A 56,055-nucleotide genomic window follows, 5' to 3' on the forward strand; every position below is an offset into this window, starting at 1 on the left:
ACACATTCACGCAGCCGTAACGTAAAATCAGTCCATGTTCATCATGTCCTTGCGTCGTCAGGTGGTTTATTTGACCTTGTGCCTGGCGTTGTTGTTTGCCATGCAGATTGTACCGTACAAAACGGTTACCAGTCGCTGCGCCCGGGCAACAGGCCTTTCAATTCGGCATCGGTCAGGTTGCGCCATTGCCCGATTTTGAGCACTCCCAGCTTGACGTTGATGATGCGCACCCGACGCAGCTGGGTGACCCGGTAGCCGAAGGTCGCCGCCATCAGCCGGATCTGCCGGTTCAGGCCTTGGGTCAGGGTGATCGCGAACCCGTACGGCGCGATCTTGCGGGTTTTGCACGGCAGCGTGGTTTCACGGTGTATGCGCACGCCCTTGGCCATGCCGCGCAGGAATTCCTCGGTCACCGGCTTGTTGACCGCCACCAGATATTCCTTTTCCTTGCGGTTTTCAGCGCGCAGCAGTTCATTGACGATGTCGCCGTTGCTGGTCAACAGAATCAGACCTTCGGAATCCTTGTCCAGTCGGCCGATCGGAAAGATGCGTTGCTCGTGATCGACGAAATCGACGATGTTGCCTTTCACGCTTTGGTCGGTCGTGCAGGTGATGCCGACCGGTTTGTTCAGCGCGATATAGACGTGCTTGCGGGTGCCGGGCTTTACATTGCGGATACGCAGGGTCTGGCCGTCGATCAGGACGGTATCGCCCTCCTCGACCCGCGTGCTCAGCGATGGCTTGTTGCCATTGATGCTGACCCTGCCTTCCTTGATCAGCGCATCGGCCTCGCGCCGGGAACAGAAGCCGGTGTCGGAGATGAATTTGTTGACACGCACCGTCACCGGTCAATTGCCGCTGTCAAAGGAATGCAGGGTGATGTCGAAAACTAACTTGCCTTTCGGGGTATCAGCGCCAGGTGAACCGTCATAGGCGAGATTGCCCGGTATCCAGAAACGGAAGGTATCCCCGGGACGCATCAACAGAACACCCTCCTGCCAGCCTTTGATAAGACCACGCAGCGGAAACTGCGAGGGCGAACCGCGCGGGAGCGAGCTGTCGAACATGCGGCCCTGGAAATCCCAGCCGACGTAGTCGATTTCGATGGTGCTTTCCGGTGTGGGGCCCGGCCCGTCTTTGCCACGCTTCAGAATCACGTAGCGGAGACCGCTAGGGGTGCGGATGGCAGTGGCCGGCGGCAGACGCAGATTATCCGGCGGCTGCAGGCGCTCGGCAATCGATCGCGTATCCGCTGACGGACTTTGTGCAAGGGCCATCAGCGGTGCTGCGCCGGTAAGCGCCAGAAGCAGAAACAGGATGCGGTGACTCATAGAAACCTCGTATCAGGGCGACAGCAAACGGACACGGAAGCTGCGTCCCTTGATTTTATCCTGTCTGAGCAGCTGTAGCGCCTTGTCGGCCACGCTTTTATGCAGCGCTACGTAAGAACGGGTGTCGAATAGGGCAATTTTGCCGACCGATTTGCCGTCAATCATCTGTTTGGCGGTCAAGGCACCGAGGATATCGCCGGGACGCAGTTTGTCCTTGCGACCGGCATCAATGACCACAGTCTTCCACTCCGCTTTCAAGGGCGCCAGCTTGATGCTGGACAGATCCAGACGCTGCCAGCGCGCCGTCATTCCCATTTGCTCTTCGATGGCCTTGACCCGCGCCATTTCGCCCGGAGCCACCAGTGCCAGTGCCTGACCGTCTTTCCCGGCACGGCCGGTCCGTCCGACGCGGTGCACATGGACATCGGACTGATGCGCCAATTCAAAACTGACGACCAAGGGCAGATCGGAGACATCCAGCCCGCGCGCAGCGACATCGGTGGCGACCAGCACGCGCACACTGCCGTTCTGGAAACGCACCATGGCCTCGTCACGATCGCGCTGCTCGAGATCGCCGTGCAGGGCGCAGACATCGAAACCAGCCTTGGCCAGATGCTGTTCGACGCTCTGGCAATCGATCTTGGTGTTGCAAAATACCAGCACCTGTGCCGGCTGCTGCTGGCCGAGCAAGTGGAGCAAGGCATCCGCTTTACGGTTGATCGGAACTTCAAAAAACAACTGTTCGATATGCTCAGAGCGGGTATCGGTATCAAGCAGGATTTCTTTCGGGTCGCGCTGATAGCTCTTCGACAGCGCACGCACGGCGTCCGGGAAAGTGGCCGAGAACAGCAAGGTCTGATAGTTCGCCGGCAAGGCCTTCCGGATGGCCTGGATGGCAGGCTCGAAGCCCATGTCGAGCATGCGATCAGCCTCATCCAGTACCAGCGTGTTCATCGCATCGAGTTTCAAGGCACCGGTTTCGATCAGTTCAAGAATCCGACCTGGGGTGCCGACCACGATGGCTGGCTCGTGCACCAACGACTCGACATGAACGCGTACCGGAATACCGCCATAAAACGCAGACACTTTCACATTCGGCAGACGCACAGCGACTTTGCGGATGGCCTGACAGACCTGATCGGCTAATTCTCGGGTCGGACACAACACTAAAGCTTGCACCCCGCTGGGAGCTTTCAGGCCCTGCAGCAGACCCAGCGCGAACGCCAGGGTCTTGCCACTGCCGGTCTTGGCCTGTGCCAGCACATCACGGCCGGCCAGAATTTCGGCCAGCGCGGCCTGCTGGATCGGGGTCGGCACGGTCATGCCCTGACTGGTCAACGCATCGAGCAGTTCCACGCGCAGCGGCCATTGGGAAAAATCAGACATCGGTGTTCCGTTGATCGCGCCGCTGGGACGCCAAGTTGCTTAGTATGACGGGTTTGATCACAGCCGACAAAAAACTGCCTGCAGGCATTCAGCAAGCAGACCGACCGGGAATTGACGGCTAGGACCTGGAAAATCCGTCCAGAATCTGCTGCTTGTCCTGCCACAGACCATTCATCCATTGCTGGAATTGTGCCCGAAAGGCACGGTCGTTTTCGTAATCACCGGCTCGCAGGGCGTCCGGAATCGGACGCAGGCGAACATCGACATGAACGTGCTTGATGCGGTCGGCAATCAGATCAGCCATGCCAGGAATGCCATGCGGGTAATGCAGGGTTACATCCAGAATGGCATGCAGGCCTTGCCCCATGGCATCCAGCGCATAGGCCATACCACCGGACTTGGGTTTCAGTAAAGCCGCCAGCGGCGACTGTTGCTGGGCATGCTTGTGCGGGGTGAAGCGGGTGCCTTCGGGGAAAATCATGATTGATACCGGCTTGCCGAGGAATTTCTCACAGGCTTTGCGGGTAGCGGCGATGTCCTGGCCGGCCAGTTCCGGCCGTTTCTGCAACTGCGATTTGCTGTGGCGCTGCATGAATGGGAAATCCAAGGCCCACCAGGCCAGGCCCAGCATGGGCACCCAGAATAGCTCCTTCTTCAGGAAGAAGCGCATGAACGGAATACGTTTGTTGAACACTTTCTGCAGCACCAGGATATCGACCCAGCTTTGATGGTTCGAAAGCACCAGATAATGGCCTTGAGGATCCAGTACCGCATCCTCGCGGAAGTGCACCTGCAAAGTGGTCATATGATCCATCATCCAGCTGTTGAAGCCAATCCAGGCCTCGGCCAGACCGATGATCCAGCCATCCAGCATCTGCTGCAGCAGCCTGATCGGCAACATGGCCTTGAACAAGGCGCACAGCAACAGGACGCTGACCCGGATAAGGGTATTCGCAGCAATCAACAGATAAATCAACGGAACACGCAACAGCAGCGGAATTCGGACAAACATGGCAAACCTGGGCAGGAATGGGTACGGGATGATGACTTGGCTATACTGGCAATACCCTATCACCGGCATTTTATCATGAGAGCTTCCGTGTTCGTTCTGATCTTGTTGGCCGCCTCCGCCCTGCCCGCCGCCGAGCTGCGCACGCATGCCGAACGCAGCGCTTACCGGGAAACCGGCCGTTATGCCGAAGTCGAGAGCCTGTGTAAACAATTCGAACATAGTTACCCAGAACAGATCCGCTGCTTTGTTTTCGGTACCAGCCCCGAGGGCCGCCCGATGTGGGCATTGGCTGCCAATGCCAATGGAGTACTGACTCCCGAGCAGACTCGGCAGCGCGGACTACCGGTAGTTCTATTCCAGGGTGGCATCCACGCCGGGGAAATCGATGGCAAGGACGCAGGCTTCCGCGTGCTGCGCGAACTTCTGCAACAACCCCAGAAACTGAATCCCCTGCGCAGTCAGGTCATGCTATTCGTGCCGGTATTCAATGTCGATGGCCACGAACGCTTCGCGGCCTGGAACCGGCCGAACCAGCGCGGCCCTAACGAAATGGGCTGGCGCACCACCGGCCAGAATTTCAATCTCAACCGCGACTACATGAAGGCCGATGCGCCGGAAATGCAGCATATGCTTGATCTGGTCCAGGCCTGGGATCCGTTGTTTTATGTGGATCTGCATGTGACCGACGGCGCCCAGTTCCGGCACGATATTTCAGTACAAGTGGAGCCCAAATATGCCGGAGATCCCGGTCTGCGGGCTATCGGCCGGACATTCCAGGATGGCGTACTGGCTGAATTGCGCCGCGGCGGTTCGCTGCCCTTGCCGTACTATCCCTCCTTCATCGAGAACGACAATCCGGCTTCCGGGTTTGCCGATAGCGTCTCGATGCCGCGTTTTTCATCCGGCTATTTCCTGCTGCGCAACCGCTTCGGCGTGCTGGTGGAAACGCATTCCTGGAAAACCTATCCGCAACGGGTGGACGCCACCGCACGCAGCATCCGCGCCATGATGGGTGAAGTGGCACGAAACGGTAGCAAATGGCGCCAATACGCACTGGCTGCGGATGCCGCTGCTACGAAACTGGGTGGGCAGCCGGTGGTACTGGATTACACCACCGGCCCGACATTCCGCCCGATTGAATTCCTGGGCTATGCCTACACGCGCACACCTTCAGAGGTGTCCGGCGGCATCATGACGCGCTATGATGAAAACATACCGGCGGTCTGGAAGCTGCCCTTGTTCGACGATATCCAGCCGAAACTGACGCGCACCGCGCCTGCCGGCGGCTACCTGATTCCGCCCACGTACGCGGCACAACTTGGACCGAAACTGGCACGGCACGGCATTGAGTTCATCACCCTGAGATCGCCCAGAACCATAGCAATTTCCGAATTCCGTGCCGAGAGCGCGAGCTTCGCGAAAACGCCGTTCGAAAGCCACCAGACACTCACCGTAAGCGGCACATGGGCTGCTGCCAACGCCGAGATTGCCGCAGGCAGCCTGTTCGTGCCGATCGCCCAGGCGAAAGCGCGGCTGGTGATGGCGCTGTTGGAGCCTGAAGCGCCGGATTCGTATCTGGCTTGGGGACTTTTCAACAACCACTTCGAGCGTAAGGAATACATGGAAGATTATGTGGCCGAAGCAGTGGCGCGTGCGATGCTGAAAGATCCGGCCGTGAAAGCCGAGTTCGAGCGGCGCATTGCCGAAGACAAGGCTTTTGCCGAATCACCACAACAACGTCTAGACTTCTTTGCCAGGCGCCATGCCTCCTGGGATACACGCTACCGGCTTTACCCGATCCGGCGCACGGAAACCATCATAGGTCCGTAATTTCCAGCAACTGCAGCCAATGCTCAGTTCGCAGAATCTGGTGATAAGCATGCCAGGCCGAGAAGGCCAGTCACGGCATGCTGCCTGCAAGGCCCTATATTGCATCCGGGAACGAAGGGCAGATCGGCACGTTCTTCAACCATGGCTTATCCCGTGAACAGGACACAGCAACAGGTTACCGCACCTTCGGCTTTCTGCAACTCGGAGACGTCCACGGTGCTGACTGCAAATCCGGCGGCCTGAACCAAGGCCCGGGTTTCCGGAAAACAGGATGGCATGAGTATGGCCGCACCGATGCGCACGACATTGGCGGCATGTGCTTCGCTTTCGGCCACGCGGATCTGCCGGTACGCATCAAAATAGCCGGCAGCCACCCACTCCGGGTTGATCAGCACAGTGTCATCGGACAACGCGGTGACCGCCGACTTCAGGTGCAGACAGTTCCGTATCGGCACCGCGGTGACCGCATACCCGAACGGCTTCAAGACGGCGGTGAGCTGATCGATGGCGGCCTGGTTGCTGCGCTGCGACAACCCCACGAATACGTGCTGTCCGATGCAAAGCACATCGCCTCCATCCACCGTTCCCGGCTGGGTGATACGTTCCACCCGGCTGCGCACAGACTGCACCACCGGCGCGATAGCATCCACTTCAGCGCGCCGGCTTATGGCACCGGGCCGGGTGAGTACCGCCAATTCATCGAATAGCAGCACGCTGTCTTCCACGAATACCGAATCCGGCAGCACCGGCTCGGCCGGCAGTTCGGTGACCCTTACACCCAGCGCACCCAGGGCTGCGATATAGTCCCGGTGTTGCGCTTGCGCCAACGCAACATCAATCGATTCACGGTCGATGAAACTCAATTCGCAATCGGTGATGGCGGGGCTGACCGCGCGGCACAGTGCATGCATGATGGAAATATCAGGCATTTAAAGCGTAATCAATCGCCGCACATACCGCTACCACCTGTGCGGCGTTACAGATTTGGGGCGTGGCCCGCGGACTGTCCGGATACACTTCGGTAGTTGTGGTAAACGGCGCATCGGTGACACCAGCGCACAGGCCTAGGGCTTTGTAGTCATACAGAATCACTCCCGGCGCCACCACTGGAGATCCGATAATCTGGCCCTTGGCATCGCTCGGGGCGATGTGGGTGACTTCGGCCACCGCCGCATTGATCGCATTCTGGAAATCCAACTGTGGCTTGTTTTCATCGCCACACAGGTAGAAGCCGTCCGGAATGCTGCCGGGCACGAACACCTCGCCGTCGCGGGCGGCTTTGGCTGGGCGGAATTCAGTTTCATCGCTGTCGGTGGTTTCATGCAGGTCGATGTGCACCCGCACCCTGCCCTGCAGCGGTGCCAGCAGGCGAATCAGTGCGGCGGCCTCCTGCGTGCTGCCGCTTTCCACGAACGAACGGTTGGGGTCCAGTGCCTCGGCATTCCAGCGCTGCACGCGCTCATACGCCCAGGGACTGATGCATGGCGCCACCAACAGGTTCACTGTGCCGGCATAGCTTTCGGCCTTCTGCTCGAGAAAATCCAAAGCGCCCTGCACGCCGCTGGTTTCGTAACCGTGCACGCCGCCGGTGACCAGGGCCACGGGCAATGCGTCGTTCCAGGCGCGGCTACGCACCGCCAGCAATGGATACGTCTCACCTTGGTATTCGACGCGGCCATATTGCGCCACATCGAAGCGAGCATGCAGGGCGGCGATACGGGTCAGCACGTCGCTAGCGTAGCTGCGGCATTTGGCGCGGGAAGCGAGCCAGAACGCACGGTCAGCAGAATGCCATGCCTCAAGAGATGTTCTATTGGAATGAAAAACCTGATCTTCTGTCATGGATTACATATTCCGTCGGTATTCCCCGCCCACGTCATACAAGGCATGCGAGATTTGACCCAAGCTATGTGTTTTCACGGCTTCCAACAGCCCGGCAAAGATATTCCGACGCTCGCGGGCAATGGCCTGCAAGGGCTTCAGGCCATCGGCGGCAAAGCTGTTGCATTGGGCCCGGAAACGTGCGACCTGAGCAATCTGCATGCCCTTCTCGGCTTCGCTACTGCGGATCAGTTCCAGCTTGCCGATGGCATCCTTGTCCGGATTCTTGGGCAGGAAGGTGTTCACCCCCACCAGCGGCAGGCTGCCGTCGTGCTTCTTGTGTTCGTAATACAGGGACTCTTCCTGGATCTTGCCGCGTTGGTACATGGTGTCCATGGCACCCAACACGCCGCCACGCTCGGATAGCGCATCGAATTCCTTGTAGACCGCCTCTTCCACCAGGTCGGTCAGCTCGTCCACGATGAAACTACCCTGCCAGGGGTTCTCGTTGAAGTTCAGGCCCAGTTCCTTGTTGATGATCATCTGAATGGCCACCGCGCGCCTTACCGATTCCTCGGTGGGGGTGGTGATGGCTTCATCAAAGGCGTTGGTATGCAGGCTGTTGCAGTTGTCGAACAGCGCGTACAGGGCCTGCAGCGTGGTACGGATATCGTTGAACTGGATTTCCTGCGCGTGCAGCGAGCGCCCGGACGTCTGGATGTGGTACTTCATCATCTGGCTGCGTTCGTTGGCGCCGTAGCGCTCGCGCATGGCGCGCGCCCAGATGCGCCGGGCCACACGGCCGATCACGGTGTATTCCGGGTCCATGCCGTTGCTGAAGAAGAAGCTCAGGTTCGGGGCGAAATCGTCGATGTGCATGCCGCGCGCCAGGTAGTACTCGACGATGGTGAAGCCGTTGCTGAGCGTGAACGCCAGCTGCGAAACCGGATTGGCTCCGGCTTCGGCGATGTGATAGCCGGAAATGGACACCGAATAGAAATTGCGGACCTTGTTCTCCACGAAGAACTGCTGGATGTCGCCCATCATGCGCAGGGCGAATTCGGTGCTGAAGATGCAGGTGTTCTGCGCCTGGTCTTCTTTCAGGATGTCGGCCTGCACGGTGCCGCGTACCGCGGCCAGGGTTTCGGTACGGATGCGGGCGTAAGTCTGTGCATCCACCAGTTGGTCGCCGGCCAGACCCAATAGAGCCAATCCCAGGCCGTTGTTGCTGGGTGGCAGTTCGCCGTCGTAGTGCGGCTGTGCGCCGCCTTCAAACAACGATGCAATTTTCTTTTGCGCCGCCAGCCAGCGGCCGTCATCGGCGCGAAGATATTTTTCCACTTGCTGATCGATGGCGGTGTTCATGAACATGGCCAGAATCATCGGCGCCGGCCCATTGATGGTCATGCTCACGCTGGTGTTCGGGGCGCACAAATCGAACCCGGAATACAGCTTCTTCATGTCGTCCAGGCTGGCGATGGACACGCCGGAGTTGCCGATCTTGCCGTAGATGTCCGGGCGGATGGCCGGGTCTTCGCCGTATAGCGTCACCGAATCGAAGGCGGTAGACAGGCGGATGGCCGGCTGGCCGGCCGAGAGATAATGGAAACGGCGGTTGGTGCGCTCGGGCGTGCCTTCGCCGGCGAACATGCGGATCGGGTCTTCGCCGCTGCGGCGATAAGGATACACCCCGCCGGTGTAGGGGTAATGGCCGGGCAGGTTTTCCTTGGAGAGGAACACCAACAACTCGCCCCAGCCAGTGAATTTCGGCGCGGCGATTTTCGGAATCTTCTGCTGCGACAGCGACTCGCGGTAGTTATCAACACGGATCACTTTGTCGCGCACGCGGTATTCATTGAACTCATCGGTGACCGACTTCATTTTCTGCGGCCACTCGCGCAACAGGTGCACAGCTTCGGACGAAAGCGCTTTCACCGATTCCTGGTAACGCTGGCGCAGCAGACGCATCGAGCCGTCCGCCGCCGTATCATTCAGATCGGCCGGTTCGAACAGAGCCAACGCCGCCGGCAGTTTGCCATCGCCAATGGCCTGCAGGGCCTGCCAATAGGATTGCGCTAGATCGGCCTGTGCAGCCTGGTGCGCGATGCTGCGGTTGATGCCGCGGCCAAGCTCGGCGATTTCAGACAGATAACGCGTGCGGTTGCCAGGAATCAGTACAGTGGCGCGCGGTTCCTTCAGGGCGGTGTCCACATTCGGCTGCCAGTCGCACTGCGGGCTGACGGGATGGAGTTTGTCGTTCAGCAGGCGGCACAGATTGCTGAACATCCAGCTCACGCCCGGATCGTTGAACTGCGAGGCGATGGTCGCATACACCGGCACGTCCTCGTCTTTCATTTGGAACGCCACACGGTTGCGCTTCCACTGCTTGCGCACGTCGCGCAGGGCGTCTTCGGCGCCGCGGCGGTCGAATTTATTCAGCACCACCAGCTCGGCATAATCAAGCATGTCGATTTTTTCCAGCTGGCTGGGCGCGCCGAAATCGGAGGTCATCACATACACCGGAAAATCGACCAGATCGACGATTTCGGAATCGCTTTGGCCGATACCGGCGGTTTCCACGATGACCAGATCGAAGCCCTGCCCCTTCAGGCAGGCGATGGCGTCTTTCAGCACGGCATTGGTGGCCATATGCTGGCGGCGGGTCGCCATCGAGCGCATGAACAGTTTTGGTGAACGAAGGCTGTTCATGCGGATACGGTCACCCAGCAAGGCGCCGCCGCTGCGGCGGCGGGTCGGGTCGACCGAAATCACCGCAATGCGCATTTCCGGGAAATGCTGCAGAAAACGGTTCAATAATTCATCGGTGACCGAGCTCTTGCCGGCGCCGCCGGTTCCGGTCAGTCCGATCACCGGGGTCTTGCCGCCGGCCAGCTGCCATTGCCGGCGCAGGTTCTGCAGTTCGGTTTCGCTGAAGCCTTCCTGCTCGATGGCGGTCAGCAGGCGGCCGATGGCGTATTCATCACCAGTCACCTCGCCACGAGCGGGCTTGGCATCGGCAGCACGCTGGGTGCGCGCCACCAGATCCTCAATCATCGCCACCAGTCCCATCTGCATGCCGTCGTCCGGGTGGTAGATGCGCTCCACGCCGTAAGCTTCCAGCTCGGCGATTTCATCCGGAGTGATGGTGCCGCCGCCGCCGCCGAACACGCGGATATGGCCGGCACCGGCTTCGTTTAGGCGGTCGATGATGTATTTGAAGTATTCGACATGGCCGCCCTGGTAGCTCGACAGCGCGATGCCATCGGCGTCTTCCTGCAAGGCCGCGCGCACCACGTCGTCGACCGAGCGGTTATGGCCCAGATGCACCACTTCCGCGCCCTGGGCCTGGATTAGCCGGCGCATGATGTTGATGGCAGCGTCGTGACCATCGAACAGCGAGGCGGCGGTGACGAAACGCAGGGGGGCTTTGTCCGTCAGTAGCTGACGGGTCGGCGCGGGGGAAGTGGACGACATGGGACACCTTGCTACTCGGGACGAACGATGACAATTGTACCGCGATAGGCAATAATTGCGAGAAAGGCCGACAAATCGCTTATGTCCGAATCCCCTGCTCTCGTCGAACTGCAACAGGCTCGCGCACTCCTGCAGGCCAATCAGATTGATGCCGGCATTGAACGCCTGACGGTATTAGCAAATCAAAAGCTACCCGAGGCGATGTTTGAATTAGCCTCGGTTCTGTTAATGCTGGCCACCGATGCCGACAAAATCGCCGAGGCCATGCGCTGGCTGCGTGAAGCCGAACAGCTCGGTAACGCACCGGCCACCTACCGACTGGCTACCGCTAGCGTGATTGAATCCGCCGAAGCCTTGGACTGGTCGCAACTGGCCTCGCGCTGGCAGGCCTGTTGCCGTCAAGGCCATGCCCATGCCCTGTGCGATGCTGCCGTTTACTTGGGCCGCTTCGGAACGCCGCAGCAACAGCAGCAAAGCACAGCGATGCTGGAAGTCGCTGCCATGAATGGCAGCCTGGTGGCCATGGCCCTGCTGGGTGAACGCCTGGCCGAGGGCCGCCTGTGCAGCGCCGATCCAGCCCGCGCCAACAGCATCCGCAAGCTCGCGGCCGAAGTGGGCATGCCGGTACCGGCGCCCGATCCCACACACGGATTTGCAGCACCCGAGCCCACGGCGAGCCCCTATGCCGGCGATGACTGGGACTTCGGTGATCTCCAAAGAACCACACAGGCTACCCATGGCGACTGCCTGGCCCCGGGCATCGCCCTGTACCGGCATGACAGTCTTTTGAGCGAAGAAGAATGCCTCTACATTCAATGCCTGGGCGGGCCGGACCTGGGGCCATCCATATCGGTGGACAGCCAAGGCAGGCGGCATCAGAACGATGTCCGCACCAGCTGGGATTTCATTTTTCTGCCCGAATTCGAACAACTGTACCTGAATCTGCTGCAGCGGCGCATGGCGGACGCCGCAGGCTTACCGGTCAATCAGGCGGAACCCTTGATCCTGTTGCGCTATTTGCCCGGACAGGAATACAAACTGCATCGTGACTTCCTGCCCACGTCCCTGTTTATTCCGGTCACTGCCGGCGGTTCGGGCCAGCGTCTGCGAACGGCGGTGAGTTATCTGAATACCCCGCCTGCCGGGGGCGAAACCGCATTCCCACTCCTCAACACAGACATCCCGGCCATCCGAGGCCAGATGGTACGGTTCGACAACCTGCTTCCCGATGGCCAAATTACACGCACCAGCCTACATGCCGGCCTACCCGTAAAACAAGGAGTTAAATGGATTTGCACGCTTTGGTTCCGTGAGCGTGCGCATCGCCTGCAGTAGCTTGGGGCGCGGCAGTCAGAGCAATTGCTTTATAATGCGCGCACCCTGTCTGCCGCTTTCCGGAGCCGCCATGATTTTTGAAAGCATCAACAAAACCGAACACGAAGAAGTGGTGTTCTGCCATAACAAGGATGCCGGCCTGAAAGCCATCATCGCCATCCACAACACCGTGCTTGGTCCGGCGCTCGGCGGTACCCGCATGTGGAACTATGCCAGCGAACAGGACGCACTGAACGACGTGCTGCGCCTGAGCCGCGGCATGACCTACAAAGCGGCGGTGTCCGGCTTGAATCTGGGGGGCGGTAAGGCTGTGATCTGGGGCGATCCGGGCAAGGACAAATCGGAAGCGCTGTTCCGTGCCTTCGGACGTTTCGTGAACTCCCTGAATGGCCGCTACATCACCGCCGAGGACGTTGGTATCGACGTCAACGACATGGAATACGTCTACCGCGAAACCGAATTCGTCACCGGCGTGCATCAGGTGCACGGCGGCTCGGGCGACCCCTCGCCGTTCACTGCCTTCGGTACGCTGCAGGGCCTGATGTCGGCACTGCAGGTCAAATTCGGCAATGAAGACGTCGGCAAATACAGTTACGCCGTACAGGGCGTTGGCCATGTCGGTATGGAATTCGTCAAGCTGCTACACGAACGCGGCGCCAAGATCTTCGTCACCGATATCAACAAAGAGGCCGTACAGCGCGCAGTGGACGAGTACGGCTGCGAAGCGGTGGCACTGGACGACATTTATGATGTCGACGCCGATGTGTACTCGCCGACCGCGCTCGGCGGTACGGTCAACGATGCAACCCTTGATCGCCTGAAATGCAAAATCATCTGCGGCGCAGCCAATAACCAATTGGCCAGCAACGAGATTGGTGATGAAGTACAGCGCCGTGGAATTCTGTATGCCCCGGATTACGCGGTCAACGCCGGCGGCCTGATGAATGTGTCGCTGGAAATCGACGGCTATAACCGCGAACGCGCCATGCGCATGCTGCGTACCATTTATTTCAATCTCGGTCGCATTTTCGGAATCAGCGCCCGCGACGGCATACCGACCTACAAGGCAGCCGACCGCATGGCCGAAGAACGCATCAGCGCGATCGGTAAATTGCGCCTGCCGCATCTGGGGCAGCACGCCCCGCGCTTCCACGGCCGTCGCGCCGGTTGATGTGATGGCACTGACCGGACTCGGCGAGGACCTGGACGCCCTGCGTGACAGCGTCAGGCGGTTTGCAGAAACCGAAATCGTACCGCGTGCGGCCGATATCGACCGCGATAACCTGTTTCCGGCCGACCTCTGGCGCAAAATGGGCGACATGGGCCTGCTCGGCATTACCGTCGGCGATGCCTACGGCGGCTCCGGAATGGGCTACCTCGCCCACCTGGTGGCGATGGAGGAAATCTCCCGCGCTTCCGGTTCGGTCGGCCTCAGCTACGGTGCCCATTCCAACCTGTGCGTGCAGAACCTGTATTTGAACGGCACCGATGCGCAACGCACGCATTACCTGCCGAAGCTGTGCAGCGGCGAATGGGTCGGCGCTCTGGCCATGAGCGAACCCGGTGCCGGCTCGGATGTGGTCGGGGCCATGGCCTGCCGTGCCGAACTGAAACACGGCACATGGATCGCCAATGGCAACAAGATGTGGATTACCAACGGCCCTGAGGCCGATGTACTGATCGTGTACATGCGCACGGCCGGCAAAGAGGCCGGCAGCCGCTGCATGACCGCTTTTCTGGTGGAGAAAGGCATGCCGGGTTTCAGCACCGCCCAGAAACTCGACAAGCTCGGGATGCGCGGTTCCAACACCTGTGAATTGGTATTCGAGAACTGTGTGATTCCGGCTGAAAACATCCTCGGCAGCGTCCATGAAGGCGTCAAGGTGCTGATGAGCGGTCTGAACACCGAGCGCTTGGTGCTCTCGGGCGGCCCGATCGGTCTGATGCAGGCCGCGCTGGATCTGACCCTGCCCTACGTGCGCGAGCGCCGCCAGTTCGATGCCGCCATCGGCAGTTTCGGCATCATGCAGGCCAAGATCGCCGATATGTACACGGCCTTGCAATCCTCGCGCGCCTTCGCCTACGCCGTGGCCCGTGCATACGATGCCGGCGAGCGTTCACGCGTGGATGCCGCCAGCTGTCTGCTGCATGCCAGCGAATCGGCGGTGCAGGTCGCCCTGGAATGCATCCAGTCGCTCGGCGGCAACGGCTACATCAATGACTACGATGCCGGTCGTATCCTGCGCGATGCCAAGCTGTATGCCATCGGTGCCGGCACCAACGAAATCCGCCGCATGCTGATCGGACGTGAACTGTTCGACGGCCGGCAATAACCGCGAAAAGGAAACTCGCATGAACTCGATCGTCATAGTCGGCGCCAAACGTACCGCCCTCGGCGCCCTGCTGGGCCAATTCACCGGCGTGCCCAGCCCGCAGCTCGGAGCCACCGCAATCAAGGCCGCTCTGGAGCAGGCCGGTGTCGGCGGCGATAACGTCAATGAAGTCCTGATGGGCTGCGTACTGCCGGCCGGTTTGGGTCAGGCGCCTGCCCGCCAGGCTGCCATTGCGGCCGGCGTGGCCTTGCTGGCCGGCGCGACCACATTGAACAAAGTGTGTGGCTCCGGCATGAAGGCCGTGATGTTCGGGCACGATCTGATCAAGGCCGGTTCGGCCGATGTCGTGGTTGCCGGCGGCATGGAGTCGATGACCAACGCCCCGCATCTGCTGATGGGTTCACGCACCGGCATCCGCTACGGCAGCGCAGAAATGCTCGACCATATGGCCTGGGATGGCCTGACCAATCCTTACGACAAGCAATCCATGGGGGTGTTCGGCGAGCTGTGCGTGGCCAAATACGGCTTCACCCGTGAACAGCAGGATGCTTTCGCTGCCGAATCGGTGCGCCGCGCCCTGAACGCCCAGCAAAGCGGCGCCTTCGATGCCGAGATAGTGCCGGTCACGGTTTCCGGCCGCAAAGGCGAAATGCAGATTGCAAGCGATGAACAGCCCGGAAAATGTAATATTGAAAAAATCCCGACACTGCGCGCCGCATTCAAGAAAGACGGCACCATCACCGCCGCCAGCTCTTCCAGCATCAATGACGGTGCCGCAGCTCTGGTACTTTGCTCGGAACAGTACGCTACCGCCAAGAATCTGAAACCATTGGCACGGATTGTCGCGCAAGCCTCCTTTGCCCAGGCTCCGGAATGGTTCACCACCGCGCCGGTCGGTGCCATCCAGTCGGTTCTGGCCAAAGCCGGTTGGTCGGTGATGGATGTCGATCTGTTCGAAATCAATGAGGCCTTCGCAACCGTGGCAATGGCCCCAATCCACGAACTAGGCATCCCCCATGAAAAGGTCAACATCAATGGGGGGGCCTGCGCACTCGGCCATCCCATCGGGGCATCTGGGGCTCGGATTCTGGTGACCCTGATTTATGCCCTGCAGGCCCGGGGTCTGCAAAAAGGTGTTGCAAGCCTTTGTATTGGTGGGGGCGAGGCCACAGCCGTGGCCATCGAACTGGTCTAACTGAACATTTATTTTACTTTTTACTCACAAATACTTGACTATTTGAAAAATACTGGCATGATTAGTTCTACGTGCGTGATAACGCACGTTTTTTTAATCAAATTCAATATTGAAACTTTGAGGAAATACCCATGTCCCTGAACAAAACCATCATTGCTCTGGCCTTCGCACTGGCTCTGACCGCCTGCTCGAAGCAAGAAGAAGCCGCTGCTGACGCCACCGCCGAAGCCGCTGCCGCCACCGAAGCCGCTGTTGACGCCACCGCTGACGCCGCCACCGCCGTTGCTGCTGATGCCGCTGCCCCGGTTGTTGACGCTGCTGCTGACGCCACTGCCGCTGCTGCTGACGCCACTGCTGCCGCTGCTGACGCCACTGCTGAAGCTGCTGCCGCTACCGAAGCTGCTGCTGAAGAAGTCAAGAAGTAATAGTCGCTCTGCGATTATTGAAAAAACCGCCGGCAACGGCGGTTTTTTTTTGGGTAGACTAAGTAAAAGAGGTGCAAACCCTGCATGCCGAAACTGACCAGCAACATCGATACCGGCTCTGATGAATATGCCGCCAACCATGCGGCCATGATGGAACAACGGGGCGCCCTGAATGCACGTCTGGCTGCCGTGGCCCTGGGCGGCGGTGAAGCAGCCTGCGCCAAACACACGGCCCGCGGCAAGTTGCTGCCAAGGGAGCGCATTGATGCCCTGCTCGATCCGGGCAGTCCTTTCCTTGAACTTTCGGCGCTGGCCGCCGACGGCCAATACGATGGCCAAGCTCCATCGGCCGGAATCATCACCGGTATCGGTCGTGTGCATGGCCTGGAAGTGGTGATCGTGGCCAATGATGCGACGGTCAAGGGTGGCACCTATTTTCCGATGACGGTCAAGAAACATCTTCGCGCGCAGGAAATCGCTCTCGAAAATCATCTCCCATGCATCTATCTGGTGGATTCTGGCGGCGCCTTTTTACCGTTACAGGATGAAGTATTCCCCGACCGCGAACACTTTGGCCGGATTTTCTACAATCAGGCGCGCATGAGTGCGCGCAACATTCCGCAGATCGCGGTTGTGATGGGATCGTGCACGGCCGGGGGGGCTTATGTGCCCGCCATGTGCGATGAAAGCATCATCGTACGCGGACAAGGCACCATCTTTCTCGGCGGACCACCGCTGGTGAAAGCCGCCACCGGTGAAATCGTGGATGCCGAAAGCCTGGGCGGGGCCGAAGTGCATACCGGCATTTCCGGCGTGGCCGATCACCTCGCTGAAAACGACGAGCACGCACTGGCGATTGCCCGTAGTATCGTGGCCAACTTCAATCGACGCAAACCCGAAGTGCTGGCATTGAAAGCACCATTAGAACCGGCCTATCCCGCTGAACAGCTGTATGGCATCGTTCCCAAGGACGCACGTCGTCCCTTTGATGTCCGTGAAATCATTGCCCGCCTGGTCGATGGGTCCGAGTTCCAGGAATTCAAAGCGCGCTACGGAAAAACACTGATTACCGGCTTCGCCAACCTGCACGGGTTTCCGGTCGGCATCGTCGCCAATAATGGCATTCTGTTTCCGGAAAGCGCACTCAAGGGCGCGCATTTCATCGAGCTGTGCAACCAACGCAACATCCCCTTGGTATTCCTTCAGAACATCACCGGTTTCATGGTCGGCCGGAAATACGAACAGGCCGGAATCGCCAAAGACGGCGCCAAGATGGTCACCGCCGTCGCCTGTTCGCATGTACCCAAATTCACCATCCTGATCGGCGGCAGTTTCGGCGCCGGCAATTATGCGATGTGTGGTCGCGCCTACGGGGCCCGCTTTCTCTGGTCGTGGCCGAATGCACGTATTTCGGTCATGGGCGGCGAGCAAGCTGCTTCAGTGCTGGCAACGGTCAAACGCGATGGCATTGAGGCCAAAGGTGAGACCTGGAGCGCGGAAGACGAAACCGCCTTCAAGGATCCCATCCGCGAACAATACGAACGTCAGGGCCACCCGTTCTACGCCAGCAGCCGGCTCTGGGATGACGGTGTGATCGACCCTGTGGATACGCGCCGTGTACTGGCATTGGCACTTTCGGCTTCACTGAATGCGCCGATTGAACGCAGTCCGACCGCCGTCTATCGGATGTAGACAAAACGGATGGTGGCATAACTTCAGGATTTGAATATCGGCATGCTTCTGGTCATTCACCGATACTGAATCGGCTCGGCGCTCATGCCGTATCCGGGTAAGTGCTTAAAGAACCAGGCTCTCCGGCCTAAATCTCAGGCGCAGTTCCGGCAGGAACTGCAATGGCTCTGGCATCCCTGCGGAATCGCCACGGCAGGACGCAGGAATCGTCCCAACCGGCGGCTCCATGACGCCTTCCGGATTTCAAAGAAATAGCTCACTTTGGCCTGCCACTGCCACATCGACTGCGATGCGTACTTCTGCATCAAGCGCATTAGACACCACAGCACCACCGCGTAAACCAGCAGCCATTGCAGGATATCGTTCATGCCAGCGCCGATGCTGTCTGGTACACCAGGAAGGCAAACAGATAGGCCAGTCCGAACAGATAGATCACCGCAAACGCGGTATGTTTCCAGGAGTTGGTTTCACGCTTGATGGTGGCGATGGTTGAAATGCACTGCGGGGCGAAGACATACCAGGTCAGTACCGAAAGCGCGGTCGCCAGACTCCACTGCGCGGCCAGGATGCTTCCCAGCTGGTTGATGCCCGCCGCGTCGCTAGAGACGGCGTAGACGGTGGCCAGCCCGGAGACCGCCACCTCGCGTGCGGCCATGCCGGGAATCAGGGCGAGCACGATTTGCCAGTTGAATCCGATCGGGGCGAAAAGCGGTGCCAGCGCATGTCCGATGCGGCCGGCAAAGCTGTAATCGATGGCCGGTCCGGTAAAACCCTCGGGCGGGCTCGGGAAACTGGACAGAAACCACAGGAGCACAGTCAGGCTGAGGATGATGCCGCCGACTCGGTGCAGGAAAATGCGCATGCGGTCCCACAGACCAATCGCCAGATCACGCAGATTGGGCATCCGGTAGGACGGCAGCTCCAGCAGCAGGGCATGCTCGGATTTGCGCAGGCTGAGCATTTTCATCACCCAGGCGACCGCGAAAACGCTGATGATACCGAATAGGTAAAGCGCGAACAGCACCAGCCCCTGAAGATTGAACAATCCAGCCACTTGGGTTTCAGGAATGAAGGCACCGATCAGCAGCGTATAGACCGGCAAGCGCGCCGAACAGGTGGTCAAAGGCGCCACCATGATGGTTGCCAAGCGATCACGCGGATCTTGGATGGAACGCGTGGCCATGATACCGGGAATGGCACAGGCATAACTCGACAGCAAGGGGATAAAGGAACGGCCGGTCAAACCACTAAGGAACATGATGCGGTCGAGAAGGAAGGCAGCACGGGGCAGATAGCCGGTCTCTTCCAGCGCCAGAATGAAAGCGAACAGAATCAGAATCTGAGGAAGGAACTCCAGCACGGTGCCGAGACCGGCAAAGATGCCGTCCTGGATCAGGCTCAGGAGTATGCCCTGTGGGATGAGATTTCCGATAGCACCAGACATCCAAGCAATAATGGATGAAATACCATCTTGAAAAGGCCCAGCCCAGGCATACACGGCCTGGAACATGAAAAACAGGAGCGTGAAAAGCACGACGGGGCCGATGACGGGATGCAGCAACCAGCGGTCCAGGCGGTCATCGGTCCGCGAAGTAACACGGGGCATGCCAACGCAGTCGGCCAAAATACGTCGCACTTGTTGATGGCTGTCAACATCGGATGCGCTGTTCCATTCCAGTGGCGGCAATTCGAAAGCATCCCCGATCAGCGCCGCTTTGAGGGCATCGGCACCATGCGAAGCAACAGCAACCGTGGGCACCACCGGAACGCCGAGCGCTGCCGCCAGTGCCGGCACATCAATCGTGATACCACGCTTATGGGCGGCATCCATCATGTTCAATGCCACCAGCATCGGCTTGCCAAGCGCCTTCAGCTCCAGCACGAAGCGCAGGTGCAGGCGCAGATTGGTGGCATCAACGACACAGATGAGCACATCGGGCTGGAACCCATACGTACCGCTGCCCATGCAGATTTCCCGGGTGATTTCCTCATCGGGACTGGCCGCTTTAAGGCTATAGGCGCCAGGAAGATCGAGGATACGGACCTGGCACTGGTCAAGAAAGAACCGGCCTTCCTTGCGTTCGACGGTAACGCCGGCATAATTGGCGACCTTCTGACGGCTTCCGGTTAACAGATTGAACAGCGCGGTCTTGCCGCAGTTCGGGTTACCGACTAATGCGACATTCAATGTCTTCATGACGCCACCGTAATCTGGATTCGAACGGCTTCAGAGGCACGCAGCGCAAACCGGGTGAATCCGACCTGCACCAAAATGGGATCGCCACCGAACGGCGCCAAGGCGATGCAATGAACGGCTTCGCCCGGGACAAACCCGAGATCCAGAAGGCGCATGGCAATAGCATCGCCCTCGCCTTGCGGCGTCACCGCCTGCACATGGGCCTCCTGTCCGACGGCCAATTGGCTCAAATTCATGCCAGATATCCAAATGGGAATTATTCTCATTATAGCGTTAAGTTGTGAAAATGCTGTTGATTCCAGTCAAGACCGCCGTGAAATTCAGCTGGTCTTCACAAGTCACCCCCGCATAGGTACGCTGAAGCCTCCCTCGCTTTAAAAGACTGCCGCCCATGAACCCCATTCGCCGTCATTTTCTGCAATCCGGTGCCGTCCTTGCTGCCGGGCTGTTCATCGCGCCTGAGCAGCTCTCTGCCACGACCCGTAACCAGGTCCGTATCGGACTGATCGGTGTTGGGCTGCGTGGCCAGAACCATCTGGAGCTAGCCCTAGCCCGGGACGACGTCGATGTGATTGCACTGTGTGATACCGATGCCGGCATGCTGCGTGACAGCATCGCCATGGTGACCGCCTCCGGAAAGAAAATGCCGGAAATCGTGACGGGCGACCCGCACGCGTACCGGAAGCTACTCGACCGCCGAGATCTGGATGCCGTGGTGATTTCCACGCCCTGGGAATGGCACAGGCCGATGATTGTCGATGCCTTGGAACGCGGTATCCGCTATGTCGGCACCGAAGTCGTGCTCGGTCTGACCTTGCAGGACCACTGGGATGTGGTTAGGGCTGCCGAAAAGTATGGCGCACAGGTCATGATGCTGGAAAACGTCTGTTACCGGCGCGATGTAATCGCTGTCCTCAACATGGTCCGACACGGCCTGTTCGGCGATTTGCTGCATCTGCAGGGCGGCTACCAACACGACCTACGCGGCGTGAAATTCAATGACGGCAAAACACCCTACGACAGTGGCGCAGAGTTCGGCGACAAAGGCTACTCGGAGGCCCGTTGGCGCACCCAGCATTCCATCGACCGCAATGGCGACCTTTACCCGACTCATGGCATAGGACCAATTGCGATGATGACTGACATCAACCGCGGCAACCGCTTCACACGTCTGAGCTCATATGCCACCCGCGCCCAGGGACTGCAGGATTTTGTGCTTGCCAAGGGCGGCAAAGACCATCCTAATGCCGCGATCCGCTTCAAACTCGGCGATGTGGTGACTACCCAGATTGCCTGTGCCAACGGCGAGACGGTACTGCTGCAGCACGACACCTCCCTGCCCCGCCCGTACTCGCTTGGGTTCCGCGTCCAAGGCAGCAAAGGCTTATGGATGGACATCAACCAGTCCCTGCACATCGAAGGCATCAGTCCGCGTCATAAATGGGAACCGGCCGCGGCCTGGCTGGAGAAATTCGACCATCCGCTTTGGAAGAAATACGCCACCGATGCCGATGGCGCCGGTCATGGCGGCATGGATTTCTTCGTACTACACGCCTTCATCGAAAGCGCCAAGCGTGGCATCGCAACGCCTCAGGATGTCTACGATGCAGCGGCCTGGAGCGCGATCACACCGCTCAGTGAACAGTCGATTGCCGAGGACAATCGCAGTGTGGATTTTCCGGATTTCACCGATGGCGCCTGGCAGACACGCAAAAACACTTTTGCACGGACTGATGCATTCTAAAAGAGGTCTCATACACCAGACTAACGGGATATCCGTTATCATTTCCTTTTTGGAATCAGTAGCCCATGTCCGATACCGTCCTGCTTGAACGTCGCGGCACGCTCGCGACACTGACTCTAAACCGGCCTTCCAGCCACAATGCGTTCGATGCAGGCCTGATTTCGGATCTGGATGAAGCCTTGGCCGAAATCGAGGCTACCGGGGCACGCTGCCTGGTGGTGACCGGAGCCGGCGGCACGTTCTCGGCGGGAGCCGATCTGAACTGGATGCGCGAGATGGCGCAGGCTCCGGAAAACGAGAATTTCGAGGATGCCATGGCACTGGCACGCTGCCTGCGCCGTTTGGACAATCTGCCGATACCGGTGCTGGCACGCGTCAACGGCTCGGCCTACGGCGGCGGTGTCGGCCTGCTAGCCTGCTGCGATATCGCCATTGGCGTCGATACCGCCAAATTCACCCTGAGCGAGGTCAAGCTCGGTCTGGTTCCGGCGGTAATCTCGCCCTATGTCATTGCCGCCATCGGCGCACGCCATGCCCGCCGTTACTTCCTGTCGGCTGAAATCTTCGATGCCACACAAGCCCTGCACATCGGCCTGTTGCATGAAGCCGTTCCGGCAGCGCAACTGGATGCCAGCATCGACCGGATCGTACACTGGATTGGCAAAGCCGGACCGAAAGCCATCGCCGTCGCCAAACAGCTGATTCGGGAGTACACCCCTGCCGATACGGCTCTGCAGATGGAGAACCAGGACAAAGCAAACGCCGAACTGATTGCACGACTGCGGGTCAGCGCCGAGGGTCAGGAAGGCCTGAGTGCGTTTCTTGATAAGCGGCCAAGCGGCTGGATTGAACAATGAAAGCGGCGTCCATCCATGTGAGTCCGCCTCATTCCGAGGGCATAATCAATGCTGTCCTCAAAATGTGTGCCGGCAGCATCCCCTTCATGACCACTTCGATGATTGGGACAATGAATGAGTCTGTTTGATAAAATTCTCGTTGCCAATCGTGGGGAAATCGCGTGCCGGGTCATGCGGACCTGCAAGCAGCTTGGCATCGCTACCGTTGCCGTCTATTCCGAGGCCGACCGATATGCCGAGCATGTCCGCATGGCTGATGAGTCGGTAGGCATCGGTCCGCCGGAAGCTTCTTCCAGTTATTTGAATAAGCAGGCAGTACTCGATGCCGCCTTGAGCAGCGGCTGCAAAGCCGTCCATCCGGGTTACGGCTTCCTGTCCGAGAACGCCGAGTTCGCCGAAATGGTGGAGTCCGCCGGGCTGGTGTTCATCGGCCCGAAAGCCATCAGCATGCGGGCGATGGGATCGAAAGCCGGTGCCAAAGCCCTTATGGCCGCCCACGGCGTGCCGGTCGTGCCCGGTTACGGCGGCGAGGACCAGGACCCGGCGCATCTGCAACGTGAAGCCGATGCCGTCGGCTATCCGTTGATGATCAAGGCCGCCCATGGTGGTGGCGGCAAAGGCATGCGCATCGTGCATGAGCCGTCGGCCTTCGCGGCGGCGCTCGAATCCTGCCAACGCGAAGCACGCAACGCCTTCGGAAAGGACCGGGTGCTACTCGAGCGCTACATCGAAAAACCGCGCCATATCGAGTTCCAGATCTTTGCCGACAGCCATGGCAATACTATCCATCTCGGCGAACGTGAATGCTCGGCCCAGCGACGCTTCCAAAAAATCATCGAAGAATCCCCATCTCCCTTTCTGGATGCCACACGGCGCGCACGCATGGCCGAGGCGGCCGTGGCTGCAGCACGCGCCGTGGATTACCGCAATGCCGGTACCGTCGAGTTTATCGTTGCACAGAACGGTGAGTTCTTCTTCATGGAAATCAACTCCCGTCTGCAGGTCGAACATCCAGTCACGGAAATGGTCACCGGACTCGACTTGGTGCAATGGCAGCTGGAAGTTGCTGCCGGATGCCCGCTTCCATTGTTGCAGGATGCCATACGGCATCAAGGTCATGCGCTTGAGGTCCGCTTATATGCAGAAAATCCGGATATGAATTTCATGCCGGGCAGTGGTCCTATCCTACAGCTTCATCTCCCTGAAACCGGCGCATCGGTGCGCATTGATGCCGGTTTCCGCCAAGGCGACCACGTCGGTGTTTTCTATGACCCGATGCTGGCCAAGCTGATTGTCCATGCCGACAGCCGGGAAGCCGCTCTTCACCGCATGCAGAATGCCCTGGCTGGCTGCCAGATCTTCGGTTTGCCGAGCAATATCGGGTTTCTCGAAGATCTGGTCGCACATCCATCCGTGCAGCAAGGCGATATCGACACCGGCTTTCTGGACCGGAATCTCGATGCCGTGCTGAAAAAACCGGAAAATCTTCCGGACTGGCACCACGCCGCTGCAGCCTATTTCAGCCTAAAAGCCGCCGAGCTTACTTTATCCGCTGCTGCCGATGATCCATGGTCTCAGCGTGATTTCTGGCGGATACACGGCCGAGGCATGTTCCGAATCGCACTGAGACATCATGCGGATTTCGAACTTTTCCGTGTCCGCTTGCTTGGCGACCTACTGACCGTAACCGCGAGCGGCAACAGGCTTGAAGCGCGGATTCGGAACGGATGCAGGGAGTCGGTATCGCTGGATATGAATGGTCGGCACCATGATCTGCATTGCTTCCGTTTTGACAATGCATTGGTAGTCCACGACGGTCGGCGCAGGTCGCACTGGCAGGTCAGGGTTCCCGGAAGCGATGCCGGCGAGGGCCTAAACCATTCTGACGGATTCATCCGTGCTCCGATGCCCGGAAAGCTGGTCGTGCTGAAGGTGCAGTCCGGCCAGTCAATACAGGCCGGCGACGAACTGGCGGTCATGGAAGCTATGAAAATGGAACTCAGTATCAAAGCTCCCGGCAAAGGGAGCATTACCGGCGTTCTTGCCGAAGCCGGTCGCGTACTCAATGCTGATGCCGAAATCTTCAGCTGGGAGCCCGCACATGACTGACTCCGTCCGCATCGTCGAAGTATCCGCGCGTGACGGCCTGCAGAACGAGCCGGGATTCGTTGCCACGGCTGATAAATACGAATTGATCCGACGTCTGGCGGACTGTGGTTTGCAGACCATCGAGGCAACCAGCTTCGTGAGCCCGAACTGGGTACCGCAGCTGGCCGATGCCGAAACTCTGTTTGCCCTGCTTCCGAAAGACGATGGCCGCCGCTATCCGGTGTTGGTTCCGAACCTGAAAGGCTACGAACGCGCCGTCGCCTGCGGCGTCCGCGAAGTAGCGGTGTTTGCAGCGGCCTCGGAAGCCTTCAGCATGCGCAACATCAATGCCAGCATCGATGAAAGCATCGCGCGCTTCCAGCCCGTGCTCGAGCGTGCCATGGAGGATGGCATCGCCGTGCGCGGCTATATCTCGACCGTACTCGGCTGCCCTTACCAGGGTGCGGTCGACACCGCCGATGTGGTACGTCTGGCCAGAACCCTGAAGGAGATGGGCTGTTACGAAATCTCGCTGGGCGACACCATCGGTATCGGTACCGCCCATGCCGCGCGTGCCCTAATAAAGGCGGTGTCCAACGAAATTCCGATGGAATCGATTGCCGTACATTTTCATGACACCTACGGGCAGGCATTGGCCAATGTCTATGCGTGTCTGGAAATCGGAATACGTACCATCGACGCATCGGTCTCCGGCACCGGTGGCTGCCCGTATGCGCAGGGTGCCAGCGGCAACCTGGCCACCGAGGACCTGGTGTATGCCCTGCATGGCATGGGCTTTGCCACCGGCGTGGATTTGGCTAAACTCGTCGACACCGGCGCCTGGCTGAGCCGACTGCTCGACCGGCCGAGCGCCAGTAAAGTCAACCGGGCCCTGCATCATGAAAAACCGTAATTGGAAAATCCGTTCAATCACAGCGCACGATGATTCACGCGTGGCTTACATCATCCGTAGCGTGATGCCGGAATTCGGTGCTGACGGAGACGGCTTCGCCATTCACGATGCCGAAGTGGACTGGATGAGCAAAGCCTACAATGCCCCGCGCAGCGCCTACTATGTGGTCGAACTGGAAGGCCAGGTCCTAGGTGGTGGCGGTATCGCGCCACTGGAAGGCGCCACTAATCCACGGATCTGCGAGTTACGCAAGATGTACTTTCTACCGGCACTGCGTGGCCTGGGCGCAGGTCAGGCGCTTCTGGATACCTGTCTGGCCAAGGCACGCGATTACGGCTTCGAACTGTGCTACCTGGAAACCGTGGTCGGCATGGACAGCGCCATGGCGCTGTATCAAAAAGCCGGCTTCCGTTCGCTTGATAAACCAATGGGCGATACCGGTCACGGCGGCTGCAACCGGTTCTTTTCGAAAAGCCTGTAAATAATCAGCGCGTCCTGCCGAGCTCGATGAAGAAATTGCTATCCCCCTCGTTGCTGTGGCCATAACCCATCATCAGCAATCCGATCCAGGAATCGAAACCGAAATAGATGCTGCGGTGCGTCTGATAGTCATCGAAAACGATGGCGCTGTCATACCAGATCTTGCCACGTTCAATTGAGCCGCCCAGGACCAGGGATCGTCCGAGAAGCTTGCCCAGTTCATAGTTATAGCCGGCGAAAACGAGAGCATAGTTCTCGGCGAACTGCTGTTCGGCCTGGTATCCGGCAAAACGGGTGACGCCGCCCAGGCTGTAGTAGTTCTGGAAGCCGGCATCCCCACTGAACGTATTGTGGTAGCGCAGTCCGGCGAATCCGGAATGCTTGCCTAGTGCGCGGGCATGCATTAAATCGAAATTGAACTGACGATAATCGTCGTCACTGCCCCAGGCATCCACGGAACTGACCACGGAGGCTTCCAGGACATTTCCGTTGCGCGGCAGGTACAGCGAATCGACAGTATCGATGGTAAAGCCGAGCGCAAGCTCACGGCGCTGGTAATCGTACTCCGGAAACGCCGTCGAGCCGATGTTGCGCTCGAGCCGACCATTGGCGATGTTGGCCTGCAGACTCAGCTCACCCCAATTGCCATAAGAGCGGCCGAGTTTGGCGCTCATGAATACGGTCGGCGCGGCATATTCCACCAGCACGTTTTCATTGCCATCCACAAGGGACAACAGCGGCTTTTCGTAACCGACACGGATATCGGTGAAGAACGGTGATGCTGGTGCGAGCGGCTGATACCACTCACTGCTCAGGCTGGGCTCATCGCCGAGAGTGAGTAAGGTGCGCAACTCGCCGCCGGATGGATTCATTGGAGCAATAGTGACGCCGGCGGTGATGTTGAACAGGAACTGGCCTTTCGAACTGCTGCTGAAGTTCAAACCGTACTCACCGAAATATTTGCCAACGACTGGCGGGGTCACGGTCACCTTCAGGCCGGTCTCGCCCTGCTTTTCGACCACCTCATAGCTCACCAGTTCCAGCGGATACTGGCCATATATGGCATGGATTTGTTTATCGATTTCGTCACGATTGATGGTTTCACCCTTCAATGTATTCAGATGGCGTGAAAAGATACGGTCATCGTATTCACTGCGGTTATCCAATTCGATGAACGCGATTCGCGTCTGTGCATCGCGGTTTGGCGAAGGTCGGCGTGCCGGCAATTCCGGTCTGGCCAATGCGGCCAGTCGCGGTGCCGCAGCCGCTGCGGCCTTGTCACCGATTTCGAGAGCCAATGCGGCCTTCTCGAAAGATGCTGTGGTCACGTCCTTGCCCAGATCGGGCTGGATCAGGATATCCTTCGGTCCGAGCGTGGCCAGCTGGGCCTGGGTATTGCCGACGGTCAACAGACCCATGACCTGATCGCCGATGGCCAACGCACTGCTTTCGGAATGAATTTCCTGGAGTGGTGTACCGACATCGACGGCAATGACGATATCCGCACCCATTGCCCGCACGACATCCACTGGCACCTGATTGACCAAGCCGCCATCGACAAGAATGCGTCCATCAATAGTGACGGGATTGAAAGCACCCGGAATCGACATGCTGGCACGCATGGCTTTGGCCAGACTGCCAGAATCGAGAACCACGGCTTTGCCGGTGTTGATGTCGGTCGCCACTGCACGGTAGGGAATCGGCAGGCGGTTGAAATCGGTCACCCCGGCCGAGGCTGCAATCTGCCGTTCCAAAAAGAGCTGGATGTTCTGACCCGCAAGCAAGCCCGAAGAGATCCGAAGACCGTCCTTGCCAATGCCCGGCTTGGCTGGAGCCAGAGACTCCAGATCATCCTGTTTGCGCCGGAAGCTGCGATCTTTGCGGACCACGGTATCCTTCATCACGGTATCCCAATCCATGGTCCGCAACATGGTTTCCATGTCCGCCGTGCTCATGCCTGAAGCATATAAGCCGCCGACCAATGAGCCCATCGAGGTGCCGGCGATGCAATCGATCGGGATGCCCTGACGCTCGATTTCCTTGAGCACACTCAAATGCGCGATACCTCGGGCACCGCCGCCGCCGAGCACCAGACCAATACGTGGGCGCGGGTTGTCCGGATCTGCGGCACGGCAGGGCAAAGGACTGTTCTCAGCCTGGAGGAGACCGGAAGCGAATAAAGTCAGTAGAGCGAATTTTATTTTCATGGGCGGTAGCGCTGCGGAGTGACACCGCAATTTTACGGGTTTTGCTTGATTTTTTGCTAATATGTCGCATTCATCTGAGGGTCCGCCATGAAACTTTCCGACACCCGCGCCATCATTACCGGCGGCGTTTCCGGCCTCGGCTTTGCCGTTGCCCAGCATATCGTCAGCCATGGCGGGAAAGTCGCCCTGTTCGACATCAATAGCCTCAAAGCTGCCGAAGCGATCACCACCCTCGGTGCCGGCAACGCCGCCTACTTCAGCACCGATGTTTCAGACGAAGCGCAGATCGCCGAGAATACCGCCAGGGCGGCAGAGTTCATGGGCGGGCTGAACGCCGCCATCAACTGCGCCGGCATTATCGGTGCTGGTCGCGTGCTCGGCCGGGAAGCCTGCATGCCTTTGGATCAGTTCGCCACCACCATCCGGGTCAACCTGATTGGCAGTTTCAATGTCGCCAAGGCCGCAGCTGACAAGATGCAGCATAACGCCGCCGGTGACGACGGCGAGCGCGGTGTCATCATCAACACCGCTTCGGTCGCTGCATTCGACGGCCAGATCGGCCAGGCGGCGTATTCCGCATCCAAGGGTGGCGTGGTCGGCATGACGCTTCCGATGGCACGCGAACTGGCCCGTTTCGGTATCCGCGTGATGACTATTGCACCGGGCATTTTCTGGACACCGATGGTGGATGGCATGCCACCGGCCGTGCAGGAATCGCTGTCGGCATCGATCCCCTTCCCGGCCCGCCTCGGCAGGCCGGAGGAGTTCGCTGCGACCGCCGCCTTCATTCTCCAGAACCGCTACCTCAACGGCGAAACCATCCGCCTTGATGGCTCGGTCCGTCTGGCCGCCAAATAAAACCAACCGGAATATCCCATGAAAGCTTGTGATGTCAAAAAAGGCAATGTCGTCGAATACAACAATACCGTGTACCAGATCCGCGATATCGAACGTTCGGCACCGCAGGGCCGCGGCGGCAATGTCACCTTCCGCTTCACCATGTATTCGGTACCTGCTGGCAACAAATACGATCTCAGTCTGCGCGCCGACGATGATCTGAAAGAGCTGGATCTGGTCCGTCGGGAAGCCAGTTTTTCATACATGGACGGCGATGCCTTCGTCTTTCTCGACAGCGAGGACTTCACCCCCTACCAGCTGGATGCCAACATCATCGGCGACATGGCCGGCTACATCACCGAAGGCCTTGAAGGCGTCTATGTGCAGCTGATCGACGATGCGCCGGTGGCCATCCAGATGCCGCCGAGCGTGGTGCTGGAGGTCGTCGATACGCCACCCGAGCTCAAGGGCGGCACCGCCACCAAACGCCCGAAACCGGCCAAGCTCAGCACCGGCATCGAAATCCAGGTGCCTGAATACGTCAGTAATGGCGAAAAAATATACGTGTCGACCGTCACCGGCGAATTCGGCGGTCGCGTGTAACCTGCCAGATGGATTAAAATCTGCCTATCGCGCAAGCCATCGGTGCGCCATTCGCCGGATGGATTCATCCAACCCGTCATTCTGCGCAAGATCATGGACGTCGAACCAACGCAGTTGCCAGGACTCGGTATTGCCGGAAAACTCCTGAGATCCTGTGGCCCGAACCACGAAACGGACATCATAATGCCAATGCTCCGGCTCAGTGCCTCGGGCCGAAATTCGGTGCTTATCCAGATCAAAAATGGTCGGCTCCACGTGTAGGTTCGGCAATCCGGTTTCCTCCATGGCTTCGCGCAGGGCGACGGCGGCCAGATCCCAGTCCCCATCCGCATGCCCGCCCGGCTGCAGCCAACGGTCCAGCTTGCGATGGTGCATCAATAGTGCTTTTCGCCCATCGGCCGACACCAACCACGCGGAGCCGGTCAGATGGCCGGCAAGCCGAGAGCGCATGCAGGCGTCCGCGGACGAGGAAACCAACTCCAAAAACTCCTGGCGTAGCGCGGTCTCAGGCGTTCCAGAAACTGGGTAATTCGCCAATAATTCCAGAAAGTTATGTCGAATATCCGTCATGGTGGTGAATATTTCCCCGAATCGACCGGAAAGGGCTTTACCCCTGCGTTCATCTAGCTTAAGGTAAACGGGTTCGTCCGGATGATCCGGGTCGTTCATTTTTCAAAAAACCTACTTAGAGGGTAGATTAATGGCCAATACTCCAACAACTGGACTTCTTTCGCGCATGCTCATGCGCAAAAGCGTTGAACAGGTCCAACGGGAAAGCGAAACCAGTACGCTGAAGCGTACTCTGGGTCCGTGGAACCTTGTCTTCCTGGGCGTCGGTTGCATTATCGGTGCCGGTATTTTCGTCCGTACCGGTAACGCAGCAGCCCTGCACGCCGGTCCGGCGGTGCTGATTTCCTTCCTGGTCGCCGGTGTGGTCTGCGCCCTGGCCGGCCTGTGTTATGCCGAACTGTCCTCGACGCTGCCGGTTTCCGGCTCGGCCTATACCTACAGCTACACCACGGTCGGCGAGTTCGCGGCCTGGATCATGGGCGGTCTATTGCTTCTGGAGTATGGTCTTGCCGCCTCGGTGGTTGCCGTTGGCTGGTCGGGCTATGTAGTCAGTCTGCTCGGTGATTACGGGCTGGTAATCCCTCCGGAATTGACTGGCCCCTTCGGTCATACCCTGATGCGCGACGGTGTTGCCGTCATCGGAGCGGATGGCAATCCGGTCACCACCCTATTCAATCTTCCAGCCTTTCTGATCTGCTTGGCGCTCGCCGGCCTGCTGATCATCGGCGTTTCCGAAAGCGCCAAAGTGAACAACGTGATTGTCGCCATCAAGGCTTCGGTCATCATCGCCTTCATCCTCATCGTAGGCTGGTTCGTCATTCAGCACCTCGATACCCTGAAAGCCAACTGGGATCCATTCATTCCCGAAGCGACCGGCAAAGAAGGCGAATTCGGCTGGGGCGGAATTTTCCGCGCCGCATCAATCGTATTCTTTGCATACATCGGCTTTGAGGCCGTGTCTACGGCAGGACAGGAAGCCAAAGACCCGAAACGCGACATGCCGTTCGGTATCATCGGGTCCCTGTTGATCTGCACCATCCTGTACATCCTGGTCTCGATCGTGATGACCTTGATGGTCAACTACAAAATGCTGAACGTGCCCGATCCGGTTGCCGTTGCCGTGGATGCCATGGGTCCTGCCTGGGGCTGGTTTGCAAAAACCATCAAGATCGGTGCCATTATCGGCCTGACTTCGGTCATCCTGGTGCTGATGTACGGCCAGACCCGCATCTTCTACACCATGGCCCGCGACGGCCTGCTGCCGAAAGTGTTCGCGAAAGTACATCCGAAGTTCCAGACGCCGTGGGTCAACACCATCCTGGTTGGTCTGCTGACCGCCTCATCGGCGGCTTTCTTCGACATCAACACGCTCGGCGACATGACCTCGGTCGGCACCTTAGCGGCATTCGGCATCGTCTGCCTATCGGTGATCTGGCTGCGCACCACGCATCCGGAAATCCCCCGTGGCTTCAAGGTTCCGCTGTATCCGGTCCTGCCGGCATTGGGCATCATCTCCTGCTTTGCATTGATCTTCACCGTGGAAAACCGCGTTCTGGTCTTCTTCGGCTGGTATTTGCTTGCTGCGGTAATTCTGTATTTCATCTACGGTATGCGTAACTCACAGCTCCAGAAGGGCTTGCAGCAACACAATTAATCCTGCAGTTGGTTTAAATGAAACGGCACCTTCGGGTGCCGTTTTTTTATTCCGGGTCGGAGACTGGAACATCCGGTAGCGCAGGCAGATCATCTTCGATTAGCCCAAATGGAACCGACTTGGTCGTCTTGGCGCCCAATGCTTTAAGCTGTTCGGTCTGCCGGACCAGATTGCCTTTGCCTGAAGACAGACGTTTGAGTGCCGAGTCCTGCGCCTCGTTGGCCGCCACCAGAGCCTTACTGACTTTTATCATGTCACTACTAAATGCCACGAATTGATCATAGAGTTTGCCGGCCTGATCCGCGATCTTCATGGCATTGCTACTGCGCTTGTCGAGTTTCTGCAGATGAGCCACAGTGCGGCAGGTGGCCAGCAACGTGCTCGGGGCAGCCAGTACAATGTTCTTGTCGAGGGCATAGGTATACAGCGCATCATCCAGGCGCAGGGCATCGATGAACGCCGACTCGACCGGGATGAAAATCAGAACGAAATCAAGATTGCGCTTGCCGGGAAGCTCTTCATAGGCTTTTGCGGACAGACCGTCGATATGGTTTTTCAACGAGCGCACATGCTCTTTCAGGGCGGCTTCGCGTTCGAGGGCAGTTTCAGAATTGATGTAACGATCATAGGCAGTGAGCGAAACCTTCGAGTCGACAATGATGGCTTTGTTCTCCGGCAGAAAAATCACGCAGTCGGGCTGCTTGCGTGTGCTCTGTTCATCCACATAGGAAAACTGCGCGTGGTAATCACGGCCCTCGGTCAGACCGGATGCATCGAGAATGCGACCCAGCACCTGCTCACCCCAGCCCCCCTGGGTCTTGTTATCGCCTTTGAGTGCACGGGTCAGGTTGGTAGCCTCCTCGGCCATACGCAGATTGAGTTCTTTCAGGGTGTGGATACCCTGATTGGTCTGATGCACGGTATTCCTGAATTCACCGATCTGGGTTTTGAGCGGGTCAAGCATGGCTTCGAGATGCTCTTTGCTTTGGCTCTTGAAAGCGGTCGATTTTTCTTCGAAAATCCGGTTAGCCAGATTCTCGAAGCTTTCCTTCAACCGATTCTCAGCCGAAATGAGCTGATTCAGCTGTTCGTTGGCCGCCGCCTCACGTGCAGCAGCAGCCGACTCCAAAGCAACATACTTCTCGCGGATGACCGCCAGCTCGGCGGCCTGCCCGGCAAGCCTGCGATTCTCCTCGTTCAGATACTCCAATTGCACGGCTAAGGCCGCTTTCTTCATCATCACGACAAGCGCGGCTATCACAGCCACGATGAACAGCAGCAACAAGATCAGATGAATGGAATCAAAGGACATAAAAGGCCGAGCTCTAGGGGAACTTGGCTATCTTACGGCATGGCGGTCTCGTATTCCGAGACCGCCGTATATTGACAGGGGTCAGGCTTTCTTGGCCCAAGCCGAGCACCAGCCGGCCGGAGCCACCGCAAATCCCGGGAAGATGCCACAAGCCTTGGTAGCAGCCTGAAACAAGGAGCAGTTGGCACAGTTACTGCCTGGTTTCACGCCCACCCCCTTCTTGGCGTCGGTCACGTATTTCAGGGCAACCGCCTGAGGATTGGTGGCTGGAAGCGGTTTCAGGGCCGCCGCGGAAGCGGTCGCCGAAAGCATGGCTCCGGCAAACGGCAGGACTGCGACTGAGACCAGGCCCCGAACCAGAAATTGACGGCGGCTGTTTTCTTGGGATTTCATGGTAACGCTCCTATAATCATGAGAAAATGAACTTAGGGTAATCATATCCCTACCCATGCATGCTGACTTACTTTAAGTCAATAAAACGGCAATTTTCTGCATTGATTTCAAACAATTGAGAATGACTCTTATTCATGGCAAGCTTAAATTCCACCGTTGAACTTGAACGCCTGATCGCCTGTACGGCTAAGCTGGCCGCGACAGGCCTGACGCCAGCGACCAGCAGTAATTTTTCTGTCCGCGCCGATGCCAACAGCTGTCTAATCACTGTGAGTGGACGCGACAAAGGGCGCTTGGCTGCCGATGACTTCATGCGCGTAGACAGCCATGGCAATACATTAGACCCAAGTCGAACCGCATCCGCTGAGACCCTGCTGCACACCCAGATCTATCGGGAGCGGCCCGATGCGGGCGCGGTATTGCATACACACTCCTTGGCGCAGACGCTGCTGTCCATGCGCCACGCACAGGATGGCTTCATCGAAATCAGAGGCTACGAACTGCTGAAAGCATTCAATGGCATCAAAACGCACGACACGGCCATCCGCATTCCCGTTGTCGCCAATTCGCAGGACATGGCTGCGCTATGTGCCGCCATCGCTCCCGCCTTTACCGAACAGAGCTTCTGGGGCTATCTGATTGCCGGCCACGGCTTGTACACCTGGGGCCGAGATGTCGAAGAAGCACAGAGACATCTGGATGCCTTTGAATTTCTTTTAACCGCCGAAATGACCAAACTGGGGTTCCGTGCATGAGCCGTTTACGTGTTTTTTCCGAATCCGCACCCGATACCGTTCTGTTCGAAAGCGATGACGCTGCTGTCATTGCCGCGCAACTGGCGCCGCTGGGTGTCGGTTTCGAGCGCTGGGCGGTGCGGCCGATTGCCGACGATGCCAGTAATGAAGCGATTCTCGCATCCTACAAATCTGAGATCGACCAGCTGGTAGCAGAAAATGGATTCCGTGCCGTCGATGTGGTCAGCATCAATCCGGACCATCCGGACCGCGAGGCCATGCGTGCGAAATTTCTGAGCGAACACCGCCACAAGGAGGACGAAGTCCGCTTCTTCGTCCGTGGCTCCGGTCTTTTCACCCTGCATATCGAGGACCGGGTCTACGAAGTGCTTTGCCAGAGCCAGGATCTGATCCGTGTTCCGGACGGGACCAAGCACTGGTTCGACATGGGGCCCATGCCCCGCTTCACCGCCATCCGCTTTTTTACCGAAGCGGATGGCTGGGTGGGTTATTTCACCGAGTCCGGACTTGCCGAACGCTTTCCACGCTACGAAGGCCATGCATGAATGCCATCAAGGCTATCGTCACCGATATCGAAGGCACCACCAGTTCCATCGCATTCGTTCGGGACGTGCTGTTTCCTTATGCACGCGCCGCCTTGCCAGGATTTCTGCAGGAGCACCATGGCCGGGCCGAGGTTTTGCATTGGATCAAAGCAGTGGCCGAAGAGAATGGCCTTGCCGCTGACGACCTCGACGGCGTCACCGAACTTCTTCTGCGATGGATTGATCAGGACCGCAAGCACACCGCACTGAAAGCCCTACAAGGCATGATCTGGGTCGATGGCTATGTCCAGGCCACTTACAAAGCTCCGGTCTATGCCGATGCTGAAGCCAGCCTGCGTCGCTGGCATGCCGCCGGCATACCGATTTACGTTTACAGTTCCGGCTCGGTTCCCGCTCAAAAGCTGTTCTTTGCCCACACCGACCACGGTGATCTGCGTCCGATTTTCACGGACTATTACGATACCGAAATTGGCGGTAAGCGCGACATCGGGAGCTATGAGCGCCTCGCTGGAGCGATCGGTATACCACCGGAAGATCTGCTGTTTCTTTCCGATATCGTTGACGAACTGGATGCCGCGCGGAATGCCGGCTGGCAGACGGCTCTGATCGACCGCCGCGAGGATTACCCGCAGGCCCGTACCGGCGATGCCGCCCATGGACACCTTCGATTCGAACGATTCAGTGATATCGACGCGATTTAAGGGCTGACGTCTTCCAGCCGGTAAACGGCCTCCTCTGACACCTCGCCCAGCCACGCATCGATGGCCCGGACGCGGATACGGTGCCCACCCAGAGCCAGATCGGTGGGCAGTGCGAAACGCCAGAGATGACTCGACGGCGTGGCTTCCGGTGCTCGGTCATAGCCGGTCAGCACCGATGCGGCATCATCCTGCAGATTCAGCGCCAACACTCTTGGATCGGCCCGCTTGACCCGTTGCATCGGCTGCCACGGGCCGTCATCGATACGGACTTCCACGCGGGTGTCCGGGCGCGCCATGAACACGTTGGCGTAAAGACCGACACCGGGATAGGCACCGCGCCTCAGTACCTGGGGGGCATGCAGGGCCATGACGGCATCAGGGCGATTGCGGGCATTGAACCACTGCAGACGGTAATCCCGGGGTGAGATATGCAGACGGGCATAGCCGTTGGGAGTGCCATCGCTCATGGTGGCATCGGGTAATCCGTCTTTATCCTTCAAACCGGCCCAATAGCCGCCGCAGGTTGCGCCGGCATTGTATTCGAAAAGACGTCCGATGCCATGCCAATCGCTGTCCGGACCGTGCCGGATGATATTCTGCGCATGCGAGTGCGCTGTAAGCAACAACACATCCCGGAACGGTGCGAGCAGTTTGAACAGTCGCCTGCGGTCGGCACTGCGGAAGGTTTCGGCATCGTCCTTGGTCTGGAAAAAGGGAATATGTGCGGAAATCACCAGCAGGTTGTTTTTGTCGGCACCGGCCAGATAGCGCGCCAGAAAATGGAACTGCGATTCGCGCAGGCCGCCGATGTAGGCAGGCTTTCCCCCAGGCTGGTAGATCACATCATCGAGCACGATGAAGTTGGCGTGCCGTTCTTCCCAGGCGAAGGTATCCGGACCGAATTGCGCTCGGAAGCTTTCCAACGAGCCGGCATCGCCAGCCGCATCGAAATCGATATCGTGATTTCCGGGCGCATAAAGGCGCGGAAACCCGAGTTGCCGGTCGGCTTGCTTCACGCCGGCCAATAAGGTCAGATCATCATGCACGATATCCCCGAGCGTGATACCGAGGGTCGCCGCCGGATCGGCACGTAGCGGCGCGATGATGTCCCGGAGGTAGTAATCCAAATCGACGGCTGTCTTCGGTTGCGGGTCGCCGAACACCAGAACTGAAAGCGGCAGCTCCGAATTCTGTGCATCTGGATTCAGGGCGAATGATTTGCATGCAGTATCGGAATGCACGACGCCGCCGTACCTCAGTTTCGCGCCAGTTCCGGCCTGATTGGCGAAAAAGTCCGGAAGACCGTCCGCGCGTTTTGGCAATGAATAACCGGAAGGTTTAATCACGAACAAGGTTTTCCCAGGCATGGCAGCGAGGCGGTAACGGCCATCGCGGTCAGTGCGTACGATATGCTCGCCATCGGACACAGCGACACCCGACAATCCGCGTTCGCCGGCATCAAAAACACTGTTGCGATTGGTATCGATGAATACCCGACTATCACAGACCGCAGGCAATAGCGTCGGAAATAACGCCAGCGCCCCTGCCAGAACGGTACCGGTGCGCATCATTACTGCACGGCCCTGGCGGCCATCAGCAACTCGCCGTGTTCGACCAGATCGACCATGCGCTGGACCTCACCATCCATGGAACGGTCGCCCGGCATGAAGGCGATATGCCGGCGCAGCGCCGCCAGTGCCGCCGCTACCGGGCGTCCTGGCGTGAATTCACCGGCTGCGGCAAGTTCAGCACGCAAGGCTTCGACCTCCACCATGAAATCAGCATATTCGGCCTCATCCGGATCCGGAGCGCCGTTGATTTTCGAAGCCAAAACTGCATTATCATGGGTTGCGGCAAGTTGGCGGGCGGCGTTGATCATATCCTTACGGAACTCGAGTGCCTGAGCCGCGGTATAGATTTCCAAGGCGATCACTTTGCCAAGATCATGCGCCATGTCCAACACATGCCGGGCCTCATTGGCACCCATCGAGACGTGATCTTCGGCATTGGCGCTAGTCGGTATCGAATACACCGAGGCCGGATGCGAACGGGTAGCCAAATCGTTGACGATGGCCGCTGCTGTGTACTGGACGATCATGAATCCACTTTCGGTACCGTCTTCGTTGCCGATCAGAAACGCCGGAAGGCCATCATTGGTAGCCGGATCGACCAACTTATTGAGTCGGCGCTCCGAGATCGAGGCCAATACCGGAATCGCGGCTTTGACATAACTCATCACCAGCGCCAAGGGCATGCCATGGAAATGCCCGGCGGATACAATCTGGTCCTCGATATTGCGGGCGCCTTCCAGCTCAGGAAAAATCAAGGGGTTATCGGTGACCGCATTGAGCTCGATTTCGAGAACCCTTCTGGCCTGTGCCACCGCATCGCGGACGGCGCCATGAACCTGCGGAATGCAGCGCAGCGAGTAGCTGTCCTGTGGCTGGTGTTTCTTGCCGCCGCGGAAGGGCTTGAAGCGTTGATAGAATTTTTCACGACCATGGCGTTGGTTGAATGGCACCCAGTCCCAGGAAATATCGAAGTTCAGGGCATCCAGTGACCGGTCCGGCCAACATTCCGGCAACCAGGACTTAAAGCGTGGAACCAGATGGTAGGCGATATCGGTCAGTTTCGAGCCCGTCAGAAATTGCTGAAGATGTTTGGCGGTATGGACCTGACCGGGGTGCGGCCGCAGGGCATGCACATGATCATCGAACGCGCGCATCCGGCCGGCAAAGGCCTCCAGGGTCATGGCAGCGGCGAGATCAGCGGTATCGCACAGCTCTTCCAGCTTGGCGACGGCCAAGACGCCGGTCGCGAGCATCTGTGCCGTGCCGTTATTCAGCGCCAGGCCTTCCTTATGCGAGAGCACGATTGCTTTCAGACCGGCCTTGGTCAGCGCGTCCGCACCGGACAGACGCTCGCCGTCAAAGAACGCCTCGCCGCCGCCGAGCAGCACGATGGCCAAATGCGATAACGGGGCCAGATCGCCGCTGGCGCCGACCGAACCGAGTTTGGGCACCACCGGTATCACGCCGGCATTGAGCATCGCCGTCAAGGCCTGGAGGGTTTCCACCCGGATGCCGGAATGACCGCGCATCAGGGTATTGATGCGAATGACCATCATCGCCCGCACCACTTCGGGTGCGAACGGCTCCCCGACGCACACGGCATGGGTGATGATCAGATTGCGTTGCAGTTCCTGCAGCAGCGTTTCGCCGCTGCGCCGGCTGTCACGGATGGGATGCGCGCCCAGCAATTTATCAGCATTGGAGCCGAACCCTGTGGAAATACCGTACAGGGGCTGCTGCTGGGTGACTTGTTCGGCCAAAAAATCGGCGGTCGCGGCCACCTTGGGCAGCTGCGCCGAATCCAGAATGACACTGGCGCCATAGGCAACCGCGACCACCTGCTCATGACTGAGGGTGGTGCCGGTCAAGGTAATCGATTTCATAGCCCCCACTCCTTGGCCTGGCTCAAGCAACGCAGCAGATCGGCGCGGGCGATCTCGACCTGCTTACCGGTCGCCAAATTCTTGAGGCTGACCACGCCCTTGGCGCGTTCGCTTTCGCCGAACAGGAGCATGTAGCTGAACCCGACTTTATCGGCATACTGGAATTGCTTGGCCAGCTTCTTGGCTTCCAGTTGAACTTCACAGGCGATTCCTGCCGCACGCAGCTCCCCTGCGATGGCCAGAGATTCGGGAAGGTCGTCATCACTCATCAGGCCGATCAGCACCATATGGCTGTGCGGATCGGGGGCAATCAGTCCGGCTTCGCGTAATTGCCAGAACAGCCGGCTGGCGCCGATGGAAATACCGACGCCGGGAAGTTTCGATTTGCTGTAGTGGCTGGCGAGATTGTCGTAACGGCCACCGGAACAGATGGAGCCGATCTGCGGATAATCGTCCAAGGTGGTCTCGTAGACGGTGCCGGTGTAGTAATCCAAGCCACGGGCGATCGAAAAGTTCAGGGCGTAGTTCTTTTCGGGGACGCCAAGATCTTTGAGCATGGTCAGCACGGCCGCCAGTTCGGCAACGCCTTCGCCGGTCTGCGGATAACGTGCGGCGATATCGGACAGGATGGCTTGTGCCGAGGCATGACTGCTTGAGCGCATCAGCACCAAACCGAGAATCTGTTCAATCACCGCATGCGCCAGGCCGAAGCCCTCGCCTTTCAGGGTCTGTGCAACAGCCTCGGCGCCGCGCTTGTCGATTTTGTCGATTTCACGCAGCACCGCGGCCTGACCCTCGCCATCGCTGATACCGATAGCCTCGAAGAAGCCACGCAGTATTTTCCGGTTATTGAGCGAGATAGTGAATGGCCCGATGGCCAACTCCGAAAATACGGCATGGATGACCGCAGGGATTTCAGCATCGTAGCGTACCGATAGCGCATCCTTGCCGACGACATCGATGTCGCACTGATAGAACTCGCGGAAGCGTCCTTTCTGCGCACGCTCGCCGCGGTAAACCCGCTGGATCTGGTAACGGCGGAACGGAAATGCCAGTTGGTGCTCATGCTCGGCCACATAGCGGGCCAAGGGCACGGTCAGATCGAAACGCAGGGCAAGCTCTGGAGCACCGCCCTGTTCCAGGGCACCGGTCGACTGCACGAAGTAGACCTGCCGCTCGGTTTCGCCCCCGGTTTTGGTCAGCAGCACGTCACTCAATTCAAACACCGGCGTTTCAATTGGCAGAAATCCGAAACGCTCGTAGTTGCGTCGGATAACCTCAAGCATGCGGTTGAAGCTGCGTTGCTCACCGGGCAACAGTTCCAGAGTGCCGGCGGGGGTACGGGGCTTGATCACGATCGACTCCTACGTTCAAGCCCTCATTTTAACGGGTTGCCGGTGGTTTCGGAGATTCCATGCGAAATAGCGGCAGCGGACCCGAAAACAGGGCTTTAGCAGACAGGGCTCGGGGGGGTCATGCCATGCCTTTTCCTGAGCCGCCAAAATACGGTAAAATAGCGTGATCGGGGTGTAGCTCAGTCTGGTAGAGCGCTACGTTCGGGACGTAGAGGTCGCAGGTTCGAATCCTGTCTCCCCGACCAATATTCACGGCGCCGCAAGGCGCGGTTTCAGTTAATCTGGAACAAGTTTGTAGCACGACTCCATATCCCACTGGGGTTAAGGCTGAATTCGGGCTAAATTGGCAGCCAAAGCTTGCTAAAATAAGCCCATGAATCTTCATTTCTACAACAATCTGCATCGCCGGCTGGAAGCCTTTACGCCTGCCGATCCGGCCAACGTCACCGTCTACCTGTGCGGACCGACAGTCTACAACTACGTGCATATCGGTAACGCCCGCGGCCCGGTGGTGTTCGACGTCCTGATCAAGCTCCTGCGCCGGCACTATCCCCAGGTGACCTACGCCCGCAATATCACGGATGTCGATGACAAGATCAATGCCGCGGCCAAGGCCTTGGATGTGCCGATCTCAAGCATTACCGAAAAATACACCGCAATCTACCGTGAGGATATGGCCGCACTCGGCATCCAGCCGCCTGACATCGAGCCGCTCGCCACTGCCCATATCCCGCATATTATCGCGATGATCCAGCGTCTGATTGCCGCCGGACACGCGTATGCCGCTGAAGGCCATGTGCTGTTCGCCGTCGACAGCTACCCGGAATACGGTCGGCTGTCACGCCGCAGTCTGGATGAAATGATTGCCGGTGCGCGCGTGGAAGTGGCCCCCTACAAGCGCCATCCGGGTGACTTCGTACTCTGGAAGCCGTCCACGCCAGACTTGCCGGGCTGGGATTCGCCCTGGGGCGTCGGCCGTCCGGGCTGGCATATTGAATGCTCGGCGATGAGTGAAGCCCACCTGGGCGAAACCATCGATATCCATGCCGGCGGCGTCGACCTGCAATTCCCGCACCACGAAAACGAAATCGCCCAAAGCACCTGCGCCCATGGCGGCAAAGTTTTTGCCCGCTTCTGGTTGCACAACGGCATGCTCAATTTCGGGGGCAGCAAGATGTCGAAATCGGTCGGCAATGTCAGCATCCTGCATGAGCTGTTGGCCAAACATCCGCCCGAAGCCTTACGCTACGCATTACTGTCAGCACATTACCGCCAACCCTTGGATTGGTCCGACGCGCTGATCGAACAGAGCGTGAAGACGCTTGACCGCCTTTACGGCACGCTTCGTGATCTGGGCGACGTCGACGCCGGCAACATGGCCATTCCCGAAGCCATTGATGCCGCATTATGTGACGACCTCAATACACCTCAGGCGCTGGCAGAAATTGCCAATCTGGCCGGCCAGGCGCGGCGCAGCGAGAACGCGGCTGAACGCGCCACGCTGAAAGGACAGCTGCTCGGCGCGGCCGCCGCACTCGGTCTGCTGCAGCAGACGCCGGAAACCTGGTTCGCAAAGGGTACCGATGGCAGTGACGATGCCCGTATCCAAGGATTGGTCGACGAGCGCATCGCTGCCAAGGCCGGAAGGGACTTCGCGCGAGCCGATGCCATCCGCAAACAACTGGCCGACGAAGGCATTCTGCTGGAAGACACGCCGCAGGGCGTGCGCTGGAAACGCGCCTGATGCTGCTACCAACCGAAGCCAGCGCCGCCGAAGCCCAGCAGGCTATCGTGGAAGACTTCGCCTTTTTCGGTGACTGGTCTGAGCGTTATCAATATCTGATTGATCTCGGTAAACGGCTGCCGGATTTTCCCGAGGCGTGGAAAACTGAAAGTAACCGCCTGATGGGCTGTCAGTCGAAGGTCTGGATCGTACCGCACCGGCAGGACGATAAACTGTTTTTCTCGGCAGCATCCGATTCCAGCATTGTTTCGGGCTTGGTCTATCTGGCCCTTCGAGTCTACTCGGGCCGGACCGCGGAACAAATCCGTGCGACCCGCGCGGATTTCGTACAGGCCATCGGTTTAAGCAAACACCTGTCACCAACGCGTAGCAATGGCTTTTCGGCCTTGTTGACCTTCATCCAGAAGACTGCGGAGTCCCTATGAATTTTCGCCCTGCCCTGCTCAGCATCGCCATAGCCGCTCTGCTGGCCAACACATCCCTCGATGCCGCCAGCCCGGCGGGGTCGGCCAATATTCCGCAGCACTCGGAAATTCCAAGCAGCCAACACACTCTGGCATTCTTCATCCAACGTTTCCAGAAGGACCTGGAGAGCACCGAACACACCTATGACATTACCGCCGGAACCGCCCGTGAAAAGGCGCTGCGCAACCTCTATCTGGGCTGGCAAGCGCGTCTCGGAGAGTTCAATGCAGAGACGCTTTCCGCCGAAGACCGTATTGATGTCGCACTGTTCCGGCGCGAGCTGAACTACCGACTCAGCCAGTTGGATTTCGAACGCACGCGTAATGCCCAGGCCTTGAAGCTATTGCCGGAAGTCGCACCGCTGATTGACATGGCCGAGCAGCGCCGGGCGCTTGTGCCGCTGGATGCTGGCAGGGCCAGACATTTAATTGAGCGTGCAGATAGCGCCCTGCGCGCAAACGAAACCCATTTACGCAACAACAAATCGACTTCGCCGGTCATCGCCCTGAGGGCTGCAAGGCTTCTTTCGGCATTCCGTGCTGATTTCAAACAGTGGCACACCTTTTATAACGGCTACGATCCTGTCTATACGCAACAGGTCGCAAAACCCTATGAGGCAATCGACAAGCAATTCGAGGCGACCGCGAAGTTCCTGCGCAACGACATCGCCAAAGCTTCCGACCCGGAAACCATCATCGGTGATCCGATCGGGCGGGATGCCGTTGAGGCTGCTCTGCGCTATGAAATGATTCCGTATACCCCGGAACAGATCGTGCAATTGGCTGAACGCGAATTGAGCTGGTGCCAAGAGGAAATGCGCAAGGCCTCTGCCGAAATGGGTTACGCCAATTGGCAGGATGCGCTGGAACATATCAAGAAAGACGGCCCGGCCGTCGGCGACCAACCGCAGTATGTGGTCAAGCTGGCGGATGAAGCCATCGATTTCATCGAACACAGGCAACTGGTGACCATTCCTGGCCTGGCCAAGCGCGACTGGCGCATGACCATGCTGACTCCGGAATACCAGTTACAGGCGCCGTTCTTTCTCGGCGGCGAAGACGTCTGGGTCGCCTATCCACATGACAGCATGCCAGCCGATAAACAGGCCATGGCCTTGCGGGGGAACAATCGCTACTTCTCACGGGCGGTCGTCCATCATGAGCTGATTCCCGGCCACCATCTTCAGCATTTCTACAATAGCCGCTACAACAGCCACCGCGATCTGTTTGGCACGCCGTTCTGGAGTGAAGGCTGGGCATTGTACTGGGAATTCCTGTTGTACGAAAAAGGCTTTGCACAATCACCCGAACAGAAACTGGGCATGCTGTTCTGGCGGAGCCACCGCGCGGCTCGCATCCTGTTCTCGCTGTCCTTCCATATGGGCACCATGACACCCCAGCAGTCCATCGATATGCTGGTTGAACGGGTTGGTCATGAACGCGCAAATGCCGCTGCCGAAGTGCGCCGAAGTTTCGCCGGCGATTACGGTCCGCTTTATCAGGCGGCCTATATGCTCGGCGGCTTGCAGTTCCGGGAGCTGCGTCGGGAGCTGGTCGAATCAGGCAAGATGACCGATCGGGAGTTCCACGATGCCATCCTGAAAGGTGGCACCATGCCGGTGTCGGTCGTACGCAGCCGACTCATGGGAACCGATCCCGACCCCGAACTGAAACCAGTTTGGCGCTTCTATCCGACCTTGGATGTGGAATAAAAAACCGGTAACGCCGGGGGTTCCTTAAATCATCACTCCATTCGTAAGATATTCATAAATTAATTCTTGTTTATTTTGTACATCTATTTTTCATAGCCATATATACGAAAAATCCTTAGTCTATTTCTCGATAAACATTCATTAAATCGATTATTATTACTCATGCATAAACCACCCAGGGGGGGGGTAAGCATGGCGAATAATAAAATCTTCGATAAAATATCGATAAAGATTAAAAGCCTTCTGCTCTTTATTTGCTTTTCTTTAGTGATTATCTTTGTATTCAGCCTAGAATCCAGCATTGCAGATGCATCATATTCAACAATCATCGATTACTGGATCAGGAATTACATTACATTGACTGTCATTATGATGTTGATGATAGGCTATGCCGCCTGGGAATATCGGGCACATCGTCAATCTGAGATTGCAACTATGCGGCTGGAGAACATAGCCTCCAGTGACACGCTTACTGCTGCGTATAATCGTCGATACTTTACGAATCGGGCAACTGAAGAGATGGCAGAAGCATGTCGTTATGGACAGAAAATCGGCTTACTCATGCTGGATATCGATCACTTCAAACATATCAACGATCAATTCGGGCATGCTGCCGGCGACCAGACTCTGAAAGAATTGGTGATACGAATCCAAACGCAACTCCGGCAGACCGATTTACTGGGGCGCTGGGGAGGCGACGAGTTCCTGGTCATGCTTCCGCATTGCAGTTTGATGGACAGTCACAGCCTTGCTGAAAAACTAAGGAAATCGATAGCAGAAAATGCATTTCCTGATACAGGCGGCTTGCGAATCAGCATTGGCGCAAGTGAATACAGGCCGAATGAAACTTTCATTGAATGGCTGAATCGGACCGATCAGGCGCTTTACCAAGCCAAACTCGCGGGCGGGAATAGCGTCAAGGCCGCTATTTAGCTGCATGCTGCCGATTTAATCACGGCCTTCAACGAACAAAGCCCCGACATCGGGGCTTTGTTGTAACGATGAGCAATCAGTCGCCGAGTTGCTTCTTCTTGTGTTCCCAGCGCTCTTGGGCATCCACCGTACGCTCGGCCATGGGACGTCCTTCCAGACGCTTGATACCGATTTCCTCACCGGTATCCACGCAGTAGCCATAAGTTCCGTCGTCGATGGTGGCGATGATTTTGTCGATCTTATAAAGCAGTTTTCGGTAACGGTCACGGGTACGCAGCTCGAAGAAGTTTTCTGTTTCACGGGATGCGCGTTCGGCTTCATCACCGACATCGCGCGCCTCCTCCTTCAACTCATTGATGGTTTCCTGGGTGGCATTCAGCAGATTTTCGCGTTCGGACATCAGTTTATGCCGGAAATATTCGAGCTGGTAGTCGTTCATGTACTCTTCTTTGTCACTCGGCTTGTAGCCGGGCGGCAACTGGACACGGCGGACGGATTTCGGTTTCAGGGCTTTCTCGACAACCACTTCACGTTTTACATAACCGGCGCGGGCACCTTTTCGGACAGGCTTGGCAACGGGCGCGGGAGGGATTTGCTTCTCGGGGACTTTAACGACTACAGGCACAGATTTTTTCGCCTCAGGCTTTTTGACTTCGGGTTTCTTGCTGACAGGGGCCTTGGCGATCGGTTTGCTGGGCGTGACGGCGACTTTTTTTACAGGTTTTGGGACAGGCTTTTTGGCAACCGGCTTTTTGACCGGTTTAGTCGGCTTTCTGATGGGCGCCTTGGCTTTAGCAATGGGCTTCTTGGCGACCGGTTTTTTGGCTATCGGCTTCTTGACCGGCTTTTTTGCAGACGGCTTGGCTTTTGCAACGGGCTTCTTGGCGATTGGTTTTTTCGCAGAAGTCTTAGCTTTGGCAATGGGTTTTTTGGCGACCGGCTTTTTGGCTAAGGGCTTCTTGACCGGCTTGGCCGACTTTTTCGCGGGAGCCTTGGTTTTGGCAACGGGTTTCTTGGCGACCGGTTTTTTGGCTAAGGGCTTCTTGACCGGCTTGGCCGGCTTTTTGGCGGACGCCTTGGCTTTGGCAACGGGCTTTTTGGCTTTAGCGGGATTGGTGCTGGCTTTTTTTACCGTCTTCTTCGCGGGCTTGGCGGCCTTGGCGACCGGCTTGCGAGCAAGAGGTTTTTTACCGGGTTTTACCATTTTTTTGCTAGCCACGTGAAGAGTTCCTCATTGGTTTAGGCTCAGGACATCTTTTATAGCCTACACTATAGACGTTCGCAAGATGTTGCGGTGATATTTATGCTGAAAACGTTGGCTCTGTGGCTACTACGCGGTTACCAAGTGATGATCAGCCCTGTGTTGGGCCAAACCTGCCGTTTCAGCCCAACCTGCTCGAATTATTCCATGCAGGCCATTGAACGCTTCGGGGTTTTCAAAGGCGCCTATCTGACCGCCGCCCGTCTTCTGCGCTGCCATCCCTTCCACCCCGGCGGGCATGACCCCGTGCCGGAAAAATGCAGCCACCACTCCCACTCCTGAACCCATGGAAGCGCCATGACCGACACCCTGACCCTGACCCGCCCAGACGACTGGCATATCCATTTCCGGGATGGCGCCGCCATGCGGAGTGTGATTACCGATACGGCCCGTGTTTTCTGCCGTGCCATCGTGATGCCGAACCTGAAACCGCCGGTGGTCACCGTGGCCGAGGCCGAGGCGTATCGGCAACGGCTGACCGATGCGACGGCTGGCAGCGCCTTCCAGCCCCTGATGACCCTGTACCTCACGGATAATACCCGTGCCGATGAAATATTACGTGCGAAAGCCAGCGGCTTCGTGCATGCCGTGAAATACTACCCTGCCGGCGCCACCACCAATTCCGATTCCGGTGTGACCGACCTGGCCAGGGCCGCAGAGGCCATCGCAGCGATGGAAGCCTGCGGCATGCCGCTGCTCCTGCATGGAGAAGTCACCCATTCCGAAATCGATATTTTCGACCGGGAAGCGGTATTCATCGAACGGCATCTGGCGCCGTTGCTGCGGAACTATCCGCGCCTAAAAGTGGTTCTGGAACACATCACCACACGACAGGCGGCCGAATTCGTTGCAGCGGCCCCGGCCAATGTCGCAGCCACCATCACCGCACATCATCTCCTGTATAACCGCAACGCCATGTTCCAGGGCGGAATCCGGCCGCATATGTACTGCCTGCCAGTACTCAAGCGCGAACCCCACCGGTTGGCGCTGGTGGCGGCCGCGGTTTCCGGCAGTCCGAAATTCTTCCTCGGCACCGATAGCGCACCGCATGCCACCGGCAGCAAGGAGTCGTCCTGCGGTTGTGCCGGAATCTATAGCGCGCATGCGGCCATCGAACTGTATGCAGAGGCATTCGAGGATGCCGGTGCGCTCGACCAGCTGGAGTCCTTTGCCAGCTTTCATGGTGCCGATTTCTATGGACTACCGCGCAACACCGACCGTATCACGCTGAAACGCGAAAGCTGGATAGTGCCCGCGCAGCTTGCCATGGGAGATGAGATGCTGACGCCGCTGCGCGCGGGTGAAAGCCTGCGCTGGAAAGTCGTTTAAGCCGGATCAGCGGAACTGGCGGACGGCACGCCATGCATCCCAGGCATAGGCGGGGGTCAGCGAGGTCGGATTTCCGGCGCGCATGGTACGCAACCGCCGGCGGACAAACCGCCGCTGTGCTTCCCGGTAAGGATTGCCGGCATTGCCTTCCGGCAAAAGTGCCAGCAATTCCGAGAGCCAATCCTCCCGCAATGCCTCGGTTGCTGCATTGAGTGCCTGATGCCGCGCCAGCAGATGCATCGGCACCATGGCGCGATCAAATGCCTGCAGGCCGCCGGGCAGCCGCATCATCAGCAGGTGGACCCCGATCACGGCAGCGTCGGTTTCGGCGGCGCCGCCAAAAAGCGCTGATTCGCAGGCAGCCACAGCCCCCGTATAGGGCTGCAGTTGCTGCATCAGCAATGCACTGGAGCCTGAGCGCAGCGGAACCCGCGTCGCCAAGGCCAGCATCGGCTCGGCAATGGCGGCGAAGGGCGCAGCGTGTTCCTGCAGCGGCATGGTCAGTGGATGACGCGCCTGGCCGTGGGACATCCGTTGCAGTTCATCAGCCCACCAGAGGGATTTGGGTCCGCGTACAGCCTCCTGCTCGATGCTAAACACACACTCCTGGAGCTCGCAGAACAAGGCCGCCCAAGCCGCAGCCTGCAGCTTTTGGGAAGCCGGCAATAATACCTGCAACACCATCTGCTCCGGCCATAGAGCCTGCCATTTGGCGGTAAAGCTGCGCAAGGAGTCGGTATCGGACATCAGCGGCTGCGCAGTAATCCGCGTGTGATCAACTCCAGCGGAGTTTCCGCCAGTTCATCGGCCCGCCAGAGCAGCGGATCGTCATCATCCGGACGATAACCCCACAAGGCAGCAATCGAACGCATACCGGCGGCATTGGCGGCCTGCACGTCGCGCTCGTCATCGCCGACATACACCACCCGCTCCGGCATGACCCCAAGAACCGCACACGCATGCAGCAATTGGTCCGGATCGGGCTTCTTGCGAGGCAGGCTATCGCCGCCAAGCAGGATGGCCGTGCGTTGCGACCAGCCGAGCTTTTCAACCAGCGGTTCGGCCAGGTAATACGGTTTGTTGGTGACGATGCCCCAACGCGAGGGCTGCGTTTCGATATTTGCCAACACTTCCGCGACGCCGTCGAACAGACGGCTGTGGGCGGCGAGCGCACGTTCATAATGCGCAAGGAATTCGGGCAACAGCGCTTCGCGCTGCTGTTCGTCGGCATTGGCAAAGCTGCATTTCAGCATGGCGCGTGCGCCCTTGGAAACCACTGGCCGGAATACCGTGAAGTCGACCGCAGGCTCGCCTTTTTCCGCCAAAAGCATCTGCATGGCTGCATGCAGGTCGCGGGCGCTGTCCAATAGCGTGCCGTCCAGATCGAACAGAACCAGCGGAGCAATCGATTCAGACATCGGGCCGACGCGCCGTCATCAGATAGTTGACCGCGGTATTGCTTCCGATTGAAGCCCTGCGCGTGATCGGATTGTAATGCAGGCCGCTGACATCTTCGAGCTGGAATCCGCTCTGACGCAGGGCTGCCGCCAACTCGGACGGCTTGATGAAGCTGCGGTAATCGTGAGTGCCTTTCGGCAGCAGCCGCGCCAGGTATTCGGCGCCGACTACAGCCAACGCGAATGCCGCCGGTGTACGGTTGATGGTGGACAGAAACAGACGCCCCCCCGGTTTCAGGACATCGAAACAGGCCTGCAGGATGGCTTGCGGGTCAGGAACGTGCTCGAGCATTTCCATGCAGGTGACCGCATCGAAGCCGGCCGGCTGTTCGGCGGCCATCGCTTCGGCGGAAATCACGCGGTAATCCGCCTGCAGGCCCGATTCCAGCAGATGCAAGCGGGCGATGTCGATCAATTGCTCTGACAGATCGATACCAGTGACCTGGCCACCCTCCGCGGCCATGGCTTCGGTCAGCAATCCACCGCCACAGCCGACATCGAGCACGCGCCGGCCGGAAAGCGGCTGAAATCCGAGCACATAGGCCAGACGGACCGGGTTCAGTTCATGCAAGGGCCGTTGCGGACCATTGGCATCCCACCAGCGGCTGGCGAGTGCACCGAACTTTTCGATTTCATGGGGATGGACGTTGCCGTTCATGTACGTGGTATCTCCCGGATAGTCTGTTGCCAGCGGCGGGTACCGGCCAACAGGCGCTCAACATCAATGTCCTGCAGTTCGCACTTGAGCATTTTGGCACGGCCGGCGATCCAGACGTCGCTAACCCAATGTCGCGCCCCGGCATAGACCAGCTGGGAAACCACATCGTACACCGGAGCGGCTTCAATCCGGTCCAGATCGATGGCGATGATATCAGCTTGCTTGCCCGGCTCCAGCGAACCGATGTGCTGCTCGAGGCCCATAGCGCGCGCACCGGCTAAAGTGGCGGCATGCAGAGCCTCGGCGGCCTTGAACACGGTGGCATCGCCGGAAACCGCTTTGGCCAGAAGTGCGGCCGTGCGCAGCTCATCAAACATGTCCAAATCGTTATTGCTGGCGCAGCCGTCGGTGCCGATGGCCAGATTGACACCCGCTGCCTGCAATGCGCCGACCGGACAAAAACCCGATGCCAGCTTGAGGTTCGATTGCGGACAATGCACCACCGATACGCCACGGGCGGCGCACAAAGCAATTTCCTCCGGCGTCAGCTGGGTCATGTGCACGGCGGTCAGACGCTCATTGACCAGGCCGAGCCGGTCCAGACGCGCGAGCGGACGCTGGCCGTACTGGTTCAGCGCCTCGGTGATTTCCTGGGCGGTTTCATGGATATGGCAATGCACCGGCAGATCCAGCTGTTCGGCATAACGGCGGATCCGCTCGAAGCTGGCATCACACACGGTATAGGGCGCATGCGGGGTCATGCTGAAGCTGAGCAAGGGATGCGATCGGTACTGGTCATGCACGGCCAGGCCCTTGTCGAAATATTCGTCCTGGCTTGCGGCCCAGGCTGACGGGAAATCGATGACCGGTATGCTGATGGCAGCACGGAAGCCTAGGCGATCGTAGGTGCGCGCCTGGGCATCGGGAAAGAAGTAGTTTTCGTTGCAACAGGTGGTGCCGCCGCGGATCATTTCCGCCACGGCCAATTCGATGCCATCACTGATGAAATCCGGTGTCATCACCGCACGTTCGATCGGCCAGATGTGCTCGTTGAGCCAGGGCATCAGCGCCAGATCATCGGCGACACCGCGCATCAGGCTCATCGGATTATGGGTATGGGCATTGATCAAGCCCGGCATCAGCACCGAGCCCGGGCGCTGCACATGCGCGTCCGGTGCATAGCGGGCACGGGCTTCATCAATCGGAAGTATTGCAGTGATGCGGTCGCCATCGATGACCAGCGCATGCGCCTCCAGCACGAGGCCGGCCGGCTGCACGGGAATGATCCAACCGGCCTCGATCAGCCAATCACAGGGCTGCCGTGCTTCGGACATCGCTTATTTCACGCGGCTGAAGTATTCGCCGGAGCGGGTATCGACCTTGATGATTTCATCCTGCGCCACGAACAGCGGCACGCGCACGGTCGCACCGGTTTCCAGCTTGGCCGGCTTGCCACCACCGCCGGAAGTATCGCCGCGGACGCCCGGATCGGTTTCCACGATTTTGAGTTCGACGAAGTTCGGCGGCTGAACGGCAATCGGTTGGCCGTTCCAGAGCGTGACCACGCAGTCTTCTTCGCCTTTCAGCCATTTCCAGGAATCGCCCATGGCGTTTTTATCGGCCTGCACCTGCTCGAAGGTTTCCTGCTGCATGAAGTGCCAGTATTCGCCGTCGGCATACAGGAACTGCATGTCGGTATCCATGACATCAGCGGCTTCGAGGTTGTCGGTGGCTTTCATGGTCATTTCGACCACACGTCCGGATTTGATGCTGCGGTATTTAACGCGGGTAAAGGCCTGGCCTTTGCCCGGTTTCACGTATTCGGTTTCGGTAATGACGCATGGGTCGTTGTTGACCAGAATCTTCATGCCGTTCTTCACATCATTCATGCCGTAAGTGGCCATTGCCTACTCCTGAAATTCACCGGCGGTCCGGCCGCAGGTTACAATACCGTATTGAAAACACGGCCTTTCCGGCCGTTCCAGCCTCCTATGATACCCGTCAAACCCCTCCCCGCTCAAATCACGAACTGGCAGCAGCTGTGGCGTGACAGCCTGCGCGACCCGCTGGAACTGCTGGAAATGCTCGGTTTGACCGACTTTTCGAACCGGATTTCGGCTCAGGCCGGGAATGCCTTTGCCTTTCGGGTTCCACGCGGTTTCGCCGCCAAAATGCGCCATGGCGACATTCACGACCCGCTGCTGCGGCAGGTTCTACCGCTCACCGAGGAAGAACAGCTGACGCCCGGCTTTGCCATCGATGCCGTCGGTGATCTGATGGCCCGCGGCGCGACCGGGGTATTGCATAAGTACAAGGGCCGCGCACTTCTGGTCACAACCGGTTCGTGTGCCGTGAATTGCCGGTACTGTTTCCGACGCCACTTCCCCTATGCCGATGAAACGGCCGCGGCGGGTCAATGGCGGGAAGCCGTCGAGTACCTGCGCGCCGATGCCAGCATCCATGAAGTCATCCTGTCCGGCGGCGATCCATTGTCATTGACGACCCCCAAGCTGGCGCTACTGACCGACGCCCTGAAGACCCTGCCACAGCTCAAACGTCTGCGCCTGCATACGCGTTTGCCGGTGGTATTGCCGGAACGCGTCGATGCCGAACTGTTGAAATGGCTGTCCGAGCTGCCCTGGCCGGTGACCATGGTCATCCATGCCAATCATGGCAACGAGCTTGGGTCGGATGTCGGCGATGCTCTGCTGCAGCTACGGCAAACCGGAACGACTCTGCTCAACCAATCGGTGCTACTGGCCGGCGTCAATGACAATGCCAATGTCCTGCAGTCCCTGTCGGAGGCATTGCATCAGCATGGCGTGCTTCCCTACTACCTGCATCAGCTGGACCGCGTGCAAGGTGCCGGGCATTTTTCCGTGCCGGATGCCGATGCTATCGCCCTGCACCGCGAGCTGATGGCTGCCCTGCCCGGCTATCTGGTTCCGAAACTGGTCCGGGAAATGGCCGGAGAGCCGAACAAATCCCCGCTATACGAGTCTGCAATAGTTTTTTGACATGACTTATCAAAAGTCATGATGGCATTCGTATATCAAAACCTGAATCAGCATCCGACTTTATGTCGCCGCGGTTGACCCGGATGAATGTCGATTTCAGTACCTGAAAAAAAACCGCCATCCGGCGGTTTTTTTCAGGATACTTCAGGAACCTCAGCGCGATACGGCGGATCCACTATTGCGCAGAGCCTCAATACGGACTTCCAGCGGCGGATGGGTCATCATCAGCGCGCCGATACCCGACTTCAGCCCACCGGAAATCCCGAACGCGGCAATCTGGGTCGGCAGGCTGCTTTGGCCGTGGTTCTGGGCCAGACGCTGCAGTGCGGCAATCATCTTTTCCTTGCCGGCCAGGCTGGCACCACCGGTATCAGCGCGGAATTCGCGCTGACGGCTGAACCAGGCGGTGATGAAGGAAGCGAACAGACCAAACACCATATCGAGTACGAAAACGACCATGTAATAACCGAAGCCTGCGCCATCGCGGTTACCGAACACCACCGAATCGACTACGCGGCCGACCAAACGCGACAACACGATCACGAAGGTGTTCATCACACCCTGCAACAGAGCCATGGTCACCATATCACCGTTGGCAACGTGACTGACCTCATGACCGAGCACAGCTTCGGCTTCGTCGCGGCTCATCGAGCGCAGCAAGCCGGTGGACACCGCCACCAGGGAATTGTTGCGGCTCGGACCGGTGGCGAAAGCATTGATTTCCGGGGCATCATAGATGCCGACTTCCGGCATCTTGATGCCGGCCTTCTCGGATTGGCGGCGCACGGTGGAGACCAGCCACTGTTCGAGCTCGTTCTGCGGATTTTCAATCAGGTGCATGCCGGTCATGCGTTTGGCCATCCACTTCGAAATCAGCAGTGAGAACAGTGAGCCGCCGAAACCGAAGATGAGGGCAAACACCAGCAAGGTGCCATTGTTGCCAAGATTGATACCGAAGCTCTGCAGCACGCTCAGGACGATACTGAGCAGGGCCAGCACGGCCATATTGGTGGCGAGGAACAATGCAATGCGTTTGAACATGGAAAACCCCTTTCAGCTTGGTCAGTGTTGCGTGATAATGAATTGTAGCCAGTTTTCCGGATTTCAAGTGAATTTTCCGTGACCCGTCCCTTTCACTACCGTGGTCGTTTTGCTCCCTCCCCGACCGGGCCGCTGCATCTGGGTTCTCTGACGGCCGCATTAGCCAGCTACCTGATGGCGAAAAGCCAGCATGGGCAATGGCTTATCCGCATCGAAGACATCGACCCACCGCGGGAAATCGCCGGCATGGCGGACAAACAATTGCAGTCCCTGGCCGGTTTCGGACTGCTTCCGGATGAACCGGTGCTGTATCAATCCACACGCAGCCCATATTACGAGGCTGCGCTTGCAAAGCTGCTGAGGGAAGACAAAGCGTTTTTCTGCAGCTGTTCGCGCACCCAGCTTGCCGAACAGGACGGCATCCATCGTCGATGCGTTGCCGCAACCGCCTCAGAGCGCGCTGCCATCCGTCTCCGCGTCGATCACCGGACGATTGCATTCACCGACGGCGTCTATGGTCGGCAATACCAGAACCTGGCCGATGTCATCGGAGACTTCGTGCTGAAACGTGCCGATGGGTATTTTGCCTACCAACTGGCAGTGGTGCTGGATGATGCCGCTCAGGGCGTCACCCACGTGGTACGCGGAGCCGACCTGCTATCCTCCACACCCCGGCAGATATTCCTGCAGCAGCAGCTTGGCGTGCCGACGCCGGTCTATTGCCACATCGGTCTGGTGCGGGATTCGGATGGCCGGAAATTGAGCAAATCCCAATGGGCAGCGGATCTCGACGACCAAGACCGTTTTGCCGCCTTCAGCTTGGCCTACCGGCATCTGGGTCAGGATGACCGGATCTTGCAACGGAATCTGGGGGCCGCGGCAAACCTCGAACAGGCTGTGCAGCATTTTGATGCATCCCTGCTGCCGGCGCTTACAGCTCCCGAACCAGCCGGAAGCCCAGACGTGGATTAGTGTGATCGGCGGCCATCCCCATTCGGAACGAGCTCCGTGACTGATCGATGGCGCTCAACCAAGCACTGCCGCGGATGACACGGTGGCTGCAACCGGCGTTGACCCATGCTTCGCCATTGGCAGGCGCGCGCCGGTAGTTCTCATGCCAGCAATCGGTAACCCACTCGGAAACATTGCCGAGCATGTCGAAGGTGCCCCAGCCCTCGCTGGAATAGCGGCGAACCGGTGCGAGTGCCCAATAACCATCACTGTAGCCCTGGATGGCGTTGCGCCAGTTGCGGCCATTCGGAAAAAGATCACCGCTGCCGGTCAGGTTGCCTTTCCCGAGCTGTTTGGGTTTATCCCCCCAGGGGTATACGCTTTGGGTGCCGGCCCGAAGTACGTACTCCCACTCTGCCTCGTTGGGTAACCGGTAGTGGTGACCGGAGCGTCGACTCAACCACGCCGCGTAGGCTTGGGCATCGGCAAACGCCACATGCACCACTGGATAATCACCCCGTGCCGGCTTGCCGATATGGTCGAGACGCCAGTTGACTCCCGGCGCACGGATGAGACGGCCACTGGCCATGTCGAATATCTCGCTGCTGCCGGAACGATCCGCCTGGGTCTTGTACCCGCTGCTGGCAATGAATTCGGCAAACGCATCCACCGTGATTTCAGCGCGGGTCATGGCAAAGCTGCGTCGGAACACTACCGGATGCGCCGGTTTTTCAGTTGCGGGAGCCTTCCGGTCTTTTCCGCCAGCGCCCAGCATGAAACGTCCCGATGGAATGACGATCAACTCCGGGCCATATTGACCGCGGGCAAGCCGATCCGCAAAAATCTGGCCGGGCTGCATACCCTCAGCTCCGTATTTTGCGGCAATCGGGGCGGTCGACACAGGATTCTTTTCAGCACAAGCCGTCAATGCCAAAACGATTCCGATGGGAATCAGGCACTTCATCGATGCGGGCAGGCGTGGACTCATG

At 58.4% G+C, this 56,055-nt stretch carries 51 protein-coding genes and 1 tRNA gene; 27 read left to right on the plus strand and 25 right to left on the minus strand.

From position 1 onward, the window contains the following. Positions 1-125: 125 nt before the first annotated feature. The 4 genes from ACIQ0Q_RS01050 to ACIQ0Q_RS01065 form a co-directional block, all read right to left on the minus strand. Positions 126-845 (minus strand): pseudouridine synthase, encoded by a 720-nt coding sequence (locus ACIQ0Q_RS01050; RefSeq protein ID WP_395771091.1) that lies wholly within the window; start codon positions 843-845, stop codon positions 126-128. A 3-nt stretch (positions 846-848) separates the two neighbouring features. Further along, a complete protein-coding gene (locus ACIQ0Q_RS01055; protein ID WP_395771092.1) occupies positions 849-1,331 on the minus strand; it encodes an FKBP-type peptidyl-prolyl cis-trans isomerase in 483 nt (160 codons plus the stop codon). Positions 1,332-1,343: 12 nt separating this feature from the next. After that, positions 1,344-2,717: an ATP-dependent RNA helicase DbpA gene (gene dbpA, locus ACIQ0Q_RS01060; RefSeq protein ID WP_395771093.1), complete on the minus strand. Its 1,374-nt coding sequence runs from the start codon at positions 2,715-2,717 to the stop codon at positions 1,344-1,346. A gap of 118 nt (positions 2,718-2,835) precedes the next feature. Continuing rightward, positions 2,836-3,729 (minus strand): acyltransferase, encoded by an 894-nt coding sequence (locus tag ACIQ0Q_RS01065; protein ID WP_395771094.1) that lies wholly within the window; start codon positions 3,727-3,729, stop codon positions 2,836-2,838. A gap of 75 nt (positions 3,730-3,804) precedes the next feature. On the opposite strand from ACIQ0Q_RS01065, the gene ACIQ0Q_RS01070 reads away from it, so the two are divergent. Further along, a complete protein-coding gene (locus ACIQ0Q_RS01070; protein ID WP_395771095.1) occupies positions 3,805-5,559 on the plus strand; it encodes a M14 family metallopeptidase in 1,755 nt (584 codons plus the stop codon). Between the two features lie 146 nt (positions 5,560-5,705). Here ACIQ0Q_RS01070 and ACIQ0Q_RS01075 read toward each other — a convergent pair whose 3' ends face one another. The 3 genes from ACIQ0Q_RS01075 to ACIQ0Q_RS01085 are packed head-to-tail and all read right to left on the minus strand — an operon-like array spanning position 5,706 to position 10,854. Continuing rightward, positions 5,706-6,488 (minus strand): dimethylarginine dimethylaminohydrolase family protein, encoded by a 783-nt coding sequence (locus ACIQ0Q_RS01075; RefSeq protein WP_395771096.1) that lies wholly within the window; start codon positions 6,486-6,488, stop codon positions 5,706-5,708. Then, positions 6,481-7,401 (minus strand): M14 family metallocarboxypeptidase, encoded by a 921-nt coding sequence (locus tag ACIQ0Q_RS01080; protein ID WP_395771097.1) that lies wholly within the window; start codon positions 7,399-7,401, stop codon positions 6,481-6,483. Before ACIQ0Q_RS01080 ends, ACIQ0Q_RS01075 begins: the two co-directional genes overlap by 8 nt. A 3-nt stretch (positions 7,402-7,404) precedes the next feature. Beyond that, entirely contained in the window at positions 7,405-10,854 is a 3,450-nt protein-coding gene (locus tag ACIQ0Q_RS01085) for a methylmalonyl-CoA mutase family protein (RefSeq protein WP_395771098.1), read from the minus strand. An 81-nt stretch (positions 10,855-10,935) separates the two neighbouring features. On the opposite strand from ACIQ0Q_RS01085, the gene ACIQ0Q_RS01090 reads away from it, so the two are divergent. The 6 genes from ACIQ0Q_RS01090 (at position 10,936) to ACIQ0Q_RS01115 (ending at position 17,834) form a co-directional block, all read left to right on the plus strand. Further along, on the plus strand, positions 10,936-12,189 hold the full coding sequence (locus ACIQ0Q_RS01090; protein WP_395771099.1) for a 2OG-Fe(II) oxygenase: 1,254 nt from the start codon (positions 10,936-10,938) through the stop codon (positions 12,187-12,189). Between the two features lie 70 nt (positions 12,190-12,259). After that, positions 12,260-13,360, plus strand: a complete 1,101-nt coding sequence (locus ACIQ0Q_RS01095; RefSeq protein ID WP_395771100.1) for a Glu/Leu/Phe/Val dehydrogenase — start codon at positions 12,260-12,262, stop codon at positions 13,358-13,360. Positions 13,361-13,364: 4 nt separating this feature from the next. Beyond that, a complete protein-coding gene (locus tag ACIQ0Q_RS01100) occupies positions 13,365-14,522 on the plus strand; it encodes an isovaleryl-CoA dehydrogenase (RefSeq protein ID WP_395771101.1) in 1,158 nt (385 codons plus the stop codon). 19 nt (positions 14,523-14,541) lie between these two features. Next, a complete protein-coding gene (locus ACIQ0Q_RS01105) occupies positions 14,542-15,717 on the plus strand; it encodes a thiolase family protein (RefSeq protein ID WP_395771102.1) in 1,176 nt (391 codons plus the stop codon). 131 nt (positions 15,718-15,848) lie between these two features. After that, positions 15,849-16,142 carry a hypothetical protein gene (locus tag ACIQ0Q_RS01110; RefSeq protein ID WP_395771103.1) on the plus strand — a complete coding sequence of 98 codons (294 nt, stop codon included), beginning with the start codon at positions 15,849-15,851 and terminating at the stop codon, positions 16,140-16,142. 84 nt (positions 16,143-16,226) lie between these two features. Then, positions 16,227-17,834: a carboxyl transferase domain-containing protein gene (locus ACIQ0Q_RS01115; protein ID WP_395771104.1), complete on the plus strand. Its 1,608-nt coding sequence runs from the start codon at positions 16,227-16,229 to the stop codon at positions 17,832-17,834. Between the two features lie 134 nt (positions 17,835-17,968). Here ACIQ0Q_RS01115 and ACIQ0Q_RS01120 read toward each other — a convergent pair whose 3' ends face one another. From ACIQ0Q_RS01120 to ACIQ0Q_RS01130, 3 genes are read right to left on the minus strand one after another with little or no spacing between them, the layout of a single operon-like run. Then, on the minus strand, positions 17,969-18,202 hold the full coding sequence (locus ACIQ0Q_RS01120) for a DUF6587 family protein (RefSeq protein ID WP_395771105.1): 234 nt from the start codon (positions 18,200-18,202) through the stop codon (positions 17,969-17,971). Further along, positions 18,199-20,031, minus strand: coding sequence for a ferrous iron transporter B (locus ACIQ0Q_RS01125; RefSeq protein WP_395771106.1), 1,833 nt, complete (start codon positions 20,029-20,031; stop codon positions 18,199-18,201). The genes ACIQ0Q_RS01120 and ACIQ0Q_RS01125 overlap by 4 nt, the downstream gene beginning before the upstream one ends. Continuing rightward, positions 20,028-20,267, minus strand: coding sequence for a ferrous iron transport protein A (locus tag ACIQ0Q_RS01130; protein WP_395771107.1), 240 nt, complete (start codon positions 20,265-20,267; stop codon positions 20,028-20,030). Before ACIQ0Q_RS01130 ends, ACIQ0Q_RS01125 begins: the two co-directional genes overlap by 4 nt. 155 nt (positions 20,268-20,422) lie before the next feature. On the opposite strand from ACIQ0Q_RS01130, the gene ACIQ0Q_RS01135 reads away from it, so the two are divergent. The 5 genes from ACIQ0Q_RS01135 (at position 20,423) to ACIQ0Q_RS01155 (ending at position 26,114) form a co-directional block, all read left to right on the plus strand. Next, a complete protein-coding gene (locus ACIQ0Q_RS01135) occupies positions 20,423-21,775 on the plus strand; it encodes a Gfo/Idh/MocA family protein (protein WP_395771108.1) in 1,353 nt (450 codons plus the stop codon). Between the two features lie 65 nt (positions 21,776-21,840). Further along, the gene (locus ACIQ0Q_RS01140; RefSeq protein WP_395771109.1) at positions 21,841-22,632 is read left to right on the plus strand and encodes an enoyl-CoA hydratase-related protein; all 792 of its coding nucleotides are present in this window, start codon (positions 21,841-21,843) and stop codon (positions 22,630-22,632) included. A 114-nt stretch (positions 22,633-22,746) separates the two neighbouring features. Continuing rightward, positions 22,747-24,741: an acetyl/propionyl/methylcrotonyl-CoA carboxylase subunit alpha gene (locus tag ACIQ0Q_RS01145; protein WP_395771110.1), complete on the plus strand. Its 1,995-nt coding sequence runs from the start codon at positions 22,747-22,749 to the stop codon at positions 24,739-24,741. Next, the gene (locus ACIQ0Q_RS01150) at positions 24,734-25,633 is read left to right on the plus strand and encodes a hydroxymethylglutaryl-CoA lyase (protein WP_395771111.1); all 900 of its coding nucleotides are present in this window, start codon (positions 24,734-24,736) and stop codon (positions 25,631-25,633) included. Before ACIQ0Q_RS01145 ends, ACIQ0Q_RS01150 begins: the two co-directional genes overlap by 8 nt. Beyond that, a complete protein-coding gene (locus ACIQ0Q_RS01155; RefSeq protein ID WP_395771112.1) occupies positions 25,620-26,114 on the plus strand; it encodes a GNAT family N-acetyltransferase in 495 nt (164 codons plus the stop codon). Before ACIQ0Q_RS01150 ends, ACIQ0Q_RS01155 begins: the two co-directional genes overlap by 14 nt. Positions 26,115-26,118: 4 nt before the next feature. Here ACIQ0Q_RS01155 and ACIQ0Q_RS01160 read toward each other — a convergent pair whose 3' ends face one another. Beyond that, positions 26,119-28,320 carry a patatin-like phospholipase family protein gene (locus ACIQ0Q_RS01160; RefSeq protein ID WP_395771113.1) on the minus strand — a complete coding sequence of 734 codons (2,202 nt, stop codon included), beginning with the start codon at positions 28,318-28,320 and terminating at the stop codon, positions 26,119-26,121. Positions 28,321-28,407: 87 nt separating this feature from the next. Here ACIQ0Q_RS01160 and ACIQ0Q_RS01165 point away from each other — a divergent pair, with 87 nt between their 5' ends. Together ACIQ0Q_RS01165 and yeiP are read left to right on the plus strand one after the other, a co-directional pair. Continuing rightward, the gene (locus tag ACIQ0Q_RS01165; protein WP_395771114.1) at positions 28,408-29,178 is read left to right on the plus strand and encodes an SDR family NAD(P)-dependent oxidoreductase; all 771 of its coding nucleotides are present in this window, start codon (positions 28,408-28,410) and stop codon (positions 29,176-29,178) included. An 18-nt stretch (positions 29,179-29,196) separates the two neighbouring features. Further along, positions 29,197-29,760, plus strand: a complete 564-nt coding sequence (gene yeiP, locus ACIQ0Q_RS01170; RefSeq protein ID WP_395771115.1) for an elongation factor P-like protein YeiP — start codon at positions 29,197-29,199, stop codon at positions 29,758-29,760. A 24-nt stretch (positions 29,761-29,784) separates the two neighbouring features. Here the strand turns inward: yeiP and ACIQ0Q_RS01175 are convergent, their stop codons facing one another. Next, a complete protein-coding gene (locus tag ACIQ0Q_RS01175) occupies positions 29,785-30,429 on the minus strand; it encodes an NUDIX hydrolase (protein ID WP_395771116.1) in 645 nt (214 codons plus the stop codon). Between the two features lie 67 nt (positions 30,430-30,496). On the opposite strand from ACIQ0Q_RS01175, the gene ACIQ0Q_RS01180 reads away from it, so the two are divergent. Further along, positions 30,497-31,984 carry an amino acid permease gene (locus ACIQ0Q_RS01180; protein WP_395771117.1) on the plus strand — a complete coding sequence of 496 codons (1,488 nt, stop codon included), beginning with the start codon at positions 30,497-30,499 and terminating at the stop codon, positions 31,982-31,984. A 46-nt stretch (positions 31,985-32,030) separates the two neighbouring features. Here the strand turns inward: ACIQ0Q_RS01180 and ACIQ0Q_RS01185 are convergent, their stop codons facing one another. Continuing rightward, positions 32,031-33,296 (minus strand): DNA recombination protein RmuC, encoded by a 1,266-nt coding sequence (locus ACIQ0Q_RS01185; protein WP_395771118.1) that lies wholly within the window; start codon positions 33,294-33,296, stop codon positions 32,031-32,033. An 81-nt stretch (positions 33,297-33,377) separates the two neighbouring features. Continuing rightward, the gene (locus ACIQ0Q_RS01190) at positions 33,378-33,689 is read right to left on the minus strand and encodes a high-potential iron-sulfur protein (RefSeq protein WP_395771119.1); all 312 of its coding nucleotides are present in this window, start codon (positions 33,687-33,689) and stop codon (positions 33,378-33,380) included. 134 nt (positions 33,690-33,823) lie between these two features. Here ACIQ0Q_RS01190 and ACIQ0Q_RS01195 point away from each other — a divergent pair, with 134 nt between their 5' ends. The 3 genes from ACIQ0Q_RS01195 to mtnC are packed head-to-tail and all read left to right on the plus strand — an operon-like array spanning position 33,824 to position 35,690. Beyond that, positions 33,824-34,444, plus strand: coding sequence for a methylthioribulose 1-phosphate dehydratase (locus ACIQ0Q_RS01195; protein ID WP_395771120.1), 621 nt, complete (start codon positions 33,824-33,826; stop codon positions 34,442-34,444). Continuing rightward, positions 34,441-34,989, plus strand: coding sequence for a 1,2-dihydroxy-3-keto-5-methylthiopentene dioxygenase (locus tag ACIQ0Q_RS01200; RefSeq protein WP_395771121.1), 549 nt, complete (start codon positions 34,441-34,443; stop codon positions 34,987-34,989). Before ACIQ0Q_RS01195 ends, ACIQ0Q_RS01200 begins: the two co-directional genes overlap by 4 nt. Continuing rightward, positions 34,986-35,690, plus strand: coding sequence for an acireductone synthase (gene mtnC, locus ACIQ0Q_RS01205; RefSeq protein WP_395771122.1), 705 nt, complete (start codon positions 34,986-34,988; stop codon positions 35,688-35,690). The genes ACIQ0Q_RS01200 and mtnC overlap by 4 nt, the downstream gene beginning before the upstream one ends. Here the strand turns inward: mtnC and ACIQ0Q_RS01210 are convergent. From ACIQ0Q_RS01210 to hisS, 3 genes are read right to left on the minus strand one after another with little or no spacing between them, the layout of a single operon-like run. Beyond that, positions 35,687-37,261 carry a calcineurin-like phosphoesterase C-terminal domain-containing protein gene (locus ACIQ0Q_RS01210; protein WP_395771123.1) on the minus strand — a complete coding sequence of 525 codons (1,575 nt, stop codon included), beginning with the start codon at positions 37,259-37,261 and terminating at the stop codon, positions 35,687-35,689. The two genes, mtnC and ACIQ0Q_RS01210, sit on opposite strands and share 4 nt — an antisense overlap. After that, positions 37,261-39,144 (minus strand): histidine ammonia-lyase, encoded by a 1,884-nt coding sequence (gene hutH / locus ACIQ0Q_RS01215; RefSeq protein ID WP_395771124.1) that lies wholly within the window; start codon positions 39,142-39,144, stop codon positions 37,261-37,263. Before hutH ends, ACIQ0Q_RS01210 begins: the two co-directional genes overlap by 1 nt. After that, entirely contained in the window at positions 39,141-40,499 is a 1,359-nt protein-coding gene (hisS, locus tag ACIQ0Q_RS01220) for a histidine--tRNA ligase (RefSeq protein WP_395771125.1), read from the minus strand. The genes hutH and hisS overlap by 4 nt, the downstream gene beginning before the upstream one ends. A 168-nt stretch (positions 40,500-40,667) precedes the next feature. On the opposite strand from hisS, the gene ACIQ0Q_RS01225 reads away from it, so the two are divergent. The 5 genes from ACIQ0Q_RS01225 (at position 40,668) to ACIQ0Q_RS01245 (ending at position 45,352) form a co-directional block, all read left to right on the plus strand. Then, positions 40,668-40,744 (plus strand) — tRNA-Pro (locus ACIQ0Q_RS01225). Between the two features lie 128 nt (positions 40,745-40,872). Beyond that, on the plus strand, positions 40,873-42,243 hold the full coding sequence (gene cysS, locus ACIQ0Q_RS01230) for a cysteine--tRNA ligase (protein WP_395771126.1): 1,371 nt from the start codon (positions 40,873-40,875) through the stop codon (positions 42,241-42,243). Next, positions 42,243-42,668, plus strand: coding sequence for a SufE family protein (locus ACIQ0Q_RS01235; protein WP_395771127.1), 426 nt, complete (start codon positions 42,243-42,245; stop codon positions 42,666-42,668). The genes cysS and ACIQ0Q_RS01235 overlap by 1 nt, the downstream gene beginning before the upstream one ends. Then, complete coding sequence (locus tag ACIQ0Q_RS01240; RefSeq protein ID WP_395771128.1) at positions 42,665-44,419, plus strand: DUF885 family protein; 1,755 nt, start codon at positions 42,665-42,667, stop codon at positions 44,417-44,419. Before ACIQ0Q_RS01235 ends, ACIQ0Q_RS01240 begins: the two co-directional genes overlap by 4 nt. Before the next feature lie 192 nt (positions 44,420-44,611). Beyond that, positions 44,612-45,352, plus strand: a complete 741-nt coding sequence (locus tag ACIQ0Q_RS01245; protein ID WP_395771129.1) for a GGDEF domain-containing protein — start codon at positions 44,612-44,614, stop codon at positions 45,350-45,352. Between the two features lie 76 nt (positions 45,353-45,428). On the opposite strand, the gene dksA is transcribed toward ACIQ0Q_RS01245, so the two are convergent. Then, positions 45,429-46,556 carry an RNA polymerase-binding protein DksA gene (gene dksA, locus ACIQ0Q_RS01250; protein WP_395771150.1) on the minus strand — a complete coding sequence of 376 codons (1,128 nt, stop codon included), beginning with the start codon at positions 46,554-46,556 and terminating at the stop codon, positions 45,429-45,431. A 99-nt stretch (positions 46,557-46,655) separates the two neighbouring features. Here dksA and yidD point away from each other — a divergent pair, with 99 nt between their 5' ends. Together yidD and pyrC are read left to right on the plus strand one after the other, a co-directional pair. Then, positions 46,656-46,895 carry a membrane protein insertion efficiency factor YidD gene (gene yidD, locus ACIQ0Q_RS01255; protein WP_395771130.1) on the plus strand — a complete coding sequence of 80 codons (240 nt, stop codon included), beginning with the start codon at positions 46,656-46,658 and terminating at the stop codon, positions 46,893-46,895. Positions 46,896-46,910: 15 nt separating this feature from the next. Further along, positions 46,911-47,942, plus strand: a complete 1,032-nt coding sequence (pyrC, locus tag ACIQ0Q_RS01260) for a dihydroorotase (RefSeq protein WP_395771131.1) — start codon at positions 46,911-46,913, stop codon at positions 47,940-47,942. 6 nt (positions 47,943-47,948) lie between these two features. Here the strand turns inward: pyrC and ACIQ0Q_RS01265 are convergent, their stop codons facing one another. The 5 genes from ACIQ0Q_RS01265 to efp are packed head-to-tail and all read right to left on the minus strand — an operon-like array spanning position 47,949 to position 51,961. Continuing rightward, a complete protein-coding gene (locus tag ACIQ0Q_RS01265) occupies positions 47,949-48,689 on the minus strand; it encodes a hypothetical protein (protein ID WP_395771132.1) in 741 nt (246 codons plus the stop codon). After that, positions 48,689-49,360, minus strand: a complete 672-nt coding sequence (gene gph / locus ACIQ0Q_RS01270; RefSeq protein ID WP_395771133.1) for a phosphoglycolate phosphatase — start codon at positions 49,358-49,360, stop codon at positions 48,689-48,691. Before gph ends, ACIQ0Q_RS01265 begins: the two co-directional genes overlap by 1 nt. Then, entirely contained in the window at positions 49,353-50,057 is a 705-nt protein-coding gene (ubiG, locus tag ACIQ0Q_RS01275) for a bifunctional 2-polyprenyl-6-hydroxyphenol methylase/3-demethylubiquinol 3-O-methyltransferase UbiG (RefSeq protein WP_395771134.1), read from the minus strand. The genes gph and ubiG overlap by 8 nt, the downstream gene beginning before the upstream one ends. Next, entirely contained in the window at positions 50,054-51,391 is a 1,338-nt protein-coding gene (locus tag ACIQ0Q_RS01280; RefSeq protein ID WP_395771135.1) for a TRZ/ATZ family hydrolase, read from the minus strand. Before ACIQ0Q_RS01280 ends, ubiG begins: the two co-directional genes overlap by 4 nt. A 3-nt stretch (positions 51,392-51,394) precedes the next feature. Further along, entirely contained in the window at positions 51,395-51,961 is a 567-nt protein-coding gene (efp, locus tag ACIQ0Q_RS01285) for an elongation factor P (protein ID WP_395771136.1), read from the minus strand. An 87-nt stretch (positions 51,962-52,048) separates the two neighbouring features. Here efp and epmB point away from each other — a divergent pair, with 87 nt between their 5' ends. Beyond that, the gene (gene epmB, locus ACIQ0Q_RS01290) at positions 52,049-53,074 is read left to right on the plus strand and encodes an EF-P beta-lysylation protein EpmB (protein WP_395771137.1); all 1,026 of its coding nucleotides are present in this window, start codon (positions 52,049-52,051) and stop codon (positions 53,072-53,074) included. Positions 53,075-53,227: 153 nt separating this feature from the next. Here epmB and htpX read toward each other — a convergent pair whose 3' ends face one another. Continuing rightward, positions 53,228-54,115: a protease HtpX gene (gene htpX, locus ACIQ0Q_RS01295; protein ID WP_395771138.1), complete on the minus strand. Its 888-nt coding sequence runs from the start codon at positions 54,113-54,115 to the stop codon at positions 53,228-53,230. 78 nt (positions 54,116-54,193) lie between these two features. Between htpX and gluQRS the strand changes: the two genes are divergently transcribed. After that, positions 54,194-55,087 (plus strand): tRNA glutamyl-Q(34) synthetase GluQRS, encoded by an 894-nt coding sequence (gluQRS, locus tag ACIQ0Q_RS01300; protein WP_395771139.1) that lies wholly within the window; start codon positions 54,194-54,196, stop codon positions 55,085-55,087. Here the strand turns inward: gluQRS and ACIQ0Q_RS01305 are convergent. Beyond that, complete coding sequence (locus ACIQ0Q_RS01305; protein ID WP_395771140.1) at positions 55,047-56,054, minus strand: formylglycine-generating enzyme family protein; 1,008 nt, start codon at positions 56,052-56,054, stop codon at positions 55,047-55,049. The genes gluQRS and ACIQ0Q_RS01305 overlap by 41 nt on opposite strands. Position 56,055: the final 1 nt, after the last annotated feature.

It is taken from the genome of Arenimonas sp. (assembly GCF_044348765.1).
Taxonomy (GTDB): domain Bacteria; phylum Pseudomonadota; class Gammaproteobacteria; order Xanthomonadales; family Xanthomonadaceae; genus Arenimonas.

What these genes read in the sequence shown, in the direction of transcription:
- yidD (WP_395771130.1), top strand. Translation starts at nt 46,656, where the DNA reads ATGCTGAAAACGTTGGCTCTGTGGCTACTACGCGGTTACCAAGTGATG.
- ACIQ0Q_RS01150 (WP_395771111.1), top strand. Translation starts at nt 24,734, where the DNA reads ATGACTGACTCCGTCCGCATCGTCGAAGTATCCGCGCGTGACGGCCTG.
- pyrC (WP_395771131.1), top strand. Translation starts at nt 46,911, where the DNA reads ATGACCGACACCCTGACCCTGACCCGCCCAGACGACTGGCATATCCAT.
- ACIQ0Q_RS01075 (WP_395771096.1), bottom strand. Translation starts at nt 6,488, where the DNA reads ATGCCTGATATTTCCATCATGCATGCACTGTGCCGCGCGGTCAGCCCC.
- ACIQ0Q_RS01190 (WP_395771119.1), bottom strand. Translation starts at nt 33,689, where the DNA reads ATGAAATCCCAAGAAAACAGCCGCCGTCAATTTCTGGTTCGGGGCCTG.
- ACIQ0Q_RS01080 (WP_395771097.1), bottom strand. Translation starts at nt 7,401, where the DNA reads ATGACAGAAGATCAGGTTTTTCATTCCAATAGAACATCTCTTGAGGCA.
- ACIQ0Q_RS01105 (WP_395771102.1), top strand. Translation starts at nt 14,542, where the DNA reads ATGAACTCGATCGTCATAGTCGGCGCCAAACGTACCGCCCTCGGCGCC.
- ACIQ0Q_RS01240 (WP_395771128.1), top strand. Translation starts at nt 42,665, where the DNA reads ATGAATTTTCGCCCTGCCCTGCTCAGCATCGCCATAGCCGCTCTGCTG.
- yeiP (WP_395771115.1), top strand. Translation starts at nt 29,197, where the DNA reads ATGAAAGCTTGTGATGTCAAAAAAGGCAATGTCGTCGAATACAACAAT.
- ACIQ0Q_RS01165 (WP_395771114.1), top strand. Translation starts at nt 28,408, where the DNA reads ATGAAACTTTCCGACACCCGCGCCATCATTACCGGCGGCGTTTCCGGC.
- hutH (WP_395771124.1), bottom strand. Translation starts at nt 39,144, where the DNA reads ATGAAATCGATTACCTTGACCGGCACCACCCTCAGTCATGAGCAGGTG.
- ACIQ0Q_RS01160 (WP_395771113.1), bottom strand. Translation starts at nt 28,320, where the DNA reads ATGAAAATAAAATTCGCTCTACTGACTTTATTCGCTTCCGGTCTCCTC.
- ACIQ0Q_RS01195 (WP_395771120.1), top strand. Translation starts at nt 33,824, where the DNA reads ATGGCAAGCTTAAATTCCACCGTTGAACTTGAACGCCTGATCGCCTGT.
- ACIQ0Q_RS01065 (WP_395771094.1), bottom strand. Translation starts at nt 3,729, where the DNA reads ATGTTTGTCCGAATTCCGCTGCTGTTGCGTGTTCCGTTGATTTATCTG.
- ACIQ0Q_RS01055 (WP_395771092.1), bottom strand. Translation starts at nt 1,331, where the DNA reads ATGAGTCACCGCATCCTGTTTCTGCTTCTGGCGCTTACCGGCGCAGCA.
- ACIQ0Q_RS01185 (WP_395771118.1), bottom strand. Translation starts at nt 33,296, where the DNA reads ATGTCCTTTGATTCCATTCATCTGATCTTGTTGCTGCTGTTCATCGTG.
- ACIQ0Q_RS01175 (WP_395771116.1), bottom strand. Translation starts at nt 30,429, where the DNA reads ATGAACGACCCGGATCATCCGGACGAACCCGTTTACCTTAAGCTAGAT.
- epmB (WP_395771137.1), top strand. Translation starts at nt 52,049, where the DNA reads ATGATACCCGTCAAACCCCTCCCCGCTCAAATCACGAACTGGCAGCAG.
- ACIQ0Q_RS01115 (WP_395771104.1), top strand. Translation starts at nt 16,227, where the DNA reads ATGCCGAAACTGACCAGCAACATCGATACCGGCTCTGATGAATATGCC.
- ACIQ0Q_RS01305 (WP_395771140.1), bottom strand. Translation starts at nt 56,054, where the DNA reads ATGAGTCCACGCCTGCCCGCATCGATGAAGTGCCTGATTCCCATCGGA.
- ACIQ0Q_RS01280 (WP_395771135.1), bottom strand. Translation starts at nt 51,391, where the DNA reads ATGTCCGAAGCACGGCAGCCCTGTGATTGGCTGATCGAGGCCGGTTGG.
- ACIQ0Q_RS01155 (WP_395771112.1), top strand. Translation starts at nt 25,620, where the DNA reads ATGAAAAACCGTAATTGGAAAATCCGTTCAATCACAGCGCACGATGAT.
- ACIQ0Q_RS01130 (WP_395771107.1), bottom strand. Translation starts at nt 20,267, where the DNA reads ATGAATTTGAGCCAATTGGCCGTCGGACAGGAGGCCCATGTGCAGGCG.
- gph (WP_395771133.1), bottom strand. Translation starts at nt 49,360, where the DNA reads ATGTCTGAATCGATTGCTCCGCTGGTTCTGTTCGATCTGGACGGCACG.
- htpX (WP_395771138.1), bottom strand. Translation starts at nt 54,115, where the DNA reads ATGTTCAAACGCATTGCATTGTTCCTCGCCACCAATATGGCCGTGCTG.
- dbpA (WP_395771093.1), bottom strand. Translation starts at nt 2,717, where the DNA reads ATGTCTGATTTTTCCCAATGGCCGCTGCGCGTGGAACTGCTCGATGCG.
- ACIQ0Q_RS01265 (WP_395771132.1), bottom strand. Translation starts at nt 48,689, where the DNA reads ATGTCCGATACCGACTCCTTGCGCAGCTTTACCGCCAAATGGCAGGCT.
- ubiG (WP_395771134.1), bottom strand. Translation starts at nt 50,057, where the DNA reads ATGAACGGCAACGTCCATCCCCATGAAATCGAAAAGTTCGGTGCACTC.
- efp (WP_395771136.1), bottom strand. Translation starts at nt 51,961, where the DNA reads ATGGCCACTTACGGCATGAATGATGTGAAGAACGGCATGAAGATTCTG.
- ACIQ0Q_RS01200 (WP_395771121.1), top strand. Translation starts at nt 34,441, where the DNA reads ATGAGCCGTTTACGTGTTTTTTCCGAATCCGCACCCGATACCGTTCTG.
- ACIQ0Q_RS01145 (WP_395771110.1), top strand. Translation starts at nt 22,747, where the DNA reads ATGAGTCTGTTTGATAAAATTCTCGTTGCCAATCGTGGGGAAATCGCG.
- ACIQ0Q_RS01070 (WP_395771095.1), top strand. Translation starts at nt 3,805, where the DNA reads ATGAGAGCTTCCGTGTTCGTTCTGATCTTGTTGGCCGCCTCCGCCCTG.
- ACIQ0Q_RS01135 (WP_395771108.1), top strand. Translation starts at nt 20,423, where the DNA reads ATGAACCCCATTCGCCGTCATTTTCTGCAATCCGGTGCCGTCCTTGCT.
- ACIQ0Q_RS01090 (WP_395771099.1), top strand. Translation starts at nt 10,936, where the DNA reads ATGTCCGAATCCCCTGCTCTCGTCGAACTGCAACAGGCTCGCGCACTC.
- ACIQ0Q_RS01100 (WP_395771101.1), top strand. Translation starts at nt 13,365, where the DNA reads ATGGCACTGACCGGACTCGGCGAGGACCTGGACGCCCTGCGTGACAGC.
- ACIQ0Q_RS01120 (WP_395771105.1), bottom strand. Translation starts at nt 18,202, where the DNA reads ATGAACGATATCCTGCAATGGCTGCTGGTTTACGCGGTGGTGCTGTGG.
- dksA (WP_395771150.1), bottom strand. Translation starts at nt 46,556, where the DNA reads ATGGTAAAACCCGGTAAAAAACCTCTTGCTCGCAAGCCGGTCGCCAAG.
- cysS (WP_395771126.1), top strand. Translation starts at nt 40,873, where the DNA reads ATGAATCTTCATTTCTACAACAATCTGCATCGCCGGCTGGAAGCCTTT.
- ACIQ0Q_RS01095 (WP_395771100.1), top strand. Translation starts at nt 12,260, where the DNA reads ATGATTTTTGAAAGCATCAACAAAACCGAACACGAAGAAGTGGTGTTC.
- ACIQ0Q_RS01085 (WP_395771098.1), bottom strand. Translation starts at nt 10,854, where the DNA reads ATGTCGTCCACTTCCCCCGCGCCGACCCGTCAGCTACTGACGGACAAA.
- ACIQ0Q_RS01245 (WP_395771129.1), top strand. Translation starts at nt 44,612, where the DNA reads ATGGCGAATAATAAAATCTTCGATAAAATATCGATAAAGATTAAAAGC.
- mtnC (WP_395771122.1), top strand. Translation starts at nt 34,986, where the DNA reads ATGAATGCCATCAAGGCTATCGTCACCGATATCGAAGGCACCACCAGT.
- ACIQ0Q_RS01180 (WP_395771117.1), top strand. Translation starts at nt 30,497, where the DNA reads ATGCTCATGCGCAAAAGCGTTGAACAGGTCCAACGGGAAAGCGAAACC.
- ACIQ0Q_RS01125 (WP_395771106.1), bottom strand. Translation starts at nt 20,031, where the DNA reads ATGAAGACATTGAATGTCGCATTAGTCGGTAACCCGAACTGCGGCAAG.
- ACIQ0Q_RS01210 (WP_395771123.1), bottom strand. Translation starts at nt 37,261, where the DNA reads ATGATGCGCACCGGTACCGTTCTGGCAGGGGCGCTGGCGTTATTTCCG.
- ACIQ0Q_RS01140 (WP_395771109.1), top strand. Translation starts at nt 21,841, where the DNA reads ATGTCCGATACCGTCCTGCTTGAACGTCGCGGCACGCTCGCGACACTG.
- ACIQ0Q_RS01235 (WP_395771127.1), top strand. Translation starts at nt 42,243, where the DNA reads ATGCTGCTACCAACCGAAGCCAGCGCCGCCGAAGCCCAGCAGGCTATC.
- ACIQ0Q_RS01110 (WP_395771103.1), top strand. Translation starts at nt 15,849, where the DNA reads ATGTCCCTGAACAAAACCATCATTGCTCTGGCCTTCGCACTGGCTCTG.